Raw genomic sequence first — 57,671 nt, 5'->3', positions numbered from 1 at the left:
GGATTATGGCAATGCTCCGGCCGCAGCGGCTGGTTGCCGCTCAGCTGCAGCAGCGGCTCCCGGCTGTCGTTTTCATACAGCCGTACCTGAATGGCGCGCAGCGGCGTCAGGGTTTGCAGTTGATTGAGCAGCGGCGTCAGGCGACTGCACAGCGGTTCGCTGGCGTGCAGCAGGCGGCTGGCGCGATAGAGGAAGCTCAGCACCTGATTTTTCTGCTGCAGGTCGGCGGTCTTCTCGGCCACGCGCTGCTCCAGCCCGCTGTAGGTGGCCGACAGCTCGTCGGACATGGTGTTCAGCGCGCCGCCGAGCGACGCCATTTCATCCTGGTGGCCGCGCTGCGCGAAGCGGCGGCTAAAGTCGCCGCGGCCCACCGCCAACGCCATCTCCACCAGCTGTCGCCACGGATGCAGCAACCGGCGGCGCAGGTAGCAGGTGGTGCCGATCAGCAGCAGCAGGGTCAGCGCGATGAAGCCGGCCTGCACCAGCGTCACCATCAGCAGGCGGCGCTCGGTTTGCCTGTCGATATCCGAGACCAGCTTATCCAGCAGCTGCACGAAGTGCGCCACCTGCGGCGCGGCATCGGCCGGGCGCTGCGCGCTGCGCAGGCGAGGTTGCAGGGTCTGCTGCCAATAGTCGCGCAGGGCGTCGAAAGGTTGCGTCAGCCCTTCCTGTTCCACCGAACGCTGCAGGTCGGGGCTGTTTTCGTCGCGCTCCAGTTCGCGGATCAACGTTTCATGCCGCTCATCGAGCGGCACCTGCGCCAGCAGCCGGTAGCTTTGCATACGCAGCGATCCGGCCTTGTTGATGGCGTGCGCATTGCCCTGAATGCTCTGCGACATCCAGGCGGAAATCCCCATGCCGGCCACGCCCAGAATGCCCGACAGCAACATCAGCAGGGCGACCTGATTCACGATCGAAAGCGGGGCCAACAGGCGTTTCATAAGCGCGGATTCCTGGCGTTTGGCGCCGCTGAGGCTCAGGGGCGAAGGCGGCGACGGGGGTAAACAAGTAACGATTCAGCCGTATTTTTGATTATCCCTGAGCATAACCCCATACCTCGAATGAAGTACCCATTAGTTTCCGGCGGGGGGGCAGGACGATGAAAGCGATGCAGGTTTTATTTTCAATGCATTGATTTTAATTGATTTAATTTTTAATTGTGGCGTACCCCTAAGGGGATGAGGGCGCTATTTGCGGCGCCAACTACTTGCATTCGGGTTGATATACATCAACTTTGCCGCCGGGGCTGCCCCCTAGGGTGTGCGGAATGATCCCCCGTGTCTGAGGTTTTTATGTCGCAACTTGCAACGCCTTCATCAAAGAAAACCGGTGCGCTGATTCAGGACTGGCGTCCTGAAGACAGCGCCTTTTGGCAGCAGCGTGGCCATCGTATCGCCACCCGCAACCTGTGGATTTCCATTCCCTGTCTGCTGCTGGCCTTCTGCGTCTGGATGCTGTTCAGCGCCGTCGCGGTCAACCTGAACAAGGTGGGCTTCAATTTCACCACCGACCAGCTGTTCCTCCTGACGGCGCTGCCGTCGGTTTCGGGCGCCATTTTACGCGTGCCGTATTCATTCGTGATCCCGCTGTTTGGCGGCCGCCGCTGGACCGCCATCAGCACCTGTTTCCTGCTGGTGCCGTGCCTGTGGTTGGGATTCGCGGTACAGGACAGCAGCACGCCGTACAGCGTGTTCGTCATCATTTCCCTGCTGTGCGGCTTCGCCGGCGCCAACTTTGCCTCCAGCATGGCCAACATCAGCTTCTTCTTCCCGAAAGCGCGTCAGGGCGGTGCGTTGGGGCTTAACGGCGGGTTGGGAAATCTGGGCGTCAGCGTTATGCAGCTGGTCGCGCCGCTGGCGATCTCTTTCAGCCTGTTCGGCCTGTTTGGCGGCACGGCGCAAAATCAGGCCGAGGGAGGCCAGCTGTGGCTGGAAAACGCCGCCTGGATCTGGGTGCCGTTCCTGCTGGTGGCCACGCTGGCGGCCTGGTTCGGCATGAACGATCTGGCGGCGGCCAAGGCATCGTTACGTCAGCAACTGCCGGTGCTCAAGCGCGGGCATTTGTGGATGCTGAGTTTGCTGTACCTCGCGACCTTCGGATCTTTCATCGGTTTCTCCGCCGGCTTCGCCATGCTGTCGAAGACGCAGTTCCCGGACGTGGTGATCCTGCATTACGCGTTCTTCGGGCCGTTCCTTGGGGCGCTGGCGCGACCGGTTGGCGGTGCGCTGTCTGACCGCTTCGGCGGCGTGCGGGTGACGTTGATCAACTTTGTGGTTATGGCCGTTTTCGCCGCGCTGTTGTTCCTGACCTTGCCGAGTGCGGGGGAGGGCGGTTCGTTCATCGCCTTCTACGGCATCTTTATGGTGCTGTTCCTCACCGCGGGGCTGGGCAGCGGCTCGACTTTCCAAATGATTGCCGTCATTTTCCGTAAAATCACTGTCGATCGCGTCAAAGCGGCCGGCGGCAGCGATGAAAGCGCGCAGCGTGAAGCGGTGACGGATTCTGCCGCCGCATTGGGCTTTATCTCGGCGATTGGCGCGGCCGGCGGTTTCTTCATTCCCCAGGCGTTCGGCACTTCGCTGGCGATGACCGGTTCGCCGGCGGGGGCGATGAAAGTGTTCCTGGTGTTTTATATCCTGTGCGTGGTGATCACCTGGGCGGTGTATGGCCGCAAGAAAAAGGCCTGAGTATCAAACGGCTTTCTCTATCCCTTCCCGACAGGGGAGGGATATTTCGTTCATTCCGAGTCATCTCTTCTCTCTTCCTCAGTGAAATTTTCTGTCTTTAGGTAAAATTCTCATCCCCGATTACCGTTTTTTTCTTTTTTTATAGCACTATCTCTCAATGTCAGAATGCTTTCGCGTAAACGGATTATATTATTTGCACGGTTTTTTCTTTTTATTGAGAGTATTCCTGCATTAAATCATTAATGCCTTTCCCGCAGGTTAAATGAAATTTCCGGGAGGGTGAGGCATAATTAGTGCGATTGTTATAAGATCATCTATAGGGTTTTGTCTTAGATGCTGCGCCCATCCACTGGAATGAACCCTGGGGTTAAATCAGACAACTCTCATTCTGTTTTTTCCGGCTTTTTGTAGTCTATCTGGCAATCAGATTAGGTGGAAAAACAGGATGAATTCACGTGGCGGAATGAAATTTCACAATTTTATTCGATTAACAATCAAACAACACTGCTGGCTTTTTCTTTTAAAATCAATGAGGTGCTAGTTTGAATTTTACGGTAATCATGAAAGAAATCCATGTTGCCAACAGGGAAAAAGAGTCGTTTGGATAAACATAACATCCTTAATCAGGCCTAATGTAAAAAATGAAATCAGAAAATTTTTATAAAAGCCAATATCCAATGGATGCAACCTGTTGAGTTTACATTTAATTTCTTGAACATTTTTTGATATTTCTATACAAAGTGTGCAGGACAGGCACGCTAAGGAAATTAAAAGTGAATCTTGATAAAAGAATAAAGATTAGGAATCTCGATGTTCTGACTCCTGCCGGGGAGAAATTCCGTCTGCGTTGGAAGGAGTATCAAATTCTTTCGCTGCTTGTCGCCAGATCACCAGAACTGGTTACCCGAACGGAAATTATAGAAAATATCTGGAAAGGAACGTATTGTTCAGATTCAACGATAAATCAAACAATTAAATCTATTCGTCAGAAAATTAGCGACGCGGAACATACGCTTATCAGAACCATTCCTCGTTTGGGTTACAAGGTGGAAAATCAAGCCGTTTTTCACTTTATATCCGAAGATGAGGACTACGCTGACGACGATATATTAAATGACGGCAATGATATTGGCGCTGATATTCAAGCGGAACTTTCCGAAAATGAAAGTGAATCGCCTGAAATCAACGAAGAGAAAATAGATAAGCCGCGTAAATCGCCCCTTGTTGCTGCGCCTGTCGCAACGATGGAATCAGCCAAAGCACCGGTGCAGGAAAAGAAGCCGGCGGCAGTGCGTCGCTTTTTCAGCATGCCTGCCAGCCGCGTAGTGAAATACCTGACGGTATTCGCTTCGTTGCTGGTTATTTCACATTTTTCATATGTGCTCGGTAACCAAACTCGCCCGCCGGTGATCAATGATATTCAGAACAACACGCGCGTTGTGTTGACGCTGACGCTGAATAATCCCCATACCAACAGCCCGCAAACCCTGTTCTGCCTGTACCAGGGCGAGAGCATGGATCAGGCGACCATCGAATGCGTCGACCCTAAGCAAGGGCAGCTTAAATTGCCGGTAAAATATGAGACTTCTTCTACGCCGGGTAAAGGTCGGATTAATCTCATATTGCCGAATAAAACCTTGCAATATCAAGTTGCTTACGATGTTAAAAATTAACGCTGAATGAGGTTTTATCTTTAGCGATAATTTTACATTTGATGAAATCTTTTATTTCATTATTTGTTATTTGAAAGCCAGGTTCGATTTGTCCAGTCTGGAACTCATTACCTAACGCATATTAGCGCCCTGTTTCCATTGCGGTGACAGGAATAATGAGAAACCTGCTGAGTGACAAATTATGGATAAGCGTAAAGTAGCTATTATCGGGGGTTCCGGTTTTATCGGAACACGCCTGGCGAAACGTCTCAGTGAGCGCGACGACCTGACGTTGGTCATCGTTGACAAGCAACCCAGCGCACATTTTCCGGCGCTCTATCAGTATGGCGATGTGACGCAGCCCCAGACCTTGCAAGAACCGCTGGCGGGCTGTGATGCCATCATTAATCTGGCGGCGGAACATCAGGACAATGTCGATCCTATTTCGCTCTATTATCAGGTCAATGTCGAAGGCGCACGCCATGTCTGCATGACCGCCTCCGCATTGAATATTCGCCAAATCATTTTCACCTCCTCGGTTGCCGTTTACGGGTTCGTTGAACAGGAAACCGATGAAGGGGGGCGTTTCGAGCCCTTCAATCATTACGGCAAATCCAAGCTCGAAGCGGAATATGTTTATGAAGCCTGGCGCAAGGCGGATAGCGCAAACAAATTGACCATCATCCGCCCGACGGTGGTTTTCGGGGAAGGCAACCGCGGCAACGTGTATAACCTGTTCCGCCAGATCGCCAGCGGCCGATTCGTGATGATTGGCAGCGGTAATAATATGAAGTCGATGGCCTACGTTGAAAATATTGCCGCGCGGCTGGAACATGCGCTGGATCAACAGTCAACGTATCAGGTCAGCAACTACGTCGATAAACCGGACTTTACGATGAATCAGTTGGTCGACGTTATTTCCTCTTCGCTGGGCAGAGAAAATAAGACGATTCGCATTCCCTATGCCGTAGGCATATGCGGCGCAACCGCCTTGGATGTTGTCAGTAAAATAAGTCGCAAAAAATTCCCAATCAGCCGCGTAAGAGTGCAGAAATTCTGCGCCAGAACGCAATTTAAAAGTAGTGTGCGGAATAATTTCGTGGCGCCGGTAGAACTTGATTCGGCAATCGAAAGAACCATTAAGCATGAGTTTTCTGAGAGATAACTTAACCGCACGCTGGCGTTATTTACCTATTTCCGCCGACAAGCGGATAAATCTGCATTTTTCAGGATTAATTCATGCTGACTTATATCCTGGCAGGATCAATTTTGTTTTTGTTAATAGCGCATTGGGAGCTGTAACTCAAGGGCGGTAGCGTGCTTATTCGCTGGAGGAACGATGTTATATCAACTGAGCGTGATATTTGTGCTGGCGGTCGCCTGGGTGCTTATTGCCCGCCGGGCCGCTTTGGTGGTGGGGTTGGTGGATAAGCCCAATGCGCGCAAGCAACATCTGGGGCATATTCCGCTGGTCGGCGGCATCGCCGTGTACCTGACGCTGACGCTGATGACGCTGTGGCAACCCGCCTGGCTGCCCGACAGCGCCGTCTATCTGTTGTGTGTCACGGCGCTGGTGGTGTTGGGCGTACTGGATGACCGCTTTGATCTGCCCGTGGCGCCGCGCGTCATGGTGCAGGGAGGGATCGCGCTGGCGATGATGCTGGCGGCAGGGATGCAGCTTTCCTCGCTGGGCTATGTCTGGGGCCATCAGGAAGTGATGCTCGGTTATGGCGCGCTGCTGCTTACGCCGCTGGCGGTCTGGGGGGCGATCAACGCCTACAACATGGTCGATGGCATCGATGGGCAGCTGGGCGCCTTGTCCTGCGTCACCTTCGTGGCGTTGGCCATCCTGTTCGGATTGGGCGGCCGGGAAGACCTGGCGCTGTGGTGTCTGGGTCTGATCGTCGCGCTGGCGGCTTATCTGCTGTTTAACCTGAGCCTGTTCGGTGCGCGCAACAAGATCTTTATGGGAGACGCCGGCAGCATGGTGATCGGCTTCAGCGTGCTGTGGCTGGTGTTGCTGGCGACGCAGGGGCCGCAGTCGGTGATGCGCCCGGTCACCGCGCTGTGGTTGATCGCCATTCCCCTGATGGACATGGTGACCGTGATGGTGCGCCGCCTGTTGCGCCGCCAAAGCCCCTTCAAAGCGGGCCGCGATCACTTACACCATATTTTGATGCGCCGCGGGCTCAATGCACGCCAGGCGCTGGCAATGAGCACCATGCTGGCGGTGACGCTGGCCTGCGTCGGCATTTGCAGCGAAGTGTTGAAGCTGCAGGAAAGCCTGATGCTGGTGGCGTTTCTGCTCTGTTTCTGCGGTTATTTCGCCATGCTGCGTGAACCGCGCCAGGCAACGGTACTCCGCGATAACCCCAGCGTTGGCCGATAATCCTCTCACGGGCTGCGGCAGCAGCCCGTCTATCACGGTACCTCCATGAATCTTCATTTGGCCCTTTTGATGCCGTTGGTCTGCACCTCCGCGCTGTTGAGCGGTTGTACGGTGGTCCCCGGCTCGCATTTACCGACCAGTGGAAAAGCCATCGTCGTGCAGCAGGACGACGATTTCGATTTGAATAACCAGGTACAGGTCTATCGCATGTCGCCGATGCTGCTGCAGAAAATGCGGCGCGTAGAACCGGTCGCCCGGCCGAACCCGGCGCTGGATCAGCGGTTGCAGAGTTATCAATACCGTATCGGCGTCGGCGACGTGTTGAACGTCACGGTTTGGGATCACCCCGAGTTGACCACGCCGGCCGGGCAGTACCGCAGCGCCAGCGACACCGGCAACTGGGTGCATGCGGATGGCACGATCTTTTATCCCTATATCGGGCGCGTGGCGGTGGTGGGCAAGACCGTCACCGAAGTGCGCAGCCTGATTGCCGGCCGTCTGGCGCAGTATGTGGAAAGCCCGCAGGTGGACGTCAGCATCGCCGCTTTCCGCTCGCAGAAGGCTTACGTGACCGGCGAAGTGAAAACCTCCGGCCAACAGGCGATCACCAACGTGCCGTTGACCATCCTGGACGCGATCAACGCCGCCGGCGGCCTGACGGACAACGCCGACTGGCGCAACGTGGTGCTGACCCATCAGGGCAAGGAGCGGGCTATCTCGCTGCAGGCGCTGATGCAGCGCGGCGACATCAGCCAGAACGCGCTGCTGCAGCCGGGCGACATCCTCTACATCCCGCGCAATGACGAACTGAAAGTGTTCGTGATGGGCGAGGTGGGTAAGCAAGCGACGCTGAAGATGGATCGCAGCGGCATGACCCTGACTGAAGCCCTCGGATCTTCCGAAGGGATCAGCCAGACGGTGGCGGATGCGACCGGGGTATTCGTGATCCGGCCGAGCGGCGGTAAAACGCCGCAGCGGCTGGCGACGCTGTATCAGTTCGATCTCTCCGATGCCAGCGCGCTGGCGATGGGCGCTGAATTTCAGCTGGAACCTTACGACGTCGTGTACGTCACTGCGGCGCCGGTCGCGCGCTGGAACCGTTTGATCAGCCAGCTGGTGCCGACCATCAGCAGCTTTAACGATCTCAGCGAGGCTACCTTGCGCGTGCGCAACTGGTAACTCCGCAGGGTGAATAAGGAACAGAAGATGAAAAACAATGCGCTGTCCGTGATGGTGGCCGAACAAGATGAAAAGCTGGAGTGGGAGCGCCTGATCGGTCCGCTGTGGGATAACCGTTGGCGGATCGCCGCCGTGACCGGTTTGGCCGGCGTGCTGGGTGTTGCCTACGCCCTGCTGGCCACCCCGGTATACCAGGCCACGGCGGTGGTGCAGGTGGAGAAGCAGCTGTCCGGCGATTCGCTGTTGCGTGAAACGCTGGACAGCTCGATGGGGCAAAGTTCGGCGACGGAGGATGAGGTGACGCTGGTCAAGTCACGCTACGTGCTGGGCAAAACGGTGGACGCCCTCGGCCTGACGGTGCGCGTCAGCCCGGACTATTTCCCGGTGTTCGGCAAAGGCTTTGCCCGGCTGAGCGGCGAAAAGCCGCCGGTCCTGGACATTGCCACGCTGACGACGCCGGAGGACATGCTGGACGAAACGCTGACGCTGACGGTGCGCGACGGACAGCATTACGAATTGAGCCATGACGGCGACAAACTGTTCAGCGGTGTGGTCGGGCAGCCGGTGGCGCAGGGCGGTTGGAACATGACCGTCTCGGCGCTGGACGCGGCGCCGGGCGCCAGCTTTACCGTGGTCAAAGTCGCGCGTCAAAAAGCGGTGGACGATCTGCGTAAATACCTGGACGTGGTGCCGGGTGGCAAGGACAGCGGCATCATGACCTTTACGCTGCCGAGCGAAGATCCGCAGAATGCCGAGGCGATGCTGAAGAACATCACCGACAACTATCTGCAGCAGAACGTGGATCGCAAAACGGAAGAGACGCAGCGTATGCTGGCGTTCCTGCAAGAGCAGCTGCCGCAAACGCAAACCTCATTGAACAACGCCGAAACTCAGCTCAATCAATTCCGCCAGCAAAACGACTCGGTGGATCTGTCGCTGGAAGCCAAATCGGTGCTGGATACTCAGGTGCAGCTCGAGGCTCAGCTCAACGAGCTGACCTTCAAGGAAGCGGAGATCTCCAAGCTCTATACCCGTGTACACCCGGCTTACCGGGCGCTGCTGGAAAAGCGCGCCACGCTGGAGGCGGAAAAGGCTCGGCTGGGTAAACAGGTGCAGACGCTGCCGAAAATGCAGCAGGAGATCCTGCGCCTCACCCGCGACGTGCAGGTGGATCAGCAGGTTTACATGCAGCTGATGAACAAGCAGCAGGAGCTGAGCATCAGCAAGGCCGGCACGGTGGGCAACGTTCGCATCATCGACGAGGCGGAAACCGCTATCCGGCCGATCAAGCCGCAAAAGGCGTTGATCGTGCTGTTGGCGCTGCTGCTGGGCGCGGCGGGCGCCGCCTCGGTCGTGCTGTTGCGCGCGGCTTTCCATCGCGGAATCAATGACATCGATACCCTGGAGAGACGGGGCATCAACGTCTACGCCACCGTGCCGCTGTCGCCGTGGCAGGTGAAGCGCAACCGCGAACAGCGTCATTTGCTGCCTAAATCCGGCGGCCGGCGCTTGCCGATCCTGGCGGTGGCCGAACCGACGGATCTGTCGGTGGAAGCGATCCGCAGCCTGCGCACCAGCCTGCATTTCGCCATGATGGAGGCCAAGAACAACATTCTGATGGTCTCCGGTGCCAGCCCGGAAAGCGGCAAGAGCTTTACCAGTACCAACCTGGCGGTGGTGGTGGCGCAGGCCGGGCAGCGGGTGCTGTTGATCGACGCCGATATGCGCAAAGGCTTCCTGCACCGCTGGCTGGCGGATGACGGGCATCAGGGCCTGTCCGATCTGCTGGTGGGCAACGTGATGGCGGAACAGGCGGTGCGGAAAACCGCCATCGCCAATCTGGACTTCGTGCCGCGCGGCCAGGTGCCGCCGAACCCGTCCGAACTGCTGATGCACCGCCGTTTCGCCGATTTTCTGCGCTGGGCCGGGCAAAACTACGATCTGGTGCTGATCGATACGCCGCCGATTCTGGCGGTGACGGATGCGGCGATCGTCGGCAATCACGCCGGCACCTCGCTGCTGGTGGTGCGTTTTGAGGTCAACACCGTCAAGCAGATCGAAACCAGCATGCGCCGTTTCGAACAGAATGGGGTGGGGATCAAGGGCGTGATCCTCAACGGCATGGTGAAGAAGGCGGCAACCGACATGAGCTACTACAACTTCGCCTACCCAAGCCATCGGGAAGATAGCCCGCAGGCAGGGGAATAAGCGGGTGAAGGCCATTATCACCAATGCCCTGTGGCTGATGCTCGAACGCGTTTCGCTCAGCCTGTCCGGCATCTTCGTCTCCATTTACGTTGCGCGCTATCTGGGGCCCGCGCAGTTTGGCGCGCTCAACTATCTGTTGGCGACGATTGCCATCGTGGTGCCACTGGTACAGTTGGGCGCCGACAGCATCATTTTCAACCGCGTCGCCCGCCGACAACCGAGCGGCATTCGCCTGATGCTGGCGTCAATACGCCTGCGCCGTTGGCTGTTCCTGGCGGTGACGCTGCCGATACTGACATGGAGCTATTTCAGCCAATCGCCCGCCAGCCAACTGATGACGCTGTTGCTGCTTGTCAGCGCCTATTTCTCGATTCAGGACGTGTACAAGATTTATTACGATGCCCGCCTGCAGTCGAAACGCAATACGCTGATCAACAACCTGGCGCTGCTGCTGTCGATCGGGCTGCGGCTGGCGCTGGTGAGCGCCGCGCTGCCGCTGGTGTGGTTCGCGGTGCCCTACATCCTCAGCAGCGCCGTACCTTACCTGGCGCGCCTCTGGTTATTCCGTGGCGAAGCTGCGGCCTCGCCGCGGGTTACGCCGCGCCAGGCCGGGCGCTATGGCCGTTATTTGCTCAAGGTGGGCCTGCCGCTGGCCATCTCCAGCCTGTCGATAGTGATCTATACCCGCATCGATCAAATCATGCTGGGCAATCTGGTCGGCGAGCAGGCGGTAGGCTGGTTCAGTGCCGCCACCACCCTCAGCCAAGGCTGGGTGTTCGTGCCGATGGCGCTGATCACCTCGTTGATGCCGGGCATTGCCAGCTGTCGCGATCCGTTGGAGCAGGAATACCGTATCCGGGTGCTTTATCTGGTGGTCTTGGGGCTGTCGTTGCCGGTGTTGCTGGGCCTGTGGTGGTTCGCTCACCCGGCCATTGCGCTGCTGTACGGTGCCGCTTTCCAACCGGCCGCCAGCATCCTGGCCATTTGTACGCTGACCTCGCTGTTCTCGGTCATGGGGACGGTTTCGTACCGCAGCATCGTGCTGTTCGCCGGCTATCGCTTTATCGCCATCAAGATGCCGTTGGTGGCCGTGGCGAACGTGGTGATGAATCTGCTGCTGATCCCGCGCTACGGCCTGATCGGTGCGGCGGTGTCTACGCTGCTGGCGGAGTTCATTTCGTTCTTCGTGCTGAACAGTTTATTCCGTGGCGGAAAAATTACCCGACTGCAGCTGACCTGTTTTTACTGCTTGCCGCGTCTTGTCAGCAAATTAAGGAGAGAACATGTTAAACATCCTGGTTAAAAACATTTCCAAGCGCCTGCCCGATGCCTGGCACCATCAGGTTAAATACGCGCTCTATTTCAAGAAGCTGCCGCACCTGTCAAAACCGACCGGCTTCAGCGAAAAGATCATGCGTCGCAAAATTTATCCGCGCAGCATCTACACCACCTTGTCGGACAAGTTCAAGGTACGTGAATTTATCGCCGGTCTGTGGGGCGAGGAGTATCTGGTGGAGCTGTATGCGCATGGCACTGAGCTCAGCTACGACATGTTCAGGCAATTGCCCAACGCCTTCGTGCTGAAGGCCAACCACGGCAGCGGTTATAACCGGTTGGTGTTCGACAAGCAGCAGGTGAGCTACGCGGAGTTGTACGATCTCAGCAACGCGTGGATGCGCAGCAACTTTTACGAGCAGAGTCGCGAAAAGCATTATCTGGATATCGAACCCTGCATCATGGTGGAGCGCCTGTTGCTGGATGGCGAGCAGGTGCCGAACGATATCAAGTTTCATTGTTTTAACGACAATCATGAAATTCGCATGTTCATCCAGGTGGACTATCAGCGTTTCGCCACTCATCGGCGCGATATTTTCGATATCGACTGGAACCGCACCGAAATCCGTATCAGCTTGCCGAATGCCGACGAACCGATGCCGCGCCCTACGCGGCTGGACGAAATGACGCGTTTGGCTCGCCAGACAGCGCAGCAGTTCTCTTATGTCCGCGTGGATTTCTACCAGGTCGGCGAGAAGGTGTATTTCGGTGAGTTGACGTTTACGCCTGGCGCGGGGTTAAGCAAGCTGATGCCGAAAAACATTGAGCAGGAATGGGGCAGTTATTTTACTGAGTAAACACTTATGCAAAGAGTCGCCTCCAATTTTCAAATGCATGCCAACGCCGGTTATAATCAGTCGCGGGATTTAGTCAATCAATCCATCGTATTGACCTTTCTGCTGCTGTTTTTCGTGAAAACCTTCCTGACCTCGGGATCGTTCAACAGCGAGCTGATTAATAAAACCGTGATGGGGCTTAATGGCCTGATGTTGCTCTATGTCGGTTATGCATTTTTTATCGCTACGCTGGCGGAAAAAGCGGTTGCGGGTTTTTTGGCTCTGTTGTTTCTGGTTAATATTGCCACCGGGCATGGGGATTATCTGTTTGGCGCGGTATTCAGCACGGCGGTGATCATTTTATTTCGCCGCATAGACATGGGACGTGGCGCTGAAATGTTTGCCATCGCCTTTGTGGTGGCAGGGTTGCTGATGGTCATTCCCTATAGCTTTTACACCAATGGGTTTGTTTATCTTGATGAACGTTACGGCAACAGATTAACGCTGGGTTTCGATAACCCGAATACCCTGGCGTATTATTCTTTTGCCTTGTTCGCCACGCTGCTGTGCCTGATCGACCATGCGAAACTAATGCGTGGAATGAAAAATATCGCGTCGTTGGCGGTGTCGGCGTTAATTCTCCCGGTGCTGATGTATTCCTATTCTCGCACCTGTTTTATGCTGGCGTTGTTGATGTTATTGCTGTTTTGGCTGGCGCCGCTGCTGCGTGTCGCCCCCAATAGAAAAGTCTGCATCGTGCTGACGTTGGTTATTGTCGGCTTTCAATTCGCCAGCGTTATGCTCTGGGGCAGCAATCCGGCATTGGACGTCCTCTTGAACCAGGCGTTGACCGGGCGAGTCTGGTTCTCCTGGCAGATGTTTCAGTCGGTGGGGCTACCCAATCCGCTGTTCGGCATGAATATAGAACCTTATAAACCCGTCGATTTCTTCTTCATTGCCATGTTTTATTCGGCCGGTGGCCTCGCCTCTGTCGTCATGCTTTTCTGTTATTTTCACCTGTTGGGTAACATGCGCAAGCTGAGTCGGTTCATGCGCTGGGTGGTGGTGGTTTTCCTGTTAACAACGTTGACGGAAACCTATTTTTTGGTCCCGGTATTTAACGTGTCGTTATTGTTGCTTTGCCGTGGAAAAGAAATGATAAATTCTAAATTAGAGGGTTAAGAAATGGATTTCTCGATCGTGATCCCTATTTACAATAGTGCACGCTATCTGCCTAAAACTCTGAAGCGGGTTTTCAACGCTTGCCAGGGCTTCGACTATCAGGTGATTTTGGTTGATGATTGCTCTGACGAGGATGATATTAAATATATTCGCCAGATAGCAGCAACCAATAGCAATGTGATGCTGCACGAGAAAAAAAAGAAGAGCAATGCGGCGGTATCGCGTAACTTAGGCATCAAGTTGGCGCAATCGGAGATCGTGTTTTTTCTCGATTCCGATGATTACTTCACAACCAACTATATTATCCGCCGCATGAATAAACATGAAGATCGCCATATTGATATTATCTTCGGTAACTATGCGGAGGTGAGCGGCGATTCGGTACGTGACTTCAACTTCCACTACAAATCCGGTTCTTCCGGCGAAGATTTTCTTTTTCTGGAAATGGGCGATATTCGTTCATCCACCATCAGCATACGTAAAAAAAGCGATCGCCGCTTTTTATTTCCCGAGTTCCTCAATAAGCATCAGGATTGGGGTTTTTTGGTCAATGCCACCAATTTGGGCGCGCATGTGGCGCACGACGCCGGCGGAGGGGTGTTTCTCGACGTAGGGCGCTACGGGCGCATGACGGCGAAGCTTAATCTGGAGGCCAGCGATCGCTTTATCAATACCTTCCTCAGCCCCAGCGATCGCCATATCAGCGGATTCGCCTGCAAGCACCTGCTGGCCTCGCTGTATTCGGAGAACGCCCAGGCGTTCAATTATTACTCGTCGCGCATCGTGCGGCGCAGCCTGAGCGGCAAGTTCAAGATGATCAAATGGTATGGCGATTGTCTGGCGCGGTTGGGGTTGTTCTCGGTGGGCGGCCGGCTGCTGCGCAATGTGCGCCAGGGATTCAGGAGATGATATGCAACCACGCAAGGTAATCATCGTTATCGAAAATATAGCGGGCAAGGGCGGAACTGAACGGGTCGCCAGCGGTTTGGCCAATGCGCTGGCGCGTCTGCCGGGCTACGAGGTGGCGCTGTTTTCGCTGTTTGGCGAGCGGAGCTTCTTTCCGCTGGCGAACGACGTCCGGCTGCGCTGCGGCGGCGGCGATTCGCTGTTCTGGCCATGGCGGCTGGCGATGGCCCTGCGGCGTGAACGCGCGGACGTGATCATTACCGTTTCCATGGGGAAACTGTCGGTGGTGATGACGCCTTTTCTGCGTTTGTTCTGTGCCCGCAGCCGGCTGCTGTTGAGTGAACACGTCAGCTTTCACCAGTACCCGCGCGTATTTAAGTGGTTGAAGTTGCTGGTTTACCGGCTGTGTGACCGCGTGATTTTCCTGACGCGGCAAGATAGCGACGCCATCGCTCGCTGGGTGGGGGCCGGAAAATGCCGGGTGATCGAGAACGTTTCACCGTTCGGCACGCAGGCGCCGACACCGACGCTGCAGAAAAAAGTGGCGCTGGCGGTGGGGCGATTGAGCAATCAGAAAGGCTTCGATCGTCTGATCGCGTTGTGGCGAGGAGTGGCGGCGCAGGCGCCGGATTGGCGGCTGCTGATTATTGGCGACGGTCCGGAGCGCGACGCATTGCGGCGGCAGATTGAAGACGCCGGGTTGGAGCGGCAGGTGAACCTGCTGCCGGCCACCGCCGACGTGGCGGCCTATTATCGCCAAGCCAGCCTGTATCTGATGACTTCTCGCTATGAAGGGTTGCCGATGGTGCTGATCGAAGCCATGAGTTTCGGCCTGCCGCTGGTGGCCTACGACTGCAAGACCGGCCCGGCCGAGTTGATAGACGATGGCGTCAACGGCTATCTGGTGCCCGATGACGACGCCGCCGCCTTCAGCGAAGGGGTGATCAAACTGATGCTCGATCCAGGTTTGCGCGAGCACTTTTCTCTCGCCGCGTTAGAGAAGTCCCGTCGTTTTTCTCCCGAACGTATTTATCCCGAGTGGCAACAGCTCACCGAGTGAGGACAGAATGGAAAAAATATCCGTGATAATGCCGGCCTACAATGCGGCGCACTCTATTAAAGAGTCGATTCTAGGCGTGCTGAATCAGCGATTTACCGATTATCACCTGTATGTGATCGATGATGCGTCCACCGACGATACTGCCGAGGTGGTGCGGCCGTTTATCCACGATCGCCTCACCTACATACGCAATGAGCATAACCAGGGCGTGGCGGAAACGCGCAACATCGGCATTGAGGCGGCGAAGGGCGACTATATCGCCTTCTGCGACAGCGATGACGTATGGCTCCCCAACAAGCTGTCGCGCCAGGCGAGCATTTTGCAAACTCGCCGCTACGACGTGGTGTGCTCCCATTATTACACCTTCGAAGACGACCTGAAGTTGATCAAAAACACCCGGGGTGCGGATGAGCTTATTGGCTATCAGGACATGTTGAAAAGCAACTGGATCGGCAATCTCACCGGCATCTACAACCAGAAGCGCATCGGTAAGGTGTATCAGCAAAAAGTGGGCCATGAGGACTATTTGATGTGGCTGGCGGTGCTGCAGAAGGCGCGTAACGGCCTGGCCTACTGCATTCCCGAACCGCTGGCCTGTTACCGATTGTCTACCCATTCGCTGTCGGGCAACAAAATCCGCGCCGCGGACTGGCAATGGCGGATTTACCGTCAGCATTTGGGGCTGTCTTACCAGAAATCCTGCTATCTGTTCGCCACTTATCTGTTCAACGCCGTGGTGAAAAGGAAATGACCATGAAGGGGATGTATCAGATGGCGGCTCTGGGCTGTTGCGCCTGGTGGAGCGCTTCGGCTCTGGCGCAAAGCTGCCAACCCAATCTGTTGGCCAACCCCGGCTTTGAGCAGGGGCTTAGCGGCTGGCGTGCGCAGGGCGCACAGGCCGACGGCGATGCGCACAGCGGCCGTGGCAGTCTGCGTTATGACAATGCAGATGCCGCGCAGTACCGCACCTTCAGTCAGATGCTGCGGGTTGCGCCCGGGCAGACGATCGATTTCGGCGTCTGGCTCAAGACCCATGGCGTACGCGGGCAAAGCCGCGACGGCGGCGCCGGGGTTTATCTGCAGAGCTTCGATGCGCAGGGGCGCTTTCTGGAAGGCAGCTATCCGGCAGGGGTGACCGGCGACAGCGGCTGGCGGCAGGTGAGCGCCAGCTATACCGTGCCGCCGCAGGCGGCGCGAGTCACTTTTGGCGTCTATCTGCGCAAGGGGAGCACCGGTACCGCCTGGTTTGACGACGCCTATGCGTGTGCTCGAGCGTCTACGCCGGCGTTGTATCAGCTCGGCGCGTCGGCGCAGGGGAAGGTCGACACGCTGTTGGTCACTCCGCAGCCGCAGCGTTTGCAAGTCGACAGCGAATTGCTCAATGCCGAGGGGCAGGTTGTTCACCGTAGCCGCGACCGTTATCAGGTTGAAGGGCAGCGCCGGATCGAATACCCACTGCCGGCCGGCCTGGCCCAGGGGGAATATCGCCTGCGTCAGCAGGTCACCGGGCAGCAATCCCAGCCGGCACAGGGCAGCGAGCTGTCTTTTCGCGTCGGGCAGCCTGCGGCCAAAGTGGCGATCGACAGCGAAGGCTTTACCGTGCGCGATGGTCAACGGCTTTTCCCGTTGGGTATTTACGCCAACGTGGCTACCGATGAGCATTTGGCGCGCATCGCATCGGCGGGATTCAACACGGTGCTGAATTATGATTATGGGGAGAAGAAAGATCCTTACGCCTTTTTCCGCAACGCACGCCAGCGCGGGCTGCTGGTGATTTACTCCGTCAAAGATCAGTACCGCGGCAGCCGCTTCGCGCCGCCCGCGCGCGGTGGCGATTACGCGGCGCTGACGGCCTGGTACGTGCAGCGCTTGCGCTCTCAGCCCAACCTGCTCGCCTGGTACATCAACGATGAGCTGGGGCCGGAATATCTCGATAAGATCGAGGAAAAAAACCTGCAAATAAAGCAGCTTGACGGCGATCATCCCACCTTCCAGGTGTTGAACAAAACCGGGGAGTTGGACGCTCACTTCAACAGCAGCGACATTTTGGCGACCGACCCTTACCCGGTGGGGAACGATAGCGATCTGACGCGCACCACGCGTTATACCGAACTCACGGTGCAGGCCGCCCGCCAGGCGCGTGGGGCCTGGGTGGTGATGCAAATCATGGATCACGCCGCTTATGACGCCCGCCGTAAGCCACATCCGCCGTCAGAGGCGGAAATCCGCAACCAGGCCTGGCAGGCGTTGATCGGCGGCGCCAAGGGGCTGTTGTTTTATTCCTATACCGATCTGTTTTACAAGCGCAAAACCGGCCGCTTCGACCAACGGGAGTTTGACGCCACCTGGCGCGGTGTGGCTGCTGTGTCGCAGCAAATCGCCGCTTTCACCCCTTATCTGCTGACGGGAAAATCGACGCCGCTGGCGGGAAGCGATCCGCAAATGCCGGCGCGGATGTTTATTCTGGGCGATCGCGCCTTGCTGCTGGTAGCCAATCCTTACTATCGAGAGGGAAGCACCCGGTTGCGCCTTCCGGCGGGCTGGCGGCAGCAGGAAGGGGGGGCGGAGATCGCGCTGGCGCTGCCCGCCGTGGGCACCGCGACGCTGTGGCTCCAGCGCTGAATGCGTCGAGTGAACGTCACGCGGGAGGTCTCTCCCGCGTCCTACCCCCAAATACCCCGCCTTGCCTCCCTTCCGCCAGCCTTTGTCATGACAGCCTCTTTTATTCATTTAAATTCAATCGATTAACATCATATCCCGCACCTATACTTTGGTGGTATTTCTCACCCGATACGCGCGTCGCCTCCCGCTTTCTCTTGATCGCAATCAATTTGCCGCCGGTTGGCCGTCAGTAGGCTGGCGGCAGATTGAGCATGTCTTCTTATAACGACAAGAGCCTTCAGGAGCATTCCGGATGAGCAAATTTTTAGACCGTTTCCGCTATTTCAAGCAGTTGGCGGAGCCTTTTTCTGGCGATCACGGCCAGACCTTGAACACCAACCGCGACTGGGAAGACGGCTACCGCAGCCGTTGGCAGCACGACAAAGTGGTGCGTTCTACCCACGGCGTGAACTGTACCGGTTCCTGCAGTTGGAAGATCTACGTGAAGAATGGCCTGGTGACCTGGGAAACCCAGCAAACCGACTACCCGCGCACCCGGCCCGATCTGCCCAACCATGAACCGCGCGGCTGCCCGCGCGGCGCCAGCTACTCCTGGTACCTGTACAGCGCCAACCGGCTGAAATACCCGCTGATGCGCAAGCGTCTGCTCAAGCTGTGGCGCGAGGCGAAAGCGCAGCACAGCGATCCCGTCGCGGCCTGGGGCTCTATCGTCGGCGATGCGGAAAAAGCCAAAAGCTACAAGGTGGCGCGCGGCCGCGGCGGCTTCGTCCGCTCCAGCTGGCAGGAGGTCAATGAACTGATCGCCGCCGCCAACGTCTATACCGCCAAAACCTTCGGCCCGGACCGTATCATCGGCTTCTCGCCGATCCCTGCGATGTCGATGGTGTCCTACGCCGCCGGCGCCCGCTACCTGTCGCTGATCGGCGGCGCCTGCCTGAGCTTCTACGACTGGTATTGCGATCTGCCGCCGGCCTCGCCGATGACCTGGGGCGAGCAGACCGACGTGCCGGAATCCGCCGACTGGTACAACTCCTCCTACATTATCGCCTGGGGCTCCAACGTGCCGCAGACGCGCACCCCGGACGCCCACTTCTTTACCGAAGTGCGTTACAAGGGCACCAAAACCGTGGCGGTGACGCCGGACTACGCCGAAGTCGCCAAGCTGTGCGACCACTGGCTGAATCCGAAGCAGGGCACCGACAGCGCGATGGCGCTGGCGATGGGCCACGTGATGCTGAAAGAGTTCCATCTCGATCGCGAAGTCGGCTACTTCCGCGACTACGTGCGCCGCTATACCGACATGCCGATGCTGGTGCTGCTGGAAGCGCGTGAAGGCGGCCATTACGCCGCCGGCCGCCTGCTGCGCGCTGCCGATCTGGTGGACGGGCTGGGCCAGGAAAACAACCCCGAGTGGAAAACCGTCGCTATCGACAGCCGCAGCGGCGATCTGGTGGCGCCGCAGGGCTCCATTGGCTTCCGCTGGGGCGAGAAGGGCAAGTGGAACCTGGAACAGCGCGAGGGCAAGTCGCAACAGGAAGTCGAGCTGCAGCTCAGCCTGTTGGGCATGCATGACGACGTGGCCGAGGTGGGCTTCCCGTACTTCGGTGGCGCGGACAGCGAGCATTTCAACAGCGTGGCGCTGGACGAGATCCTGCTGCACAAGCTGCCGGTGAAACGCCTGCAGCTGGCGGACGGCAGCGAAGCGCTGGTGACCAGCGTGTATGACCTGCAGCTTGCCAATTACGGTCTGGAACGCGGGCTGGACGACGCCAACTGCGCCGCCGACTATGACGAGGTCAAGGCCTACAGCCCGGCCTGGGCCGAGCAGATCACCGGCGTGTCGCGTCACAACATCATTCGCATTGCCCGCGAGTTCGCGGAAAACGCCGAGAAGACCCACGGCCGTTCGATGATCATCGTCGGCGCCGGCGTCAACCACTGGTACCACATGGACATGACCTACCGCGGCCTGATCAATATGCTGATCTTCTGCGGTTGCGTCGGCCAGAGCGGCGGCGGCTGGGCGCACTACGTCGGCCAGGAAAAACTGCGGCCGCAAACCGGCTGGCTGCCGCTGGCGTTCGGCCTCGACTGGCAGCGCCCGCCGCGCCACATGAACAGCACCTCGTTCTTCTACAACCATTCCAGCCAATGGCGCTATGAAACCGTCGGCACCGACGAGCTGCTGTCGCCGCTGGCGGACAAGTCGCGCTTCGGCGGCAGCCTGATCGACTTCAACGTGCGCGCCGAGCGCATGGGCTGGCTGCCGTCGGCGCCGCAGCTGGGCACCAACCCGCTGCGCCTGGCGGAGCAGGCCCGTGCGGCCGGTCAGTCGCCGGTCGAGTTCACCGTCGATAGCCTGAAAAACGGCACGCTGGGCTTCGCCGCCGAGCAGCCGGACAATCCGCAGAACTTCCCGCGCAACCTGTTTGTCTGGCGCTCCAACCTGCTGGGCTCCTCCGGCAAGGGCCATGAGTACATGCTCAAATACCTGTTGGGCACCGAAAACGGCATTCAGGGGAAAGATCTCGGCCAGCAGGGCGGCGTGAAGCCGCAGGAAGTGGAATGGCGCGAGCAGGGCGGCGAAGGCAAGCTGGATCTGGTGGTGACGCTCGATTTCCGCATGTCGAGCACCTGCCTGTACTCCGACGTGGTGCTGCCGACCGCCACCTGGTACGAAAAAGACGACATGAACACCTCCGACATGCACCCGTTCATCCATCCGCTGTCGGCGGCGGTCGATCCGGCCTGGGATTCGAAGAGCGACTGGGAGATCTACAAGGGCATCGCCAAGGCCTTCTCCGAGGTGTGCGTCGGCCATCTGGGTCAGGAAACCGACGTGGTGACCCTGCCTATCCAGCACGATTCCGCCGCCGAACTGGCGCAGCCTTACGGCGTGCAGGACTGGAAGAAAGGCGAGTGCGATCTGATCCCGGGCAAAACTGCGCCGCACATCATCGCGGTGGAACGCGATTACCCGGCCACCTACGAGCGCTTCACCTCGCTGGGGCCGCTGCTGGACAAACTGGGCAACGGCGGCAAGGGCATCAGCTGGAACACCCAAGCCGAGGTCGACTTCCTCAAGCAGCTTAACTACGTCAAGGCCGACGGCCCGGCGGCGGGGCGGCCGAAGATTGAGAGCGCAATAGACGCGGCGGAAGTGATCCTGTCGCTGGCGCCGGAAACCAACGGCCAGGTGGCGGTAAAAGCGTGGGAGGCGCTGAGCAACGTCACCGGCCGCGATCACCGGCATCTGGCGCTGAACAAGGAAGACGAGAAAATTCGCTTCCGCGACATTCAGGCGCAGCCGCGCAAAATCATCTCCAGCCCGACCTGGTCCGGTCTGGAAGACGAACACGTTTCCTACAACGCCTGTTACACCAACGTGCACGAGCTGATCCCGTGGCGCACTATCAGCGGCCGTCAACAGCTGTATCAGGACCACGAGTGGATGCGCGCCTTCGGTGAAAGCCTGCTGGTATACCGGCCGCCGATCGACACTCGCGCCGCGCAGCCGTTGCTCAACAGCAAGCCGAACGGCAACAAGGAGAAGGCGCTGAACTTCCTGACGCCGCACCAGAAGTGGGGCATTCACTCCACCTACAGCGACAACCTGTTGATGCTGACGCTGTCGCGCGGCGGCCCGATCGTCTGGCTGAGCGAAGACGACGCCAAAGATCTGGGCATCGCGGACAACGACTGGATCGAGGCCTTCAACGCCAACGGCGCGCTGACGGCGCGCGCGGTGGTCAGCCAGCGTATCCCGGCCGGTATGACCATGATGTACCACGCGCAGGAGCGCATTGTGAATCTGCCGGGTTCGGAGATCACCCGCCAGCGTGGCGGCATCCACAACTCGGTGACCCGCGCCTGTCCGAAGCCGACCCACATGATCGGCGGCTATGCGCAGCTGGCCTACGGCTTCAACTACTACGGCACCGTCGGCTCCAACCGCGACGAGTTCGTGGTGGTGCGCAAGATGAACCGCATTGATTGGTTGGACGACGAAGGCAACGACTACGCGCAGGGCAGTCAGCAGGAGAACAGCAAATGAAAATTCGTTCGCAAGTCGGCATGGTGCTGAATCTGGACAAGTGCATCGGTTGCCACACCTGTTCGGTCACCTGCAAAAACGTCTGGACCAGCCGTGAAGGTATGGAATACGCCTGGTTCAATAACGTGGAAAGCAAGCCCGGCGTCGGGTATCCGCACGCCTGGGAAGATCAGGAAAAATGGAAGGGCGGCTGGATACGTAAAATCAACGGCAAGCTGGAACCGCGCATGGGCAACCGCGTCGGCGTGCTGGCGAAAATCTTCGCCAACCCGGACGTGCCGGCGCTGGACGACTACTACGAGCCGTTCGATTACGACTACCAGCATCTGCATACCGCCAAACAGGGCAAGCACCAGCCGGTGGCTCGCCCGCGCTCGCTGATCACCGGCCAGCGCATGAACAAGATCGAAAGCGGCCCTAACTGGGAGGAGATCCTCGGCGGGGAGTTCGAAAAACGCTCGCAGGACAAGAATTTCGACAACCTGCAGAAGGCGATGTACGGCCAGTTCGAAAACACCTTCATGATGTACCTGCCGCGCCTGTGCGAACACTGCCTCAACCCGGCCTGCGTCGCCACCTGCCCGAGCGGGGCGATCTACAAGCGCGGCGAAGACGGCATTGTGCTGATCGACCAGGACAAGTGCCGCGGCTGGCGCATGTGCCTGACCGGCTGTCCGTACAAGAAAATCTACTTCAACTGGAAGAGCGGCAAGTCCGAGAAGTGCATCTTCTGCTACCCGCGCATCGAAGCCGGGCAGCCGACGGTGTGTTCGGAGACCTGCGTCGGCCGCATTCGCTACCTCGGCGTGCTGCTGTACGATGCCGACCGCATCGAGCAGGCGGCGGCGGTGGAGAACGACAAGGATCTGTACCAGAGCCAGCTCGATATCTTCCTCGATCCGCATGATCCAAAGGTGATTGCTCAGGCGCTGGCGGACGGCGTGCCGCAGGGCGTCATTGAAGCTGCCCAGCAGTCGCCGGTGTACAAAATGGCGATGGACTGGAAGCTGGCGCTGCCGCTGCACCCGGAATACCGCACGCTGCCGATGGTGTGGTACGTGCCGCCGTTGTCGCCGATTCAGTCCGCCGCCGACGCCGGCGAGCTAGCGCACAGCGGCGTGTTGCCGGACGTCGAGAGCCTGCGCATTCCGGTGCAGTATCTGGCGAACCTGCTGACCGCCGGCGATACCGAACCGGTGCTGCTGGCGCTGAAGCGCATGCTGGCGATGCGCCACTACAAGCGGGCGGAAACCGTCGACGGCGTGGTGGACACCAGCGCGCTGGAGCAGGTTGGCCTGAGCGAAGCGCAGGCGCAGGAGATGTACCGCTACCTGGCGATCGCCAACTATGAAGATCGCTTCGTGGTGCCGTCGAGCCACCGCGAGCTGGCGCGCGAAGCCTTCCCGGAAAGCAAAGGCTGCGGTTTCAGCTTCGGCGACGGCTGCCACGGCAGCGACGGCAAGTTCAACCTGTTCAACAGCCGCCGTATCGACGCCATCGACGTGACCGCGAAAACCGCGCGGCCGGAGGATGCCTCATGATCAGCCTGAAAGTGATCGCCCGCCTGCTGGATTACCCGGAGCAGGTCCTGTTTGACCATCAGCAGGCGCTCATCGAAGCGCTGGAGCCGGCCAGCGAGCTGGATCTGCACCACAGCGCGCAGCTGATTCTGTTTATCCGCCGCCTGTGCGCCCGCCCGCTGCTGGACGTGCAGGCCGACTATTGCGAGCTGTTCGATCGCGGCCGCGCCACCTCGCTGCTGCTGTTTGAGCACGTGCACGGCGAGTCGCGCGATCGCGGCCAGGCGATGGTTGACCTGATGGCGCAGTACCGCGCCGCCGGGCTGGAGATCGACAGCCGCGAGCTGCCGGATTTCCTGCCGCTGTATCTGGAGTATCTGGCCAGCCGCAGTGCGGCGCAGGCGCGTGAAGGGCTGCAGGACATCGCGCCGATCCTGGCGCTGCTGGGCGCGCGCCTGCAACAGCGTGAAAGCCCGTATGCGGTGCTGTTCGATCTGCTGCTGGCGCTGTCCGGCAGCGAGGTGCAGGCCCAGACGCTGGAGCCCCAGGTGGCGCAAGAGGCACGTGACGATACGCCGCAGGCGCTGGATGCGGTGTGGGAAGAGGAGCAGGTCAAGTTTCTCGGCGAACAGGGCTGCGCCTCCGCCCAGCAGGCGGCGCACCAGCGGCGCTTCGCCGGCGCGGTGGCACCACAGTATCTGGACCTGACGGATGCGTTAACCGGAACCAAAGGACGCTAATCATGCAATTTTTGAATCAGTTCTTCTTCGATATCTACCCTTATCTGGCCGGCGCGGTATTCCTGATCGGCAGCTGGTTGCGTTACGACTACGGGCAGTACAGCTGGCGCGCCGGCTCCAGCCAGATGCTGGATAAAAAGGGCATGCGGCTGGCGTCCAACCTGTTTCACATCGGCATTATCGGCATCTTCGCGGGCCACTTCCTCGGCATGCTGACGCCGCACTGGATGTATGAGGCCTTCCTGCCGATCGACGTGAAGCAGAAGCTGGCGATGATCGCCGGCGGCGCCTGCGGCCTGATGACGCTGATCGGCGGCGCGCTGTTGCTGAAGCGCCGGTTGACCAACCCGCGGGTGCGCGCCACCAGCAGCTTCGCCGACATCATGATCCTGACGTTGCTGGTGGTGCAGGTGTGCCTCGGCCTGCTGACCATTCCGTTCTCCGCCCAGCATATGGACGGCAGCGAAATGATGAAGCTGGTGGCCTGGGCGCAGGCGGTGGTGACCTTCCACGCCGGCGCCTCTGCGCACCTGGAAGGCGTGGCGATTATCTTCAAACTGCACATGGTGCTGGGCATGACGCTGTTCGTGCTGTTCCCGTTCTGCCGCCTGGTGCATATCTGGAGTGCGCCGGTAGAGTATCTGACCCGCCGTTACCAGCTGGTGCGCAACCGCCGCTGAGCCTGACCCCGCCGCCGCCGATCGCCAGCGGCGGCGCTATTCCGATAATTCTCCCGCCGTCTGCCCATTCTCGCCGCCTTGCCGTAAACTGAATATCTCAGTAATGTTACGCTTATGCTTCCGCCGACGGACGTCGGCCCGCGCCAGCTGATAACAAGAGATACCGCCTTGATGAAAGGCCTTTTGGGACATAAAAACCGGGGATGATCCGCATAGCCTTTGCGCCGTGCGGGAGAATCGCTTTATGGATAGTCAGGTTAATCAATAACAATAATGACCACACAATGTCGCTCACCCGAGCTGTTGCCTCTGAAAATCATTGCCACCGGGGCCGCGTTGCCGCCCAACCGCGTGGCCTCCTCTACGCTCGATGCCCGCCTGGGGAAACCGGCCGGCTACGTTGAAAAACGCTCGGGCATCGTTTACCGCTATCACGCCGCCGACGATGCCAGCCAGGCCGATCTCGCCGCCGCCGCGCTGCAAGACGCGCTGGCCCGCAGCGCCATTCCGGCAGCCTCCATTGACCTTTTGATCTCCGCCTCGGCGATAGCGGTGCAGGCGCTGCCGTGCACCGCCGCGCATATTCTCAAGGTTGCCGGGCTGGCACCGGGTACGCCGGGCTTCGACATCAACAGCAGCTGCGTCAGCTTTATCTCTGCGCTGCAGGTGGCGGCGGGGCTGTTGAACGCCGGGACGTATCGACGTATCGCCATCGTCTCGGCGGATCTCGCTTCGCGCGGCATCGACTGGCAGCACGAAGAGTCGTCGCTGATCTTCGGCGACGGCGCCGCCTGCGCCATCGTGGAGCGCGGTGACGGCACAGGCGGCATCCTCGCCAGCCTGGTGGAAACCTATCCCGCCGGCAGCGAACTGTGCGAGATCCGCGCCGGCGGCACGCGCCGCAACCCGCGCGCCGGCATGTGCGAGCAAGACTTCCTGTTTCATATGCAGGGCAAGCCGCTGTTCCGTCAGGCGTCGGCGCTGATTGAGGACTACCTCGACCGGCTGCTGAGCGCCAGCGGCTTGACCCTGGGGCAGATCGCCACCGTGGTGCCGCACCAGGCCAGCCATTTGTCGCTCGAACATATGCGCAAACGGCTGCACGTCTCCAGCGAGGCGCTGGTGGACATCTACCGCCATCACGGCAACCAGGTGGCGGCTTCTATCCCGACCGCGCTGCATGCCGCCGTGACCACCGGGCGCTTCAACCCCGGCCAGCCGGTGATGCTGATCGGCACCGCCGCCGGGCTGGCGCTGGCCGGCATGGTGTTGCTGCCATGAGGGTGCTGGTGACCGGGGCGACCAGCGGGCTGGGGCGCAACGCGGCGGAGTGGTTGCTGGAGGCCGGGCATCAGGTGCGCGCCACCGGCCGCGATGAGCGGGCCGGCGAAGCGTTGCGCCAGCTGGGCGCCGAATTTTACTCGCTCGATCTGGCGCAGGCCACGCCGCAGCAGTGCCGGGAGCTGGTGACCGACTGCGAGTGGGTGTGGCACTGTGCGGCCAAGTCATCGCCCTGGGGCAGCAAAGCGGAATTTCACCGCATCAACGCCGCAGCGACGGACAAGCTGGCGGAGGCGGCCGGGCGCTGCGGCGTGCGGCGCTTCGTGCATATCTCCACGCCGGCAATCTACTTCGATTTTCAGCCGCATTACGATCTTGATGAGGGTTATCGCGCCCGGCGCTTCGCCAACCACTATGCCGCCAGCAAGCACGCCGCCGAGCAGCGGCTGTTGGCGCAGGCGAAGATCTACCCGCAAACCACCTATATTATTCTGCGGCCGCGCGGCCTGTTTGGCCCGCACGATCGGGTGATCGTGCCGCGGCTGTTGCAACAGCTCGAACGCGATCGCGGCGTGCTGCGGCTGCCCGGCGGCGGGCAGGCGTTGCTGGATCTGACCTTTGCTCCCAACGTGGTGCACGCCATGGAGCTGGCCAGCCGGCAACGCGGATTGCCGTCCGGCGCCGTGTACAACATCACCAACCACCAACCGCAGCGGCTGGCGGAGATGCTGGATGCGCTGCTGCGCCAGGAGCTGGGGCTGCGTTACCGGCTGCAGGCCGTGCCGTATCCGCTGCTGCAGGCGCTGGCCGGCGGCATGGAGTTGTGGGCAAGCCTGAGCGGCAAGGAACCGCTGCTGACGCGCTACAGCGTGGCGGCGGTGCATTTTGACATGACTCTGAGCCAGACTCGCGCGATCGAAGAGCTGGGCTATCGGCCGCGTTACTCGATGGAGGAGGGGATCCGCCTGACCGGCGAGTGGCTGCGGCAGCAAGGAGGCATACCGCATGGCTAAGGTCACCGTATTTGAAGTGGGCTATTGCACGCATATCGGCTGTATGGCGCTGCGCGGCGCCGGGTTCCGGGTGTGTAAATTCCCGGCGCGCGCCTATCTGCTGGAGGTGGGGCAGCGCCGCTGGCTGTGGGATACCGGCTACGCGCATTATTTTCAGCAGCACACGCAGTCGGGGGTATTCAGCCTTTACCGCCGCATGACGCCGGTCTATTTCGATCCCGCCGAGTCGTTGGCGCATCAGCTGCGCGAAGCCGGTTACGCCGAAGGCGACATCCAGGCGCTGATCGTCTCGCACTTTCACGCGGATCACATCGCCGGGCTGCAGGATTTCAGCCACCTCGACTTTATTTGCTCCGGCGAAGGCTGGCAGCAAACCCGTGGGCTGCGCGGTTTCGCGGCACTCAAGCGCGCCTTTATTCCCGGCCTGATCCCGGCGGATTTCGAGAGTCGTCTGCAGTTTATGGAGGCTTTTCCCTCGGTGGCGTTGCCCGCGCTGCTGGCGCCGTTCGATCGCGGTTACGCGCTGCCGGGCAGCGAGGGGCAGATCGTGCTGGTGCCGCTGCCGGGGCATGCGGCCGGCCATATCGGCGCCTTTATTCTCACCGACGCCGGCTGGACGCTATTGGCCAGCGACGCCGCCTGGTCGCCGCAGAGCTACCGGACGCTGCGCGGGCCTTCGCGCCTGGCCAATCTGGTGATGGACGATGCGGCGGCGTACACCCGCACGCTGGAACGGCTCAACCAGCTGTGGGCGGGCGGCCAGGTTAACATTTTGCTGTGCCACGAGGGGGACCTGTGATCCCCTTCATGACCTTGTGGCACTATTTCCGCGCCCGGCGCCTGCGCTTTGGCGATCGTGCGGCGCTGGAGGCGCATCAGGCCCGGCAGCTCGCGGGCTTTGCCCGCCGGGTGCTGAGCAAGAGCCCCTATTTTCAGCGCTTCAGCCGCCGCCCGTTCGCCGAATGGCCGCAGATGGACAAGGCGCTGATGATGGCGCAGTTTGACCGGATGAATACCGCCGGGCTGAGCCGAGAGGCGGTGCTGGCCTGCGCGCAGCGCAGCGAGGCGGATCGCGATTTCACGCCGAAGATCGGGCGCTACAGCGTCGGGTTGTCGTCTGGCACCTCCGGGCAGCGCGGCGTGTTTGTCGTCAGTCCGCGCGAACAGCAGGTGTGGGCCGGTGGCATGCTGGCGAAGATGCTGCCGGACGGGCTGTTGGCCGGCGAGCGCGTAGCCCTGTTTCTGCGGGCGGACAATAATCTCTATCACAGCGTAAACAACCGTTGGCTGAGCCTGGCGTTTTACGATCTGCTCGCGCCGTTCAGCGAGCATCTGCCCGCACTGGAACGGCAGGCGCCCAGCATCATCGTGGCTCCGGCGCAAGTGCTGCGTGCCCTGGCGCTGGCGGTGCTGGCCGGGCAGGTGAAGCTGCCGGTCAAAAAAGCGATCTCGGTCGCCGAGGTGTTGGAAGAGCAGGATCGCCGCCTGCTGATGCAGGTGTTTCCGGCGGTCGGCGAAGTGTATCAGGCCACCGAGGGGTTTCTTGCCGCCACCTGCGCGCACGGCACGCTGCATCTGAACGAAGAGTTTTTGCATATCGAACCGCAGTGGATCGACGAGCAGCGTTTTACGCCGCTGATCACTGATTTCACCCGCAGCACGCAGCCGATCGTGCGTTATCGGCTGGACGATGTGCTGGTGCTGCGCAAGGAACCCTGTCCGTGCGGGCAACCGACGCGGGCGATTGCGCGTATCGAAGGGCGGCGCGACGATCAGCTGATGTTACCCGATGCGCAGCGCCAACCGCAGGCGGTGTTCGCCGATGCCTGCAGCCGGACGATCGCCAATGCGTTGCCGCTGACCAGCGATTACCGCCTGATCCAGCGCGGCGAGCACCGGCTGGAGCTGATCGCCGATTGCAGCCTGGCGGCGTTGGCGCACTGCCAGGCGCAGCTGATCGCGCTGTTCGCTCGCCAGGGCATCGCCACCGATCGGCTCGAATGGCGGTTGACGGCGCAGGCGGTGTTACCGCAGTTCGATCGCAAGCGGCGGCGCATCGTGCGCCAGGCGGAGGAAGCATGAAAAAGATGCTGTTCAGGCTAGGGCACATGTTGCTCGGCTGGGGGACGGTCGGGGTGGTGTATAGCCTGACCGATCGCCTGCAGGGGGCGGGAACCCTGCTGCCGCCATCGACGCTTGACCGGGCGATCCCGTTTAATCCGGCGGCCATTTGGCTCTATCTGTCGTTCTTCCTCATCGTCCCGGCGGGCTATTTGCTGGCGCCGCTGCAGCGAATCAAATGGCTGACGCTGGCGATGCAGCTGACGGCGCTGGGCGCCGGGGCAGTTTACCTGCTGTGGCCGACCACCATGGCCTATCCGCAGAACGAGGGCGTTGGGCTCAGCGCGCAGCTGCTGGCGGCGTTAACGCAGGTGGATTCGCCGCAAAACTGCCTGCCGTCGTTGCACATGGCGCTGACGGTGCTGGCGGTGTGGGCGCTGAGCGACGGCGAGCGCAAAGTGCGGACGGCGCTGTGGATGCTGTGGGGCGTGGCGATCGCGTTCTCCATCCTGCAGCTGCGCCGCCATTTGTTTGTCGATCTGGCCGGCGGTGCGCTGCTGGCGCTGTTCGCCGGCTGGCTGGCCCTGCGCATAGAGGCCCTGCGTCGGCGCGTGGTGAAAGGAGAAGTAGGATGAGCGATCTGGCGTTGCCGATAGTGTTCATGCTGTTCATCGTGGTGGCCGAGGCGGTGGCGCTGCAGTGGGGGCGCCGTGAGCCGGTCAACTGGCACGATCTGGTGTTCAATCTGAACTCCGGTCATATCATGCTGTGGCTGTTCCGCGGGCTGGAGATCACCTGCTACGGCTACGTGGCCGCGCATTTCAGCCTGGGGCTGCTGGACGCCTGGCCGCCGCTGCTGATGTGGCTGTTCGCCCTGCTGGCGTGGGACTTCGGTTTCTACTGGCTGCATCGCCTGCACCACCGCTTCCGCGTGCTGTGGGCGGTACACGTGGTGCACCACCAGGGGGAGCACTTCAACCTGTCGCTGGGGGTGCGCAACTCCTGGTATTCGTCGTTGACGTCGATCCCGTTCTTTTTGCTGCTGGCGCTGGCGGGCGTGCCGCTGTCGGTGTTCGTCGCGGTGTCGATTTTTCACTACAGCATTCAGCTGTTTAACCACAATGCGCTGACGCCGAAGCTGGGCGTGCTGGAAAAAATCCTGGTCACGCCGGCGCACCACCGGGTGCATCACGTCAAGGACATGGCGTATTCCAATAAGAACTTCGGCGGCAGCTTTATCTTTTGGGACAAGCTGTTCGGCACGTTCTGCCCGGCGCTACCGACCACGCCGTTCAGCTACGGCGTCAGCGGCGATCGGCCGTCTGCCAACCCATTTTGGGCGAGTAATCTGCCGTTCCTGCGCTATTTCCGTCTGGCCTGGCGCCCGGCGCCGGGCCGGCCGCGCGACCGCCGTTCGGCGTTCAGCGTCTTCAGCGGCGCCATGCTGTTGTTCTCGCTGGTGGTCGGTTACGTCTACCAATACGGTTACGGTTACGGCGACATCAGCTGGCCGCAAATGGCGCTGCTGGTGCTGCTGGCGTTGGGCTCGGTGGCGCTGGGCGGCATGACGGAAGGGCGGCCGTGGGCGAGCGCCGTCTGGCTGCTGATCGCGCTGGGCATGCCGCTGCTGTTTATCGGCTATCTTGGCTGGCCGCAGCGCTATTGGCATATCGCCATGGCCGCCGTGGCGCTGCATGCCCTGTGCGTGGCGCTGGGCTGGGGGCGAGTGGCCGCACCGGCCGCCGTGGAGGAACCGCATGGCTGACTCATTACCGCCGCTGCGTTTCCCCACCGATGGCGAGCAGGCGTTTCACCGCGATCTCAAGCGCGCGGCGCACGCCTGCCTGGCGGGCGATCATCGCTATGCCGATACCGCGCGGCTGGCCAAGGCTGCGCTGTTGCTGGCGCTGTGCGTCGGGTTTTATGCCCTGAGCCTGATGCAGCATCAGCCCTGGGCGTTTTTCCTCTGCTATTTCCTGTTCGTGGCCATGGGCATGCTGCTCAACGTCAACGTCAATCACGATGCTTCGCATAACGCCTTCTTGCGCGCGCCCTGGGCCAATCGCCTGGTGGGGCGGTTGGTGACGCTGCCGCTGGGCGTCGATCCGGACTATTGGCGCACGCGGCACGTGGATTACCACCACGTTTACGCCAACGTCGAACACTACGATCTGGACACCGAAGAGAACGGCTTTTTCCGCCAGACGCCGTTCCAGCGCTGGCGGCCGCATATGCGCTATCAGCATCTGTACTGGCCGCTGATCGCCGCGCTCTCGCTACCCTACATCGCGTGGATTTTCGATTGGTCCGATCGGCTCAATAAAACGCCGCTGCGGGAAAAACGCGTGCTGGCGGGGCGCGGCGGTTGGGCGCTGTTCGTGCTGTGCAAATTGCTCCATGTGGCGCTGGTGCTGGTGGTGCCGCTGATCCTGTGCCATCTGCACGGCATCGGTTGGGGCTGGGTGCTGTTGGCTTACGCGCTCAGCCAGATGTTTGCCTCGCTGCTGGTGGTGTTCCTGCTGCTGGGCACCCACTGGGCGCAGGCCGAGTTTTACCCGGCGCCGGCGGGCGACAGCATGCCGCACGGTTGGTACCGGCACAATTTCGCCACCGCCTGCGATTGGCAGCCTGAGCCGCGCTGGCTGGAACACCTGACCGGCGGGCTGAACTATCACCTCACCCACCACCTGTTTCCCGGCTGGAATCACCGCCACTATCCGGCACTGGCCGCCGCGGTGGCGGAAGTGGCTCAGCGGCACGGCATGGCATATCGCTGCATCGGCTATCGCGAACTGCTGGCGCAGCAACAGCGCTTCTTGCGCCTTATGGGGCAGCCATGAAACCGCTGCGCCCGTTAGCCTATCGGCGCGATGACGGCGGGCTACATCGCGCGCTGATGCAGGCCGCCCAGCATTATTTGGCGGCCAACGGCGATCACCGCTTCGCCGACGGCGGCATGCTGGCGAAGGTGGCGCTGCTGTTGGCGCTGTGCGGCCTGTGTTACGGGTTGAGCCTGCAGCAGCAAAACGGCTGGGCGTTTTTCGCCTGTTATTTCGGCTTTATCTTTATCGGCATGTTCCTGACGGTGAACGTGGTGCACGACGCCTCGCATAACGCGTTTTTCCGTCGGCCCTGGGCCAACCGCTGGCTGAACGCCCTGGTGAGCGTCCCGCTGGGGCTGGATCCCGACTGCTGGCGCGTGCGCCACGTGTTGTTTCACCATGCCCATAACAATATCGAACATTACGACCCCGACATCGACGCCAATGGCGTGCTGCGGCAAACGCCGTTCCAGCGCTGGCGACCCTTTATGCGCGCCCAGCGTTACTATTGGCCGCTGGTAGCGGCGCTGACGTTCCCGTACTACATCTGGCTGTTCGACTGGCTGGACCGGGCGGGCCGCACCCGCGTGGCGGCGCGCATGGCGCAGCAGGGCGTGCGCGGCTGGTGCGGATTTCTGGCGGGCAAGGCGGCGCACCTGCTGCTGGCGCTGGCGATCCCGTGCTGGCTGCTGCCGCCGGCCATCGGCATCGGGCAAATTCTGCTGGTCTATTTGCTGAGCCAGATGCTTTCTTCATTGCTGTTCGTAATGTTGATCATCGGCACCCACTGGGCCAAAGCCAATTTTTATCAGGCGCCGGCGCAGGGTGCGATGCCGCACGGCTGGTATCACCATGTGTTCGCCACGACCTTCGACTGGCTGACCCGGCCGCGCTGGCTGGGATACTGGCTTGGCGGGGCGAACCTGCATTTGACGCATCATCTGTTCCCGCACTGGAGCCACCGCCATTACCCGGCGTTGAGCCGCATCATCGGCGAGGTGGCGCCGCGTTTCGGCATCGATTACCGCCTGCTGGAGCTGGAGGAGCTGTTGCGCCTGCAGCAGCGCTTCCTCAGCGCGATGGGGCGCAAACCGCATTAGCGTTGCATGTGGATTGTGCGAGGCGTTACGCAGTTCACTAATTGAACGATATTTGCCCTTCCAGTAGACTTTCCCCCTGTGAATCAACGGCCACAGGAGGTGGACTATGCGCAGCTTGCCGATTCGGTTATCCAATGAAATCGACGACAGTTTGAACGATATTGCCCGGCGTCACGGGATGGCCAAAACCGACGTCATACGGCTGGCGTTTGCTTTAATGACGATTGCCGACCGTGAGTGGATGAAACAGGATGGTTCCCGCCTCGGTATCGTGCGTGAAAGCGACGAGGGGCTGGAGGCAGTCGCCGTGGTGGTGGGGATTTTTCCATGAAGCCGCAAAATGAGCGCCCGCAGCTCGATGCTGAAAGGTTGTATTTGGATCCTTCGCTGGTCTTCGACGAAATGGAGCGGCTGCGCCTGGCGCGCCAGGTGCTGTGCGGGATATTTGCGGTCAGCGTGGGCGTATTCGCCGCCCACGCGTATTGGGACAAAAATGAAGCACTGAGGCAAGCGTTCGAACTGGTGAAGATCGGCGCCTTGCCGCTGGTCACGCTGGTGGTATCCTTCTACTTTCCCAACAGCGCGGCCAGATAAGGCGCCGCGTCAATGCGACTTCATGCCCGCCGCGGTCATCAGCAGGCGGAACAGCGAGGCGACCACGAACAGCCCCAGCACGCTGGCGCTCCAGATGATCACCAGCCAACCGATGCGTTTCCACCAGGGCGCCGGCGCGGCGGTTGCCGTTTTATCTTGCATAGCGTCCTCCCTTCTCAGTGATAGCCGTGTTCATGGCTGATCTTGCCGCGGAACACGTAGTAGCTCCAGAAGGTGTAGACCAGAATGATCGGGATGATGAACAGCGCGCCTACCAGCATAAAGCCGAGGCTCTGCGGCGGGGCGGCGGCGTCCCACAGGCTGATGGCCGGCGGGATCAGGTGCGGCCAGATGCTGATGCCAAGCCCGCTCAGGCCGAGAAATACCAGCAGCAGCGTCAGCATGAACGGCGAGTAGTGCGCGCCGCGTTTCACCCCGCGTTGAATCCCCCAGGCGCTGAGCAGCACCAGCACCGGCACCGGCAGCAGCCAGAACAGGTTCGGCAGCGTAAACCAGCGGGCGGCGATTTCCGGATGCGCGATCGGCGTCCAAATACTGACCGCGGCCAGCACCAGCAACAGGATCGCCAGCAGCGGCGTCGCCAGGTGATACATGCGCGCCTGCAGGTCACCGGCGGTTTTCATCACCAGCCAGGTACAGCCGAGCAGGGCGTAGGTCACCACCAGCCCCAGCCCGCAGAACAGCGCAAACGGCGTCAGCCAGTCCAGCGCGCCGCCGGCGTAGGTGCGGCCTTCGACCGGGAAGCCGTTGATCACGGCGCCTACCACCACACCCTGGCTGAAGGTGGCGAAGATTGAGCCCCAGATGAACGCCTTGTCCCAGATATGGCGTTTCTCCGGCTTCGCCTTGAAGCGAAACTCGAAGGCCACGCCGCGGAAAATCAGCCCGATCAGCATCAGCGTCAGCGGGATCGCCAGCGCGTCGAGGATCACCGAGTAGGCCAGCGGGAAGGCGCCGAACAGCGCCGCGCCGCCCAGTACCAGCCAGGTTTCATTGCCGTCCCACACCGGGGCGACGGTGTTCATCATCAGATCGCGGTCGCCGCTCTCTTTCACCCACGGAAACAGGATGCCGATGCCCAAGTCAAAACCGTCCATCACCACGTACATCATGGTGCTGAACACGATGATCACAAACCAAATCAGCGGAAGATCGATGCCCATGTTCAGCTCCTGTCGTCCAGAGTGTCGTTGACCGCGGACAGCGGACGTGCCGGGCGGCCCTCGGTATTGTCTTCTTGGTGTTCATGCGGCTGCGGTCCTTTGCGGATCAGGCGCATCATGTAGGAATACCCCACGCCGAACACCGAGCAGTAGACGATGATGAACGCCAGCAGGCTGATGCTCATGTGCAGGTCGCCGTGCGCGGAGACCGCGTCCTTGGTGCGCAGCAGGCCGTACACCACCCACGGCTGGCGGCCGATCTCGGTGGTGAACCAGCCCGCCAGCAGCGCCAGCAATCCGGAAGGCCCCATCCACAGAATGAAGTACAGGAACGGACGCGACTGATACAGCCCGCCGCGCCAGCGCAGCCACAGGCTCCACACCCCGGCCAGAATCATCAGCATGCCCAGCCCGACCATGATGCGGAACGACCAGAACACCACGGTGGAGTTGGGGCGATCTTCCGGCGGGAAGGATTTGAGCGCCGGCACCTGTTCGGTCAGGCTGTGGGTCAGGATCAGGCTGCCGAGGTACGGCACTTCCAGCTTGAAGCGGGTCTCTTCGCGCTGCATGTCCGGCCAACCGACCAGGATCAGCGGTGTGGCTTCGCCCGGCGGGTTTTCCCAGTGGCCTTCAATGGCGGCGATCTTCGCCGGCTGGTGTTTCAGCGTATTCAGGCCGTGCGCATCGCCGATCAGCGCCTGCACCGGCGCGACGATCAGCGCCATCCACATCGCCATCGACAGCATCTTGCGCATCGCCGGGGTATCGCGGCCGCGCAGCAGGTGCCAGGCGGCGGAGGCGCCGACGAAGAACGCCGAGGAGAGGAAGGCGGCGGTGGACATGTGCAGCAGGCGGTACGGGAAGGACGGGTTGAAGATCACCTTCAGCCAGTCGACCGGCACCACCTGGCCGTTGATGATTTCATGCCCCTGCGGCGTCTGCATCCAGCTGTTGGAGGCCAGGATCCAGAAGGTGGAGATCAGCGTGCCGAGCGCCACCATACAGGTGGCGAAGAAGTGCAGGCCGGGGCCGACGCGGTTCCAGCCGAACAGCATCACGCCGAGGAAACCGGCTTCGAGGAAGAAGGCGGTCAGCACTTCATAGGTCAGCAGCGGCCCGGTAATGCTGCCGGCGAACTCGGAGAAGAAGCTCCAGTTGGTGCCGAACTGATAGGCCATCACCAGCCCGGACACCACGCCCATGCCGAAGTTAACGGCGAAAATCTTTGACCAGAAATGGTAAAGCTCGCGGTAGGCTTCATTGTGCGTTTTCAACCATAACCCTTCCAGCACCGCCAGATAGCTGGCTAAACCGATGGTGATGGCGGGGAAGATGATATGGAAAGACACGGTGAAGGCGAACTGTATTCTGGCGAGTTCCAGTGCATCAAGACCCAGCATGGCGCCTCCTAGGGTTGAACATAAATTAACCTCTTGAGTATAGCTGTCATTTTTATGTGAAATACTTGGCGTTAAGTTAAGCACGGAGTACAGTGACTATAATAGTGACAGTTATTTTACTTTTTCATATAACAGTTAATGGTTATGACCCGATACGAGCAGCTTGCGCAGCAGATTAGAGAACAGATCCAGAACCGGGTGTGGCGGGCGGGCGACAAGCTGCCTTCGCTGCGCGAGAGCGGCAAACGCGCCGGATTGAGCCTGATGACGGTGGTGCAGTCTTACCAACTGCTGGAGAGCCAGGGGTGGATCGTCGCCCGGCCGCAGTCGGGCTACTACGTGGCGGCGCGTCCGCAGCCGCTGCCCCAGCCTTCGCGCGGCGAGAAGCTGTTGCTGAGCGAGCAGGTGGACATCAATGCCTTTATTTTCGACGTGCTGCAGGCCTGCAAGGATCCGGATATCGTGCCTTTCGGTTCGGCCTTTCCCGACGCCACGCTGTTTGCCCAGCCGAAGCTGGCGCGGGCGCTGAGCAGCGTAGCGCGCAAGTTCACGCCGCACAGTTCGCTGGCCAACCTGCCGCCGGGCAACGACGCGCTGCGGCGGCACATCGCCCAACGCTATGCGCTGAGCGGCATGCAGGTCGCGCCGGACGAAATCGTCATCACCGCCGGGGCGATGGAGTCGCTCAGCCTCAGCCTGCAGGCGGTGACCCAGCCGGGCGACTATGTGGCGATCGAGTCGCCGGCGTTTTACGGCGCGCTGCAGGCGCTGGAACGGCTGCGGTTAAAGGCGGTGGCGATCGCCACCCATCCGCAGGACGGCATCGATCTGGACGCGCTGCAGCAGGCGGTGGAACAGTATCCGATCAAAGCCTGCTGGCTGATGACCCACTTCCAGAACCCGCAGGGCGCCACCCTGCCGGAGGCCAACAAGCAGCGTCTGGTGGCGCTGTTGCGCGACCGACAGATTTCGCTGATTGAAGATGACGTTTACGGTGAGCTGTACTTCAGCGCGGAACGGCCGCTGCCGGCCAAGGCGCTCGACAGCGGCGGCCAGATCCTGCATTGCTCGTCGTTTTCCAAATGCCTGGCGCCGGGCTTTCGCGTCGGCTGGGTGGCGGCGGGGCGTTATGCGCAGCAGATCCAGCGTTTGCAGCTGATGAGCACCGTTTCCACCAGCGTGCCGACCCAAATGGCGCTGGCGGATTATCTGCTGCACGGCGGCTACGATACCCATCTGCGGCGGCTGCGGCGGCTGCTGGCCCAGCGCCAAAGCGCGATGCGTCAGGCGATCGCCCACCATTTCCCGCCGACGGTGAAGGTCAGCCAGCCCGACGGCGGATACTTCCTGTGGCTGGAGCTGGATCCGGCGCTGTCGTCGATGGAACTGTACCGGCAGGCCCTTTCCCGGGGGATCAGCATCGCGCCAGGGCGCATGTTTACGACCGGCGACCATTTCAACCACTGCTTCCGCCTCAACGCCTCTTTTGAATGGAACGATCGGTTTGAAGAGGCGATCAAAACCTTAGCCAAACTTATTCGGGGGCTGGCGGCGGCAGGCTGAATCGCATTTTGCACGGCGCTTCGCCCCAGAAAAATTCATAATGCTTTTTTCGGCAATGGAATGCCGGTTTCGTTGTTAGACAGCCCTCCAGCCGCCCATTACTCTGCGATAAATTTTGTCACATTTTTATCAACGGGAAGACGAGGGGCAGCGGGTGAGTGGAATAAAAAATAGGCTAAACAAACTGTTGCGCTATCGGCTAACGCCGCTGGCGCTGGTCTGCGCGCTGGGGCTGAGCGCCGGCGTGCAGGCGGAAACGCTGGCCGAAGGCATCACGCCGGCCAGCGACGCTGCTCGGGTACCGGCCGCCGCCAAGCTGCGTAAAGACACCGTGGTGGCGGGCATCTCGGAGCCGCAGGGGATTTTCAACCCGTATCTGTTCACCAACGGCTGGGACGAGAACGTGACCGACGTGATCTTCAGCCGCCTGATCGGCCTGGACAGCCAGGGCAAGCCGGAAGGGCGATTGGCGGAGTCCTGGCAGGTCAGCCCCGATAACCTGACCTACACCATCAAGCTGCGGCCGAATCTGGTCTACAGCGACGGCTCGCCGCTGAAAGCCGACGATATCGCCTTTACCCTGACGCTGCTGCACGATCCGGCCTATGACGGTGACACCGACATCACGCCGGCGCACATCCAGGGCGGCGCCGAGTATAAAAACGGCACCGCCGCCGGCATCAGCGGCCTGAAGGTGATCGACGATCGCACCATTCAGATCGTCACCACCCAACCGGGCGCGACTACGCTGCAACTGATCGGCGGGCCGGTGCTGTCGCGGGCTTACTACGGCAAAGACTATCAGCGCGGCAAGCTCGACGGCGTGCGCGCCTTCAACGGCAAGCCGCTCGGCAACGGCCCCTATATTTACGACAAGTACGTGCCGGGGCAGGAGATCCGCTTCCACGCCAACCCGAACTTCTATCTCGGTGCGCCGCCGATGGCGCGCTTTATCTACCGCGTCACCAACCCGGCCACCAACTTCCAGCTGTTCCAGACCGGTGAGACCGACTACGACGCCTTTACCGCCAAGCCGGACGATATCGAACAGCTCAAGCTGCTCGGCTTCGCCAATATCAACCTCTACAGCTCAAGCGATTACAGCCGCATCGACTTTAATCTCAAGCGCCCGGCGCTGCAGGACAAACGGGTGCGCCAGGCGCTGATCTACGGCCTGGATCGGCAAAAACTGATCGCCGTGGTATACCAGGGTTACGGCAAGGTCGCCAACCAGCCGATCTCGCCGATCTCCTGGGCCTATGATGCGAACGGCATCAATCCCTACGCTTACGATCTCGACAAGGCCGGGAAGCTGTTGGACGAGGCCGGTTGGCGAGTGGGCGCGGACGGCATTCGGCAAAAAGACGGTAAAAAGCTGGAGCTGACGCTGCTGGTGACCAAAAAGCTGATCAATGACGCGCTGGTGCCGATCGCCAAGGACAACTACCGCCGGCTCGGCGTGGTGCTGAAACCGCAGGTATTGGACTTCAACGCGCTGCTGGCGCAGCGCAAGGCGGGCAATTACGACCTGGCGTCCCTCAGCACCAGCACGTTGAACGATCCGCACGATGGCGTGCGCGATTTCATCAGTCGCGAGAGCGAGACCGGTTATCACAATCCGCAGGTAGACGCGCTGATCGCCAGGGCCAATGCCACGCTGGATATCGCGCAGCGTAAGCCGCTTTACCATCAGCTGTATCAGGCGCTGGCGGACGATCCGCCGGTGATCCTGCTCGGCAACCGCGAGATTTTGAGCGCCAGCAGCGCGCGCGTCACCGGCTTTAAACCGGATATCTACAACGGCTTGGTCGGCAGCCTGCCGAACGTCAAACCGGCGCCGTAACGCCCTGACGCCGCCGCGCCACTCCGGGCGGCGGCGATGGAATTCGCGATGAGAAATTTTATCCTGCGCCGTCTGTTGCAGACGATCCCGATGCTGCTGTTGGCTTCCTTGCTGATTTTTTGCATCTTCGCCCTGGCGCCCGGTGACTTTATCGACGGCAACATCAACCTGACCGCGCAACGCGCCGCCGAGCTGCGGGCGCTGTACGGGTTGGATCAGCCGTTGTTCAGCCGCTACCTGCACTGGCTCGGCCGGCTGCTGCAGGGCGATCTCGGTTTTTCGCTGCAGTATCAGATCCCGGTCAGCACGCTGCTGAACCAATACATCTGGAACTCGTTCCTGCTGGCGGCGGTGGCGATGGTGCTGTATTGGGGCATCGCGCTGGCGGTGGGGGTGATCTCGGCGATGAAACCCTATTCGCTGTTCGATCATCTGATCACCGTGGCGGTGTTCGCCGCCATGTCGTTTCCGACGTTCTTCCTGTGTCTGCTGCTGATCAAATGGTTCGCCGTCGATCTGCACTGGCTACCGGCGGGCGGCATGCTGCGCACCGGAAGCGAAGCGAGCGGGCTGGCGTGGGCGCTGGAAGTGGCGGCGCACCTGCTGCTGCCGGTGCTGGCGCTGGTGATGCTGCAGGCCGGCAGCCTGACGCGCTATTTCCGCGCCAGCATGCTGGACGTGATCCGCATGGACTATATCCGCACCGCGCGCGCCAAGGGGCTCAGGGAGAAAACGGTGATCCTCAAACACGCGCTGCGCAATGCGCTGTTGCCGATCGTCACCCTGCTGGGGTTCGAGCTGCCGGGATTGTTCTCCGGCGCGCTGATCACCGAAAAAATCTTCAACTGGCCGGGCGCCGGGCATATCCATATCGATTCGCTGGCGGCGCGTGATTACCCGGTACTGATGGGATTCACGCTGTTTCTGGCAGCCTTGACCATTCTCGGCAATCTGCTGGCGGACATTCTGTACGCCTATGCCGATCCGCGTATTCGTTTGAGGTAACGCTATGTTGGCTACGTTGTTTTTCGGCCGCCGCCGCCGCTGGCGTCAGGCCCAACTGCCCGCGCTGGCGCAACTGTCGCCGCCGCCCGCCGCGCAGGCCTGGCGACGACTGCGTCGCCACCGGCCGGCGATGATCTCGCTGGCGTTGCTGGTGCTGTTGGCGTTGCTGTGCCTGATTGGGCCGTCGCTGTCGCCGTGGCGCGACGACGCCGGCGATGTGCTGAATATCAATCAGGCGCCGAGCGGCGCGCACTGGTTGGGCACCGACTTTCTCGGCCGCGATATCTGCACCCGGCTGCTGCTGGCGGGGCGGATATCGCTGACCATCGGCCTGGTGTCGATGCTGCTGTCGGTGACGCTGGGCTATGTGCTGGGGGCGCTCGCCGGTTATTTGGGCGGCGTGGCGGACAGGCTGATCATGCGCTTCGCCGATCTGCTGATGACCATTCCCGGCCTGCCGCTGCTGATCATCATGGGGGCGATGCTGACCGAGCTCGACGTCTCGCCGGACTACCGCATCTACATGGTGATGATCATGCTGAGCCTGCTGGGCTGGCCGTCGCTGGCGCGGCTGGTGCGCGGCCAGATCCTGTCGCTGCGCGAGCGGGATTTCATGCTGGCCACCGAGGTGCTGGGGCTCTCCACCCGGCGGCGTCTGTTCGGCCATCTGCTGCCCAACACCGTGCCGATTTTGGTGGTGGTGGCCACCATGGCGGTGGCTAACGCCATTCTCAGCGAATCGGCGTTGAGCTACCTCGGGCTGGGCGTGGTGCCGCCGACGCCATCGTGGGGCAACATGATGGATGCCGCCAACAGCCTGATCGACTTTCAGCGCCGCCCCTGGCTGTGGATGCCGCCGGGGCTGGCGATCTTCGTCACCGTGGTGGCGATCAATATCTTGGGCGACGGTCTGCGGGACGCGCTCGATCCGAAAATGAACGGGGTAACACGATGAGCCAACCGCTGGTGGCGTTCGATCGACTGTCGGTGTCGTTTCAGGGAGAGCAAGGGCCGGTGCGGGCGGTGCAGCAGGTCAGCCTTGAGCTGCAGGCCGGGCAAACGCTGGGGATCGTCGGCGAGTCGGGCTGCGGCAAAAGCGTGACCGCCATGGCGCTGATGGGGCTGCTGCCGCAGCCGTTGGCGCAGGTAGACGGCGGTGAAATTCGCTTTGAAGGGCAGAACCTGCTGTCGCTACGGGCATCAAAGATGGCCGATCTGCGCGGCAACCGGCTGGCGATGATCTTTCAGGAGCCGATGAGTGCGCTCAATCCGGTGTTGACCCTCGGCGAACAGCTGGTGGAGCCGCTGATTCGCCACCTGGCCCTGTCGCCGAAAGCGGCCTGGGGTCAGGCGATTCAACTCTTGACGGAAGTGGGGTTGGCGCGCGCGGAGGCGCTGATGCGCTGCTACCCGCATCAACTGTCCGGTGGCATGCTGCAGCGCGTGATGATCGCCATGGCGATCGGATGCCGCCCGGCGCTGCTGATCGCCGATGAGCCGACCACGGCGCTCGACGTCACGGTACAGGCGCAGATCCTGGCGTTGCTGCGCGAGCAGAGCCGGCGACACAACATGGCGATGATCTTGATCACCCACGATCTCGGGGTGATCGCCCAGATGACGGACCGGCTGGCGGTGATGTACGCCGGGCGCGTCGTCGAGCAGGGCACGACCCGGGAAGTGTTGGCCGAGCCGCGGCATCCTTATACTCAGGGGCTGATCGCCTCGCGGCCGGTGCCGGGCCAGCGGCTCCGCCGTCTGTATTCCATTCCCGGCCAGGTGCCGGATCTGGCGCGCTTGCCTGAACACTGTGCGTTTGCCGAGCGCTGTGCGCAGGCCTCCGCTCGCTGCCGCGATGGCATTCCGCCGCTGTACGGCACACCGCAGCGCCAGTCCGCCTGTTTCCTCAACGCGGGAGGGCGCCCGCATGTCGATTGAACCTCTGGTGGAAGTGAAAGGATTAAAGAAATATTTCCCGCTGCGCGACGGGCTGTTCGGGCGAACCACCGGCCAGCTGAAGGCGGTGGACGACGTCAGCTTCAGCATTCGCAAGGGCCGCATTTTCGGGCTGGTGGGCGAGTCCGGCAGCGGCAAAACCACCGTTGGCCGCACGCTGCTCGGCCTGCACGACAAAACCGCCGGCGAGGTGATGTTCAAAGGGCAGGCGTTGGATAGCCTGAGCAAAGAGGCGTTGCGCGCCCTGCGGCCGAAAATGCAGCTGGTGTTTCAGGATCCGTACAGCTCGCTGAATCCGCGCCTGCGCGTGGGCGACGCCATCGGCGAAGCGCTGTTGCAGCACGGCCTGGCGAGCAAGGCGGAACTGCGCGAGCGAGTGCTCGATACCCTGTCGATCTGCGGGCTGTCTCCACAGCATTACGGGCGGTTTCCGCATGAGTTTTCCGGCGGCCAGCGCCAGCGCATCGGCATCGCGCGCGCGCTGATCCTGCAGCCGGAGTTTATCGTCGCCGACGAACCGATATCGGCGCTCGACGTGTCGATTCAGGCGCAGATCATCAATCTGTTTTCCGATTTGCAGGAACGGCAGGGGGTGACGCTGCTGTTTATTTCGCACGATCTCGGCGTGGTAGAGCACCTGTGTCAGGACGTGGCGGTGATGTACCTGGGGCAGATCGTCGAGAGTGCCGACCGCGATGCGTTATTTCGTCGGCCGCTGCATCCCTACACGCAGGCCTTGCTGGCGGCGGTGCCGACGCTGGATGTGCATCGCTCGCTGCCGCGGGCAGCAAGCGGCGAGCCGCCCAATCCCGCCAACCCGCCGCACGGCTGCCGTTTTCATCCGCGCTGCCCGCAGGCCACGGCGCAGTGCCGTGAACAGGCGCCGCGCCTGCGCAGCGTGGCGCCCGGTCATCAGGTGGCGTGCCATGTGGTCGGCTAGCGTCAGGACAGGTAGTGCTTCAACGCGCGCCCGGCCTGGTGGATCGCCGAATGCACCGCCGGGACGTGGGCGAGCGGATTCAACAGGCCGTAGTCGTGGATCAGCCCGTTATAGCGGGTGGAGGTGACCTCGACGCCGGCGGCATCGAGCAGACGCGCGTAGGCTTCGCCCTCATCGCGCAGCACGTCCAGCTCGGCGGTTTGCACCAGCGCCGGCGGCAAACCCCGCAGCTGTTCCGGTGTGGCGTTGAGTGGCGAGGCGTAGATGTCTTTGCGCTGCGCCTTATCGGGCGCGTAACTGTCCCAAAACCACTTCATCATGTTGCGAGTCAGGAAATGGCCTTCGGCGAACTGATGATAGGAGTCGGTATCAAACTGGGCGCGGGTGACGGGCCACAGCAGGATCTGGCAACGCAGCGCCGGTATGCCTTTCTCTTTGGCCATCAGGCTGACCACCGCCGCCATATTGCCGCCGGCGCTGTTGCCGACCACCGCCAGCCGCGAACCGTCGACGTTGATCTTCTCGCCGTACTCGGCCACCCATTCGGTGGCGGCGTAAGCCAGGTTGATCGCCTCAGGGTAGCGCACCTCCGGTGAACGGGGATAGTTGACGAACACCGCCACCGCGCCTGAGCTGTGCACCAGATCGCGCACCAGCCGTTCATGGGTGGGGAAATCGCCCAGCACCCAGCCACCGCCGTGAAAGAACATGAATACCGGCAACGCCTCTTTGACCCTGGCCGGCCGCACCAGCTGCAACAGAATATCCTGACCTTCTACGTGAATGGTTTTCTCGCTGATCTCGATCTCGCGCAGCGGCACCTCGACGCTGCGCTGCGCGTCCTCCAAGACCCTGCGCGCCTCTTTGGGCTTCATCTGTTCCATGGGTTTACCGCCGCCGGCATTCAGCGCGTCGAGAAACGCGCGGATGTCGTGCTGGGCGTGCGGCTGGCTGAGATCGACGGTTTTCTTGGGCATGGTGACTCCTTGTGCGCAGAAGAGAAGGGGCGGTCAGGATCACAGTGTAGACGCTGGCGCGCAAAGCAGGAGCCACGGTCAGCGCGGCCCTGTTTCGGGAGCATGGCGGGGGAGATCTCTGCGTCGCTGCCGCGTTGCACAATTTTGGCGCACCGCTGCACCCGATGGGGGCAAAAAGCGTGATAGCGAGCAAAGGGGGGGAAATTATTTTTGCGAGCCCGATCAGAAATCCTGAAGTTTTTCGTAATTGAATAGGATTTCGCGCGCAATGATGATTTTAGGCCTTATTTTTTAATTTATGCATTACCAATGCATAGAAAATGAATAAATATTCATTATAAGCCGTTGTTTTAACGTAAAAAATAGCAAAATACGGCAAAAATCCCGTTTTGGCACGATAGCTGCTCTACACTCTTTATCAAACGACATGTATTTTAACTGCTCGTTAACATTTACTCCCCGCTCAGGGACCGGATATACGCCATAAATAGTGAAAAACCGATTTTATGTAACAGATTTGTTTCTAAATCAGCGGTAAGGGACAGCATTTTCTCCGCCGGGAAAGTCGGTTTTGAACAACGGTTTTTTTGCATTGTGGCGGCCTAGCCGGGCTTGAGCGGTCCTTACAGTCAAAATTCAGCCTTTGCTGAGATTATGAGGTCACTATGGAACAGCCAATCGCAGTTACCCGCCAGTCTTTCGATGACTGGATGGTCCCGGTTTATGCCCCTGCCGATTTTATTCTGGTGCGGGGAGAAGGATCGCAGGTGTGGGATCAGCAGGGTAAGTCTTACATCGATTTCGCCGGCGGCATTGCGGTTAACGCGTTGGGGCATGCGCACCCGGCGGTCAAGGCGGCGCTGGTGGAGCAGGCGGGCAAACTGTGGCATCTGGGCAATGGCTATACCAACGAACCGGTGCTGCGCCTGGCCAAAAAGCTGATCGACGCCACCTTCGCCGACAAGGTGTTCTTCTGTAACTCGGGCGCTGAAGCCAACGAAGCGGCGCTGAAACTGGCGCGCAAGCATGCGCACGACCAGCACGGCGCCGGTAAAGATCAGATTGTGGCGTTCAACAACGCGTTCCACGGCCGCACGCTGTTTACGGTGTCCGCCGGTGGCCAGCCAAAATATTCGCAGGACTTTGCACCGCTGCCAGGCGGCATCACCCATACGCCGTATAACGATCTGGCCGTGGCGGCCGAGCTTATCAACGATCGCACCTGTGCGGTGATCGTCGAGCCTATCCAGGGCGAAGGCGGCGTGCTACCGGCGGAAGCCAGTTTCCTGCAGGGGCTGCGTGAACTGTGCGATCGCCATAATGCGCTGCTGATCTTCGACGAAGTGCAGACCGGCGTCGGCCGCACCGGCCACCTGTATGCCTACATGCAGTACGGCGTGGTGCCTGATGTGCTGACCACGGCCAAAGCGCTGGGCGGCGGCTTCCCGATCGGCGCCATGCTGACCACCGATGCGCTGGCGAAAACGCTGGGCGTCGGCACCCACGGCACGACCTACGGCGGCAACCCGCTGGCGACGGCGGTGGCGGGGGCGGTGTTCTCCATCATCAACACCCCGGAAGTGCTGGAAGGCGTCAAACAGCGTCACCAGTGGTTTATCGACGGGTTGAACGACATCAACCGCCAGTATCCGATTTTCGCCGAGATTCGCGGCGGCGGTTTGCTGATCGGCTGCCAATTGACGAAAGACTATGCCGGCAAAGCGAAGCAGATCACCCAGCTGGCCAATGAAGAAGGCGTTATCGCGCTGATCGCCGGCCCGGACGTGGTGCGTTTCACGCCGTCGCTGATCATCCCTGAGCAGGATGTGAAAGAGGGGCTGGCGCGATTCGCGCGCGCCGTGGCGCGCATTTGCAGCTAATCAGCGGGCTGTGCCTTCACCGGCGCAGCCTGATTCAGAAGAGGTTCGCATTATGATGATTATTCGCCCTATAGAGCGTCGCGATCTGGCGGATTTACTGACGCTTGCCGGTAAATCCGGCATTGGTCTCACTTCACTGCCGCAAAATGAAGATACCCTGTCGGCACGCATTGAGCGGGCGTTAAAAACCTGGCAAGGCGAACTTCCGCAAAGTGACCAGTGTTATTTGTTCGTGTTGGAGGACAGCGAGCGCCGGCAGGCGGTGGGTGTCTGTGCGATCGAAGTGGCCGTCGGCCTGGCGGAACCCTGGTACAGCTTCCGCGTCGGCACGCAGGTGCACGCTTCCAAACAGCTGAACGTCTATAAATCGGTGCCGACGCTGTTCCTCAGCAACGACCATACCGGCCATTCGGAGCTGTGCACGCTGTTCCTCGATCCGGATTATCGTCACGGCGAGAACGGCAAGCTGCTGTCGAAGGTGCGTTTCCTGTTTATTGCCGCGTTCCGCGAGCGTTTCTCACGGCGCCTGATCGCCGAGATGCGCGGTTTCTCCGATGAAAACGGCCGTTCGCCGTTCTGGGAGAGCGTCGGCCACCATTTCTTCTCCATCGAGTTTGCCAAGGCGGACTACCTGAGCGGCACCGGGCAGAAGGCGTTTATCGCCGAGCTGATGCCGAAACATCCGCTGTATGTCGATTTCCTGGCCGAAGACGCGCAGAAGGTGATCGGCGAGGTGCACCCGCAAACCCTGCCGGCGCGCCGCTTGCTGGAGGCGGAAGGCCTGAGCTATCAGGGCTACGTCGATATCTTCGACGGTGGCCCGACGCTGGAAGCCGAAATCGACCACATCCGCGCGGTGAAGCAGAGCCGCCTGGTGAAAGTGGTGCTGGATGACACGCCGATGCGCGCCGATGCGCCGGTGCATCTGGTGGCCAACGACAACTATCAGAACTACCGCGCACTGTTGGTCAATGCCGATCTGTATGACGACCGCCTGCATATCAACGCCGCCACCGCCGCGGCGCTGGGCGTCGAGCAGGGCAGCCCGGTGCGGGTGCTCCCCCTTATTGCACAGGAGAAAGCATGATGTCCCATCCAGCACTGTTGATTAACGGCGTCTGGCGGCAGGGCCGCGGCGCCGAGTTCGGCAAAGCCGATCCGGTCGGCAACCAGCCGCTGTGGCGAGCCAACGCCGCCGATGCCGGTGACGTTGCCGCCGCCTGCGAAGCCGCGCGTGCCGCGTTCCCTGCCTGGGCACGTACGCCGTTCGAGCAGCGTGAACAGCTGGTAAAACGCTTCGCCGCCTTGCTGGAAGAACACAAGCAGTCGCTGGCGGAAACCATTAGCCGCGAGACCGGCAAACCGCGCTGGGAAACGCTGACCGAAATTCAGGCGATGATCGGCAAGGTGGGCATTTCGCTGCAGGCCTATCAGACGCGCACCGGCTTTAGCCAGACGGCGATGGCCGACGGCGCTTCGGTGCTGCGCCATCGTCCGCACGGCGTGCTGGCGGTGTTCGGGCCTTACAACTTCCCCGGCCATCTGCCGAACGGCCATATCGTGCCGGCGCTGTTGGCCGGTAACTGCGTGGTATTCAAACCGAGCGAGCTGACGCCCCTGACCGCCGAGGAGACCCTCAAGCTGTGGCTGCAGGCCGGTCTGCCGGACGGGGTGATCAACCTGGTGCAAGGCGGCCGCGAGACCGGCGAAGCGCTGGCGGCCAGCGCGGATATCGACGGCCTGCTGTTCACCGGCAGCGCCGGCACCGGCTATCACCTGCATCGCCAACTGGCGGGGCAGCCGGAGAAGATCCTGGCGCTGGAGATGGGCGGCAACAACGCGCTGATCGTCGACGGTTTCGACGATCGCGATGCGGCGGTCAACCTGGCTATCCAATCGGCGTTTATCTCCGCCGGCCAACGCTGCACCTGTTCACGCCGTATTCTGGTGAAGCAGGGGGCCGAAGGCGATGCCTTTATCGCGCGTCTGGTCCAGGTGGCGGGCGAACTGCGGGTCGGCCGCTGGGATGCCGAACCGCAGCCGTTCATGGGCGGGGTGGTGTCGGCAGCCGCGGCGGAAAACATGCTGAAAGCGCAGCAGCACTTGCTGGCGCTAGGCGGCAAATCGCTGCTGACCATGCGCCTGCTGGAGCCGGGCAGCTCGCTGCTCAGCCCGGGCATCGTCGATCTGACCGGCGTGGCCGGCGTACCGGATGAAGAGTATTTCGGGCCGTTGACCACCATCGTGCGTTACCGCGATTTCGACGAGGCGCTGCAGCTGGCCAACCGGACGCGCTACGGCCTGTCGGTAGGGCTAGTATCGCCGCAGCGCGAGCTGTTCGAGCGATTGCTGCTGGAAGCGCGCGCCGGCATCGTCAACTGGAACAAGCCGCTGACCGGGGCGTCCAGCGCGGCGCCGTTCGGTGGCGTGGGGGCCTCCGGCAACCATCGCCCAAGCGCCTTCTATGCGGCGGACTATTGCGCCTGGCCGATGGCTTCGCTGGAAAGTGAAAGCCTGTCGCTGCCGACGACGCTCTCGCCGGGCTTGGCGTTCCGTTAATCGTCTGCGGCGGCGCGCCGGCGTCGCCGCACGCTATCCCCAGGGGATGAACATGTCAGGATATGAAGTCAATTTCGACGGTTTGGTGGGGCCGACGCACCACTATGCCGGGTTGTCGTTCGGCAACGAGGCGTCGACGCAGCATCAAAACAGCGTATCGAACCCGAAGCTGGCGGCGAAACAAGGCTTGCTGAAAATGAAGGCGTTGGCCGATCTCGGTTTCCAGCAAGGGGTACTGCCGCCGCAGGAACGCCCGCATTTGCCGATGCTGCGTCGCCTGGGCTTCAGCGGCAGCGATGAGGCGGTGCTGGCGCAGGCGATGCGTCAGTCGCCGCGCCTGCTGTCGGCGCTCAGTTCGGCGTCGTGCATGTGGACCGCCAATGCGGCCACCGTGTCGCCCTCGGCGGACAGCGCCGACGGCAAGGTGCATTTCACCGCTGCCAACCTGAATAACAAATTCCACCGCGCCATCGAAGCGGAAACCACCACCGCCGTATTGCGGGCGATGTTCAGCGACGATCGGCATTTCGCCCACCATGAAGCACTGCCGCAGGTGGCGTTGTTCGGTGACGAAGGGGCGGCCAACCACAACCGTTTGGGCGGCGACTATGCCAAACGCAGCGTGCAGGTGTTCGTCTACGGTCGGCAGGAGTTCGGCGGCGAAACGGCGCCGGCGCGTTATCCGGCGCGCCAGACGCGCGAAGCCGGCGAGGCGATCGCTCGCCTGCACCAGCTGGACGAACAGCATACGGTCTTCGTGCAGCAAAACCCGGCGGTGATCGATCAGGGCGTGTTCCATAACGACGTGATTGCGGTCAGCAACCAGAACGTGCTGTTCCACCACCAGCAGGCGTTTTACCGCCAGCAGCAGGCGCTGGATGAAGTGCGCTGCAAGATGGCGACGCTGGACAGCGAGCTGGTGGCGATCGAAGTGCCGACGGAGCGCGTCTCGGTGGCGGACGCGGTGGCGACCTACCTGTTCAACAGCCAAATTCTTACCAAGCCGAACGGCAAGATGATGATCGTCGTGCCGGAGGAGTCGCGTCAGCACGCCGGCGTGTGGCGTTATCTCAACGACATGGTCGGCAGCGGCGGCCCGATCGAGGAAATTCGCGTGTTCGACCTGCGTGAAAGCATGCGCAACGGCGGCGGCCCGGCCTGCCTGCGGCTGCGGGTAGCGCTTAACGAGCAGGAGCTGCGGGCGGTTAACCCGCGCGTGATGATGAACGAGCGGCTGTTCGCGACGCTGAACGAATGGGTCGACCGCCATTATCGCGATCGCCTGACGCAGGATGATCTGGCCGATCCGCTGCTGCTGCGCGAAGGGCGCGAGGCGCTGGATTCGCTGACGTCGATCCTCGGTCTCGGCTCCATCTATCCATTCCAACGCTAAGGGAGGCGGCATGATCGATCTACTGCCCCTGACGCTGGAAGGGAACGAACCCGTCGAATGGCAAGGTGAAACCCCGCAGCTGCGCTGGCGCTGGCAGGGGGAAGGGGTGCTGGAGCTCACGCCGCGGCAACCCTACCGCCAGGCGATGGTGATGTCGGCGGGGGTGCACGGCAACGAAACTGCGCCGATCGAACTGCTCAATCAGCTGGTCGGCGACCTGCTGGCCGGCCGGTTGCCGCTGAGGGTGCGGCTGTTGGTGGTGTTGGGTAACCCGGCGGCGATGCGGGCCGGCAAGCGTTATCTGCACAGCGATATGAACCGCATGTTCGGCGGCCGCTACCGCAACTTCGCCGCCAGCGGCGAAACCGTGCGTGCGCAGCAGCTGGAGCGTGCGCTCGCCGCCTTTTTCGATGGGGAACAGGCGGCGCGTTTCCATTACGATTTGCACACCGCCATCCGTGAATCGCGTTTGCCGCGCTTTGGCATTCTGCCTTTCCAGAAACGCCCGTACAGCGAGCCGATGTTGAAGCTGCTGGATGCGGCCGATCTGGATGCGCTGGTGGTACACAGCGCGCCGGGCGGCACGTTTAGCCATTATTCCAGCGAACATCTCAATGCGGCGAGCTGTACGCTCGAGTTGGGCAAGGCGCGGCCGTTCGGCAGCAACGATCTGCAGCAGTTCGCCGCCATCGATCTCGCTCTGCGGGCGGCGGTCAGTGAAGGGCCCCTGCCGGTGCGTGCGGCCGATGAGATTCGGGTTTTCCGCGTGATGCACTCGTTGATCAAGCACAGCGAAGATTTCAAGCTGCACCTGGGCGATGACACGGCCAACTTCACCGAACTGAAACCGGGCATGTTGCTGTGCGAGCAGCCGCAGGAGGACTATCGCGTGGGCCAGGAGGGCGCGTGGATACTGTTCCCTAACCCCAATGTGGCGTTGGGCCTGCGCGCCGGTATGTTGTTGAACGAAGTGCCCCGCTCTACGCTGTATTGATTTATCCACGGCGGCGCCGTCAGCGTGCCGCCGTTATTCCCTTCATTATTTTATTCTGCTATTTCCCGCTATTTTAATTGGCGTAAGGCGAATTTTATTCGTTCCGAAGAGATTCCCTTATGTGAATGAATAAAAGGCGGTGTCAGATGATTAGCTGAAAGTCTTAATTGCCTGGTGAATTTGTTAAGATAAAAATGTGAAATAAGTAACGTTTTTAATAACCATGCTAATTTTGTTGTTACTTTGGGATCGTGCAGAAAGCACACAAAACGAAACCAAAATGCACTGCATTGGTGCATTGCACCATTTTGGTTATAACTTATGTGATGAAATGTTCTTATATTCAATGAGTTGTGCAATTCCCTTGTTGTAATATTTAGTTACAAATAAACATGCTTTCTCCTCGTTGTTTCATGAACTTTTTGATTTTAAGTTTTGATTCATGATGCTAATGTCACATCACCCCCGCATTAGGGGAGCTCATAAAATACCAAAAGATAAAATCACAGCCCAAAATATAAATTGGGCGTGACGGGCAGGGTTCTAATTATAATATCTAGGAAAATAAATGATGAAACGCAGTGTATTAGCCTTAGCTGTCGCCCTCGGGGCGGTCACCTCCTTCGCCAACGCGGCTGAAATCTATAATAAGGATGGCAATAAACTCGACCTGTACGGCCGCGTTGCTGCCAAACACGTTTTCAGTAAAGACAAGGGTGAAGACGGCGACAAAACTTACGTTCGTCTGGGCTTTAAAGGCGAAACCCAAATCAACGATCAGTTGACCGGTTACGGCCAGTGGGAATACCAGGTTGCTTCCAACCACGACGAAGCGCAGGGCACCACCGGCACCAAAACGCGTCTGGGCTTCGCCGGCCTGAAGTTCGCCAACTATGGCTCGTTCGACTACGGCCGTAACTACGGCGTGGTGTACGATGCCGAAGCCTACACCGACATGCTGCCGGAATTCGGCGGCGACTCCTACAGCTACACCGACAACTACATGACCGCGCGCTCCAACGGCCTGGCAACCTACCGCAACCGTGACTTCTTCGGTTTGGTGGAAGGCCTGAACCTGGCGTTGCAGTACCAGGGTAAAAACGACGGTGACGGCCGCAGCGTCAGCAAGCAAAACGGCGACGGCTACGGCATGTCTCTGGACTATCAGGACATCGGCGGCAGCGGCATCGGCGTAGCGGCGGCGTTCTCTGATTCCAACCGTACCAGCGACCAGAAGGCGCTGAAGTATGGTAAAGGGGATAAGGCCACCGCCTGGACCACCGCAATCAAATATGACGCCAACCAGGTCTATCTGGCGGCCATGTATGCCGATACCCGCAACATGACGCCGATCAGCGGCAACGGCGTTTCAGGCTTCGCCAATAAAACGCAAAACTTCGAAGTTGTGGCTCAGTACCAGTTCGAAAACGGCCTGCGTCCGTCCGTGGCCTACGTACAGTCCAAAGGCAAGGACATTGAAGGGATTGGCGATGTCGATCTGGTGAAATACGTGGAAGTGGGCGCGACTTACTACTTCAACAAAAACATGTACACCTACGTCGACTACAAGATCAACCAGTTGAACGACGACAACAAACTGAAGCTGAGCACCGACGACATTGTTGCTGTCAACCTGACCTACCGCTTCTAAGTTTCCATCATTACCTTCATCCTGTGTCGGGATCGGTAATCAGGCAGGGCGCAAGCCCTGCCTTCGTTTTTTCAGGTGCTCAGCCTTTTGGCGCCAATCCCACCAGTTCGATGGCAGAACGCAGCGCGGCGAAACGTTGCTGATCCTGCTCGCGTTCTATCTCCGTGACCAACTGTGAAAGAATATTGCTGCCGGAGACCTTTTTATGGTTTTTGATTAACTGCAACACCGCATCGCCCAACGCCAGGCTGACGTTGCGCAGCAGAATTTCATAATGCTCGTTGGAATGAGCTGATGCTGACATGACCTTTCTCTGTCTCTCTTCTTCGGGAGCCGCAATTTAGCAAAACAGCGGCCTAAAGCCTCGGAGGCAGACGAAGTTTCCGATGAAATCAGAAATTCCTCAGCACCGGACGGGGAAGGCGTTAAAAATCCGAATATTCGCTGGCCGGTAACCAAAAGCCGTCGATAAACTCTTCCATGGGATAACAACCGGCGTGGCGCAGGTTCTGTTCCTTCATCGCGATCAAGCATTGCGGTTCGTCGCGCAATATATCGACCACCATTTCACTGCAGCCGCCATCCAGATAACAGACAAACATCACCAATGCGTACATCGTTGCATGCCTCCTTCGTCGAACCGCCCTGTAGGCAACAGTGTAGGTAAAAAAGCGCGATTTTTCAGCATCATTGCGTGATAAATCGCCATCGAGACGCCGCTGACGGCACTTTCGGAATTCTCTAACCATTTCTGACGCCGGGAGCGGATGGCATATCCTTTTGACGATGCTAAGCTTAACAAGCCTTACTTCAATGCATCAGTGCAACCATCAAAAGGAGTGAATATGGGCTTGTTTAACTTCGTCAAAGAAGCGGGCGAAAAACTGTGGGATACAGTCACCGGCAATGCCTCCGCCGAAGATCAAAGCGCCAAACTCAAGGAGCATCTCGATAAGAGCGGCCTGCCAGGCACCGACAAAGTCGATGTGCAGGTGGTCGATGGTAAAGCCGTAGTGACCGGCGATGCCGTCAGCCAGGAGCTGAAAGAGAAGATTCTGGTGGCGATCGGCAACGTGGCCGGCATCAGCGGCGTGGAAGACAAGGTGGCGGTGGCGCAATCCGACGCCGAGAGCCGTTTCTACACCGTGAAGAAGGGCGATACGCTGAGCGCGATCTCCAAAGAGATGTACGGCAACGCCAATCTGTACAACAAGATTTTCGAAGCCAACAAGCCGATGCTGTCGAGCCCGGACAAGATCTATCCGGGGCAGGTATTGCGTATCCCGCAATAATCTGTCGCTCTGCCAGAGCCCGGTTGCGTACCGGGCTTTTTTTTGTCCTCTGTAATCGCCGTCTCTTATTCCCTTGCTATATCAATGTCGGTTACATCTACCCTGTGTACCCGCTCGCTCGCCGGCAGGTGCGGTGTTGACCCTGATGGGGAAAGTTGATAGCGTCATGCCCCGGTTGAGGCCGGAACGCCCAAGGCGGCAACGTTAACGCCTTATACTGAGGGGCCTTTTGCCCCGCCAAACAGCAATGCAGCAGTTGAACGAGTGAAAACCGATTTAGTGAAACAACAGCGTAACGCCTCAACGGATAAAAACTATCGAGAAACCTTGGGTGATGCGCAATTTGCTATCGTCGTGTTGGCGGTGGCGTCCTGCTCACTGATTATCTTTACGCTGGCGGTCACGCTGTGGGTGACCTGACGCGATTAACTAGGGGAGATAAAATGGAGCCTAATCTCCATGATGAAACCAAACTGCTGGCGATTATCGGCCTGTTGGTTTCCGTGCTGCTGGTGGTATCAATTCTCTTTGGCGTGACCTATTTCTCCGATCTCAGGCACGCGCACGACGATGTTGACATCAAAAGCTGCTATATCAAAGCGTCCTAATCCGCGCGAATGCGCCTGAGCGCCGCCGATCTGTGAGGTGAGCTGTCCTGTGTTAAGCTGGGACGGTTATCCCTTGGCGAATCGGCGCCATTCAGGAGGTCTTTGCGATGAGTCAGTCCCGTCCTACGCTCTCTTCACCCTCACGCGAGTGCCCCGTCGTTGACGGCGTGCGCCAGATCCAGCGTATTGCCGTGCGTAACGCCGAAGTGGGGGGCATTCCGATCAACCGCGCGCTGCCAACCCGGGAAAGGCGTACCGTCGGTGCCTGGTGCTTTCTCGATCACGCCGGGCCGACGGTATTCAACGGTACCTCGCCCGGCATGGATGTGGGGCCGCATCCGCACATCGGTCTGCAAACGTTCACCTGGATGATCGAAGGCGAAGTGCTGCACCGCGACAGCCTCGGCAGCGAGCAGGTGATCCGTCCGGGCCAGGTCAATCTGATGACCGCTGGGCACGGGATCGCACATACTGAACAGTCGGTGGGCGAACCGAGGCGATTGCATGCCGCACAATTATGGATAGCGTTGCCGGCCGAACATGCCGACATGGCACCGCGTTTCGATCATTATCCCGACTTGCCGCAGTGGCAGAATAACGGCGTGAATCACCGTTTGCTGGTCGGGGAATTTGACGCTTATCGTTCGCCGGTATTTACCCTTTCGCCATTAATCGCCATAGATATGGAATGGCAGGAAGCGGCGACGGTGCAATTGCCGCTGCGCGATGACTATGAAATCGGCTTCTTGCCGCTGATGGGAGAATTCGAACTTAATGGTGAAACCTTTTCACCTGACGAGTTTGCCTATTTGGGCATGAAGAATAACTCTATCGAGTTAAATGCACGGAAAGGCAGCCGGGGATTATTAATTGGTGGCGCGCCGTTAAACGAAGAGATTCTTATCTGGTGGAATTTCGTTGGTCATACCAAGGCTGAAATTACTCGGGCCCAGCATGATTGGGAACAAGGGGCGCCGCGTTTTCCGCCGGTGAGCGGTTATTCCGGCGAGCGGATGACCGCGCCGCGCCTGCCCTGGGGCGATGTTTGATAGCGTTAGGATATAATCGCCGCGATTATTCGGCTTATTTCGCTCTAATAAGGCGAAATTACTGTGATCGCGGCTCCAGCTTTACCACAGAATAAGGTTTATCGGCAGAACAGTGATCTGGCGCATATAATGACAATGAGAAGAAGTTTAGGATAATCCTCAGGAAGTCAGGTTGTCTCCCGTTAGTCAGATGTCAGTGAGGTCATTATGAGCCAGGTACTCTATCGTGCAAGACTGTCCCATGTCGTGATTGCCACGGCGCTGTTTTGGGTCTCTGTCGCGGCATTGTTGGTCGCCGTATTAAACTAACCTCAAAAAATGACTCCTGCATAAACCCGCTTCGGCGGGTTTTTTTATCGCCGTTGTCTGGCGATAGAGGCTACGCGATTATACTTAATGACATCTTCAATAAGCGATAGGGACACTCATGAAGCTGTTTGCCGATATTTTGCTGTTGCTCATCGCGGTGCTCCATCTTTATATCCTGGTGCTGGAAATGTTCCTGTGGCGTGCGCCGCTCGGCAGACGCGCCTTCGGTACAACGGCGGAGTTTGCCGCGGCCACGCGGGTATTGGCCGCCAATCAGGGGCTGTACAACGGTTTTCTGGCGCTGGGGCTGGCATGGGGCTACTGGCGTGAGGACATGGCGCTGCAGCTGTTCTTTCTCGGGTGCGTGTTGGCGGCCGGGGTGTTCGGCGGGCTGACCGCCAGCCGCAAGATCCTGTGGGTGCAGGCGCTGCCGGCCTTGATCGCGATGCTGGCGGTATGGGGGGCGCGTTAACCCGCCGGTTTACGGCGGGCGTCAGGCGGATTTTTGGTGAATGACGTGCAACGGCGGGTCGATGTGCAGATCGACGCTCAAATCCTGACGGAAATCATAAGGCGTGATATTAAAACGCTTTCTGAACATGTAGGTGAAGTGGGACTGTGAGCCGAAGCCAAAGTCCAGGGCGATATCGAAGATCGACGCTTCACTGCTGCGCAGTTGGTAAACCGCGCCGGCCAGACGGCGTTCGCGAATGTATTTGCCCAGCGAAATCCCTGTCGCTTCTTTGAACAGCTTCTGCATGTGCCACAGCGAGTAGCCGGAGTACTCGGCCAGCTCTTCGAGATGGATCACTCGTCCAAGGTGAGTTTCGACCCATTTGCTGAGGGCGCAGACCAATGAGAGATGGTGTTCTTGTATCATCAGTGCGTCAGTGTGAGATCTACATAGCGGTGAAGTATACACAACTTGCCGCCGCGGACAAAAACGCCGCCGGTGACGGGGGGCAATTATTCGGAAAAACCGTTCAACCACAGCTTGTCAGTAGAAAGGAAAAACGGCTAATCTGAGACTGTCGCCGCCGCGGTGGGTGACGCGGAAAAGGCCACAGCAAGTAACCGCCAAAACAGAGTCAGCCGTAACAACTCAACGTTGATGGGGTGATCGCATGTTAATGACAGTGATTATTACTCTGGTTGTAATCGTGGGCGTCGGCGCTTTTATGGCGATGCCGGTGATGAGCATGAA

General features: G+C 60.1%; 52 protein-coding genes (1 of these 52 only partly in view). 44 read left to right on the top strand and 8 right to left on the bottom strand.

Annotated elements, in window-relative coordinates; translation table 11 throughout:
* A protein-coding gene (gene narX / locus AWX27_RS17490) for a nitrate/nitrite two-component system sensor histidine kinase NarX (protein WP_047730492.1) crosses the window boundary here: on the bottom strand, positions 1-941 show its 5' portion. Its footprint begins 844 nt before the window's first position; only the first 941 of its 1,785 coding nucleotides appear in the window; it begins with the start codon at positions 939-941; its stop codon lies beyond the left edge, outside the window.
* 351 nt (positions 942-1,292) lie between these two features.
* Between narX and AWX27_RS17485 the strand changes: the two genes are divergently transcribed.
* From AWX27_RS17485 to AWX27_RS17355, 27 genes are all read left to right on the top strand, one after another.
* On the top strand, positions 1,293-2,687 hold the full coding sequence (locus tag AWX27_RS17485) for a NarK family nitrate/nitrite MFS transporter (protein WP_060424071.1): 1,395 nt from the start codon (positions 1,293-1,295) through the stop codon (positions 2,685-2,687).
* A gap of 773 nt (positions 2,688-3,460) precedes the next feature.
* Positions 3,461-4,360, top strand: coding sequence for a transcriptional regulator (locus AWX27_RS17480; protein ID WP_060424069.1), 900 nt, complete (start codon positions 3,461-3,463; stop codon positions 4,358-4,360).
* A gap of 181 nt (positions 4,361-4,541) precedes the next feature.
* Complete coding sequence (locus AWX27_RS17475; RefSeq protein WP_060424066.1) at positions 4,542-5,504, top strand: NAD-dependent epimerase/dehydratase family protein; 963 nt, start codon at positions 4,542-4,544, stop codon at positions 5,502-5,504.
* Positions 5,505-5,678: 174 nt separating this feature from the next.
* Entirely contained in the window at positions 5,679-6,728 is a 1,050-nt protein-coding gene (gene wecA / locus AWX27_RS17470; RefSeq protein WP_060424063.1) for a UDP-N-acetylglucosamine--undecaprenyl-phosphate N-acetylglucosaminephosphotransferase, read from the top strand.
* Positions 6,729-6,773: 45 nt separating this feature from the next.
* Positions 6,774-7,907 (top strand): polysaccharide export protein, encoded by a 1,134-nt coding sequence (locus AWX27_RS17465; protein WP_060424060.1) that lies wholly within the window; start codon positions 6,774-6,776, stop codon positions 7,905-7,907.
* Between the two features lie 27 nt (positions 7,908-7,934).
* Entirely contained in the window at positions 7,935-10,115 is a 2,181-nt protein-coding gene (locus AWX27_RS17460) for a polysaccharide biosynthesis tyrosine autokinase (RefSeq protein WP_060424057.1), read from the top strand.
* A gap of 4 nt (positions 10,116-10,119) precedes the next feature.
* On the top strand, positions 10,120-11,418 hold the full coding sequence (locus AWX27_RS17455; RefSeq protein WP_038876976.1) for a flippase: 1,299 nt from the start codon (positions 10,120-10,122) through the stop codon (positions 11,416-11,418).
* Positions 11,399-12,247: an ATP-grasp fold amidoligase family protein gene (locus AWX27_RS17450; RefSeq protein ID WP_060424055.1), complete on the top strand. Its 849-nt coding sequence runs from the start codon at positions 11,399-11,401 to the stop codon at positions 12,245-12,247. The genes AWX27_RS17455 and AWX27_RS17450 overlap by 20 nt, the downstream gene beginning before the upstream one ends.
* Positions 12,248-12,253: 6 nt before the next feature.
* A complete protein-coding gene (locus AWX27_RS17445; protein ID WP_060424053.1) occupies positions 12,254-13,408 on the top strand; it encodes a hypothetical protein in 1,155 nt (384 codons plus the stop codon).
* 3 nt (positions 13,409-13,411) lie between these two features.
* On the top strand, positions 13,412-14,317 hold the full coding sequence (locus AWX27_RS17440; RefSeq protein ID WP_038876980.1) for a glycosyltransferase family 2 protein: 906 nt from the start codon (positions 13,412-13,414) through the stop codon (positions 14,315-14,317).
* Between the two features lies 1 nt (position 14,318).
* Positions 14,319-15,374 (top strand): glycosyltransferase family 4 protein, encoded by a 1,056-nt coding sequence (locus tag AWX27_RS17435; protein ID WP_060424051.1) that lies wholly within the window; start codon positions 14,319-14,321, stop codon positions 15,372-15,374.
* 7 nt (positions 15,375-15,381) lie between these two features.
* Complete coding sequence (locus AWX27_RS17430; protein ID WP_060424048.1) at positions 15,382-16,125, top strand: glycosyltransferase family 2 protein; 744 nt, start codon at positions 15,382-15,384, stop codon at positions 16,123-16,125.
* A gap of 11 nt (positions 16,126-16,136) precedes the next feature.
* Positions 16,137-17,996: a carbohydrate binding domain-containing protein gene (locus AWX27_RS17425; RefSeq protein ID WP_060424122.1), complete on the top strand. Its 1,860-nt coding sequence runs from the start codon at positions 16,137-16,139 to the stop codon at positions 17,994-17,996.
* A gap of 292 nt (positions 17,997-18,288) precedes the next feature.
* A complete protein-coding gene (locus tag AWX27_RS17420; RefSeq protein WP_060424045.1) occupies positions 18,289-22,050 on the top strand; it encodes a nitrate reductase subunit alpha in 3,762 nt (1,253 codons plus the stop codon).
* Positions 22,047-23,591, top strand: a complete 1,545-nt coding sequence (gene narH / locus AWX27_RS17415) for a nitrate reductase subunit beta (protein WP_033634924.1) — start codon at positions 22,047-22,049, stop codon at positions 23,589-23,591. The genes AWX27_RS17420 and narH overlap by 4 nt, the downstream gene beginning before the upstream one ends.
* Positions 23,588-24,310 carry a nitrate reductase molybdenum cofactor assembly chaperone gene (gene narJ, locus AWX27_RS17410; protein WP_060424043.1) on the top strand — a complete coding sequence of 241 codons (723 nt, stop codon included), beginning with the start codon at positions 23,588-23,590 and terminating at the stop codon, positions 24,308-24,310. The genes narH and narJ overlap by 4 nt, the downstream gene beginning before the upstream one ends.
* Positions 24,311-24,312: 2 nt before the next feature.
* Positions 24,313-24,990, top strand: coding sequence for a respiratory nitrate reductase subunit gamma (gene narI, locus AWX27_RS17405; RefSeq protein ID WP_025303199.1), 678 nt, complete (start codon positions 24,313-24,315; stop codon positions 24,988-24,990).
* Positions 24,991-25,263: 273 nt separating this feature from the next.
* Complete coding sequence (locus AWX27_RS17400; protein ID WP_060424041.1) at positions 25,264-26,271, top strand: 3-oxoacyl-[acyl-carrier-protein] synthase III C-terminal domain-containing protein; 1,008 nt, start codon at positions 25,264-25,266, stop codon at positions 26,269-26,271.
* Complete coding sequence (locus AWX27_RS17395) at positions 26,268-27,284, top strand: NAD-dependent epimerase/dehydratase family protein (protein WP_060424039.1); 1,017 nt, start codon at positions 26,268-26,270, stop codon at positions 27,282-27,284. The genes AWX27_RS17400 and AWX27_RS17395 overlap by 4 nt, the downstream gene beginning before the upstream one ends.
* Complete coding sequence (locus tag AWX27_RS17390; RefSeq protein ID WP_060424037.1) at positions 27,277-28,083, top strand: MBL fold metallo-hydrolase; 807 nt, start codon at positions 27,277-27,279, stop codon at positions 28,081-28,083. Before AWX27_RS17395 ends, AWX27_RS17390 begins: the two co-directional genes overlap by 8 nt.
* A complete protein-coding gene (locus tag AWX27_RS17385; protein ID WP_060424034.1) occupies positions 28,080-29,366 on the top strand; it encodes a F390 synthetase-related protein in 1,287 nt (428 codons plus the stop codon). The genes AWX27_RS17390 and AWX27_RS17385 overlap by 4 nt, the downstream gene beginning before the upstream one ends.
* Positions 29,363-29,980, top strand: coding sequence for a phosphatase PAP2 family protein (locus tag AWX27_RS17380; RefSeq protein WP_060424031.1), 618 nt, complete (start codon positions 29,363-29,365; stop codon positions 29,978-29,980). The genes AWX27_RS17385 and AWX27_RS17380 overlap by 4 nt, the downstream gene beginning before the upstream one ends.
* Complete coding sequence (locus tag AWX27_RS17375; RefSeq protein WP_060424029.1) at positions 29,977-31,110, top strand: sterol desaturase family protein; 1,134 nt, start codon at positions 29,977-29,979, stop codon at positions 31,108-31,110. The genes AWX27_RS17380 and AWX27_RS17375 overlap by 4 nt, the downstream gene beginning before the upstream one ends.
* On the top strand, positions 31,103-32,185 hold the full coding sequence (locus AWX27_RS17370; protein ID WP_060424026.1) for a fatty acid desaturase family protein: 1,083 nt from the start codon (positions 31,103-31,105) through the stop codon (positions 32,183-32,185). Before AWX27_RS17375 ends, AWX27_RS17370 begins: the two co-directional genes overlap by 8 nt.
* The gene (locus AWX27_RS17365) at positions 32,182-33,267 is read left to right on the top strand and encodes an acyl-CoA desaturase (protein WP_060424024.1); all 1,086 of its coding nucleotides are present in this window, start codon (positions 32,182-32,184) and stop codon (positions 33,265-33,267) included. The genes AWX27_RS17370 and AWX27_RS17365 overlap by 4 nt, the downstream gene beginning before the upstream one ends.
* 106 nt (positions 33,268-33,373) lie before the next feature.
* On the top strand, positions 33,374-33,598 hold the full coding sequence (locus tag AWX27_RS17360; RefSeq protein ID WP_004934623.1) for a hypothetical protein: 225 nt from the start codon (positions 33,374-33,376) through the stop codon (positions 33,596-33,598).
* On the top strand, positions 33,595-33,861 hold the full coding sequence (locus AWX27_RS17355) for a hypothetical protein (protein WP_060424021.1): 267 nt from the start codon (positions 33,595-33,597) through the stop codon (positions 33,859-33,861). The genes AWX27_RS17360 and AWX27_RS17355 overlap by 4 nt, the downstream gene beginning before the upstream one ends.
* A 9-nt stretch (positions 33,862-33,870) precedes the next feature.
* On the opposite strand, the gene AWX27_RS24655 is transcribed toward AWX27_RS17355, so the two are convergent.
* The 3 genes from AWX27_RS24655 to AWX27_RS17345 are packed head-to-tail and all read right to left on the bottom strand — an operon-like array spanning position 33,871 to position 36,448.
* Complete coding sequence (locus tag AWX27_RS24655) at positions 33,871-34,023, bottom strand: DUF2474 domain-containing protein (protein WP_071605360.1); 153 nt, start codon at positions 34,021-34,023, stop codon at positions 33,871-33,873.
* Between the two features lie 14 nt (positions 34,024-34,037).
* Positions 34,038-35,045 carry a cytochrome d ubiquinol oxidase subunit II gene (cydB, locus tag AWX27_RS17350; protein WP_049202081.1) on the bottom strand — a complete coding sequence of 336 codons (1,008 nt, stop codon included), beginning with the start codon at positions 35,043-35,045 and terminating at the stop codon, positions 34,038-34,040.
* A 2-nt stretch (positions 35,046-35,047) separates the two neighbouring features.
* Positions 35,048-36,448 carry a cytochrome ubiquinol oxidase subunit I gene (locus AWX27_RS17345; protein WP_004934615.1) on the bottom strand — a complete coding sequence of 467 codons (1,401 nt, stop codon included), beginning with the start codon at positions 36,446-36,448 and terminating at the stop codon, positions 35,048-35,050.
* Positions 36,449-36,592: 144 nt separating this feature from the next.
* Here AWX27_RS17345 and AWX27_RS17340 point away from each other — a divergent pair, with 144 nt between their 5' ends.
* The 6 genes from AWX27_RS17340 to AWX27_RS17315 all read left to right on the top strand — a co-directional run bounded on the left by AWX27_RS17340 (position 36,593) and on the right by AWX27_RS17315 (position 43,755).
* Positions 36,593-38,011: an aminotransferase-like domain-containing protein gene (locus AWX27_RS17340; protein WP_060424120.1), complete on the top strand. Its 1,419-nt coding sequence runs from the start codon at positions 36,593-36,595 to the stop codon at positions 38,009-38,011.
* A gap of 187 nt (positions 38,012-38,198) precedes the next feature.
* Positions 38,199-39,854 carry an ABC transporter substrate-binding protein gene (locus AWX27_RS17335; protein ID WP_060424019.1) on the top strand — a complete coding sequence of 552 codons (1,656 nt, stop codon included), beginning with the start codon at positions 38,199-38,201 and terminating at the stop codon, positions 39,852-39,854.
* 48 nt (positions 39,855-39,902) lie between these two features.
* Positions 39,903-40,859 (top strand): ABC transporter permease, encoded by a 957-nt coding sequence (locus tag AWX27_RS17330; protein ID WP_048234726.1) that lies wholly within the window; start codon positions 39,903-39,905, stop codon positions 40,857-40,859.
* A gap of 4 nt (positions 40,860-40,863) precedes the next feature.
* Complete coding sequence (opp4C, locus tag AWX27_RS17325; RefSeq protein WP_060424016.1) at positions 40,864-41,814, top strand: oligopeptide ABC transporter permease; 951 nt, start codon at positions 40,864-40,866, stop codon at positions 41,812-41,814.
* A complete protein-coding gene (locus AWX27_RS17320; protein WP_060424013.1) occupies positions 41,811-42,797 on the top strand; it encodes an ABC transporter ATP-binding protein in 987 nt (328 codons plus the stop codon). Before opp4C ends, AWX27_RS17320 begins: the two co-directional genes overlap by 4 nt.
* Positions 42,787-43,755 (top strand): ABC transporter ATP-binding protein, encoded by a 969-nt coding sequence (locus AWX27_RS17315; RefSeq protein ID WP_060424011.1) that lies wholly within the window; start codon positions 42,787-42,789, stop codon positions 43,753-43,755. Before AWX27_RS17320 ends, AWX27_RS17315 begins: the two co-directional genes overlap by 11 nt.
* Before the next feature lie 2 nt (positions 43,756-43,757).
* On the opposite strand, the gene AWX27_RS17310 is transcribed toward AWX27_RS17315, so the two are convergent.
* Complete coding sequence (locus AWX27_RS17310; protein ID WP_060424008.1) at positions 43,758-44,732, bottom strand: alpha/beta hydrolase; 975 nt, start codon at positions 44,730-44,732, stop codon at positions 43,758-43,760.
* Between the two features lie 665 nt (positions 44,733-45,397).
* On the opposite strand from AWX27_RS17310, the gene AWX27_RS17305 reads away from it, so the two are divergent.
* The 6 genes from AWX27_RS17305 to ompC all read left to right on the top strand — a co-directional run bounded on the left by AWX27_RS17305 (position 45,398) and on the right by ompC (position 53,209).
* Positions 45,398-46,612, top strand: coding sequence for an aspartate aminotransferase family protein (locus AWX27_RS17305; RefSeq protein WP_060424005.1), 1,215 nt, complete (start codon positions 45,398-45,400; stop codon positions 46,610-46,612).
* A gap of 52 nt (positions 46,613-46,664) precedes the next feature.
* The gene (astA, locus tag AWX27_RS17300) at positions 46,665-47,699 is read left to right on the top strand and encodes an arginine N-succinyltransferase (protein ID WP_038877029.1); all 1,035 of its coding nucleotides are present in this window, start codon (positions 46,665-46,667) and stop codon (positions 47,697-47,699) included.
* A complete protein-coding gene (astD, locus tag AWX27_RS17295; protein WP_060424118.1) occupies positions 47,699-49,171 on the top strand; it encodes a succinylglutamate-semialdehyde dehydrogenase in 1,473 nt (490 codons plus the stop codon). The genes astA and astD overlap by 1 nt, the downstream gene beginning before the upstream one ends.
* A gap of 52 nt (positions 49,172-49,223) precedes the next feature.
* A complete protein-coding gene (gene astB, locus AWX27_RS17290) occupies positions 49,224-50,564 on the top strand; it encodes an N-succinylarginine dihydrolase (RefSeq protein WP_060424115.1) in 1,341 nt (446 codons plus the stop codon).
* Between the two features lie 10 nt (positions 50,565-50,574).
* The gene (gene astE, locus AWX27_RS17285) at positions 50,575-51,558 is read left to right on the top strand and encodes a succinylglutamate desuccinylase (protein ID WP_060424002.1); all 984 of its coding nucleotides are present in this window, start codon (positions 50,575-50,577) and stop codon (positions 51,556-51,558) included.
* 568 nt (positions 51,559-52,126) lie between these two features.
* Positions 52,127-53,209, top strand: coding sequence for a porin OmpC (gene ompC / locus AWX27_RS17280; protein ID WP_060423999.1), 1,083 nt, complete (start codon positions 52,127-52,129; stop codon positions 53,207-53,209).
* A 79-nt stretch (positions 53,210-53,288) separates the two neighbouring features.
* Here the strand turns inward: ompC and AWX27_RS17275 are convergent, their stop codons facing one another.
* Positions 53,289-53,513 (bottom strand): biofilm development regulator YmgB/AriR family protein, encoded by a 225-nt coding sequence (locus AWX27_RS17275; RefSeq protein WP_060423997.1) that lies wholly within the window; start codon positions 53,511-53,513, stop codon positions 53,289-53,291.
* Between the two features lie 121 nt (positions 53,514-53,634).
* Positions 53,635-53,826, bottom strand: coding sequence for a YdfD/YebW family protein (locus AWX27_RS17270; RefSeq protein WP_038877040.1), 192 nt, complete (start codon positions 53,824-53,826; stop codon positions 53,635-53,637).
* 228 nt (positions 53,827-54,054) lie between these two features.
* On the opposite strand from AWX27_RS17270, the gene lysM reads away from it, so the two are divergent.
* From lysM to AWX27_RS17255, 5 genes are all read left to right on the top strand, one after another.
* Positions 54,055-54,501, top strand: coding sequence for a peptidoglycan-binding protein LysM (gene lysM / locus AWX27_RS17265; RefSeq protein WP_016927389.1), 447 nt, complete (start codon positions 54,055-54,057; stop codon positions 54,499-54,501).
* Between the two features lie 264 nt (positions 54,502-54,765).
* A complete protein-coding gene (locus AWX27_RS25315; protein WP_016927390.1) occupies positions 54,766-54,921 on the top strand; it encodes a hypothetical protein in 156 nt (51 codons plus the stop codon).
* Positions 54,922-54,944: 23 nt separating this feature from the next.
* Positions 54,945-55,109: a hypothetical protein gene (locus AWX27_RS25310; protein WP_164491940.1), complete on the top strand. Its 165-nt coding sequence runs from the start codon at positions 54,945-54,947 to the stop codon at positions 55,107-55,109.
* Positions 55,110-55,216: 107 nt separating this feature from the next.
* Positions 55,217-56,158: a pirin family protein gene (locus AWX27_RS17260; protein ID WP_060423995.1), complete on the top strand. Its 942-nt coding sequence runs from the start codon at positions 55,217-55,219 to the stop codon at positions 56,156-56,158.
* A 433-nt stretch (positions 56,159-56,591) separates the two neighbouring features.
* Positions 56,592-56,939 carry a DUF1304 domain-containing protein gene (locus AWX27_RS17255; RefSeq protein ID WP_225529049.1) on the top strand — a complete coding sequence of 116 codons (348 nt, stop codon included), beginning with the start codon at positions 56,592-56,594 and terminating at the stop codon, positions 56,937-56,939.
* A 21-nt stretch (positions 56,940-56,960) separates the two neighbouring features.
* Here the strand turns inward: AWX27_RS17255 and AWX27_RS17250 are convergent, their stop codons facing one another.
* Complete coding sequence (locus AWX27_RS17250; RefSeq protein ID WP_004927697.1) at positions 56,961-57,347, bottom strand: helix-turn-helix domain-containing protein; 387 nt, start codon at positions 57,345-57,347, stop codon at positions 56,961-56,963.
* Positions 57,348-57,671: the final 324 nt, after the last annotated feature.

It is taken from the genome of Serratia sp. 2880STDY5682894, from assembly GCF_001537385.1.
GTDB classification, from domain to species: domain Bacteria; phylum Pseudomonadota; class Gammaproteobacteria; order Enterobacterales; family Enterobacteriaceae; genus Serratia; species Serratia nevei.
The sequence above is the reverse complement of the archived record's forward strand: the minus strand, read 5'-3'. Positions and strand labels throughout refer to the sequence as shown.

Excerpts from the sequence above, each read along its gene's own strand:
- AWX27_RS17340 (WP_060424120.1), top strand. The coding sequence starts at position 36,593 with ATGACCCGATACGAGCAGCTTGCGCAGCAGATTAGAGAACAGATCCAG.
- AWX27_RS17250 (WP_004927697.1), bottom strand. The coding sequence starts at position 57,347 with ATGATACAAGAACACCATCTCTCATTGGTCTGCGCCCTCAGCAAATGG.
- AWX27_RS17275 (WP_060423997.1), bottom strand. The coding sequence starts at position 53,513 with ATGTCAGCATCAGCTCATTCCAACGAGCATTATGAAATTCTGCTGCGC.
- AWX27_RS17260 (WP_060423995.1), top strand. The coding sequence starts at position 55,217 with ATGAGTCAGTCCCGTCCTACGCTCTCTTCACCCTCACGCGAGTGCCCC.
- AWX27_RS17475 (WP_060424066.1), top strand. The coding sequence starts at position 4,542 with ATGGATAAGCGTAAAGTAGCTATTATCGGGGGTTCCGGTTTTATCGGA.
- cydB (WP_049202081.1), bottom strand. The coding sequence starts at position 35,045 with ATGGGCATCGATCTTCCGCTGATTTGGTTTGTGATCATCGTGTTCAGC.
- AWX27_RS17270 (WP_038877040.1), bottom strand. The coding sequence starts at position 53,826 with ATGTACGCATTGGTGATGTTTGTCTGTTATCTGGATGGCGGCTGCAGT.
- AWX27_RS17425 (WP_060424122.1), top strand. The coding sequence starts at position 16,137 with ATGTATCAGATGGCGGCTCTGGGCTGTTGCGCCTGGTGGAGCGCTTCG.
- AWX27_RS24655 (WP_071605360.1), bottom strand. The coding sequence starts at position 34,023 with ATGCAAGATAAAACGGCAACCGCCGCGCCGGCGCCCTGGTGGAAACGC.
- wecA (WP_060424063.1), top strand. The coding sequence starts at position 5,679 with ATGTTATATCAACTGAGCGTGATATTTGTGCTGGCGGTCGCCTGGGTG.
- AWX27_RS17345 (WP_004934615.1), bottom strand. The coding sequence starts at position 36,448 with ATGCTGGGTCTTGATGCACTGGAACTCGCCAGAATACAGTTCGCCTTC.
- AWX27_RS17390 (WP_060424037.1), top strand. The coding sequence starts at position 27,277 with ATGGCTAAGGTCACCGTATTTGAAGTGGGCTATTGCACGCATATCGGC.
- AWX27_RS17320 (WP_060424013.1), top strand. The coding sequence starts at position 41,811 with ATGAGCCAACCGCTGGTGGCGTTCGATCGACTGTCGGTGTCGTTTCAG.
- astE (WP_060424002.1), top strand. The coding sequence starts at position 50,575 with ATGATCGATCTACTGCCCCTGACGCTGGAAGGGAACGAACCCGTCGAA.
- AWX27_RS25310 (WP_164491940.1), top strand. The coding sequence starts at position 54,945 with ATGGAGCCTAATCTCCATGATGAAACCAAACTGCTGGCGATTATCGGC.
- AWX27_RS17330 (WP_048234726.1), top strand. The coding sequence starts at position 39,903 with ATGAGAAATTTTATCCTGCGCCGTCTGTTGCAGACGATCCCGATGCTG.
- AWX27_RS17310 (WP_060424008.1), bottom strand. The coding sequence starts at position 44,732 with ATGCCCAAGAAAACCGTCGATCTCAGCCAGCCGCACGCCCAGCACGAC.
- AWX27_RS17370 (WP_060424026.1), top strand. The coding sequence starts at position 31,103 with ATGGCTGACTCATTACCGCCGCTGCGTTTCCCCACCGATGGCGAGCAG.
- opp4C (WP_060424016.1), top strand. The coding sequence starts at position 40,864 with ATGTTGGCTACGTTGTTTTTCGGCCGCCGCCGCCGCTGGCGTCAGGCC.
- AWX27_RS17445 (WP_060424053.1), top strand. The coding sequence starts at position 12,254 with ATGCAAAGAGTCGCCTCCAATTTTCAAATGCATGCCAACGCCGGTTAT.
- AWX27_RS17395 (WP_060424039.1), top strand. The coding sequence starts at position 26,268 with ATGAGGGTGCTGGTGACCGGGGCGACCAGCGGGCTGGGGCGCAACGCG.
- AWX27_RS17400 (WP_060424041.1), top strand. The coding sequence starts at position 25,264 with ATGACCACACAATGTCGCTCACCCGAGCTGTTGCCTCTGAAAATCATT.
- AWX27_RS17430 (WP_060424048.1), top strand. The coding sequence starts at position 15,382 with ATGGAAAAAATATCCGTGATAATGCCGGCCTACAATGCGGCGCACTCT.
- AWX27_RS17435 (WP_060424051.1), top strand. The coding sequence starts at position 14,319 with ATGCAACCACGCAAGGTAATCATCGTTATCGAAAATATAGCGGGCAAG.
- astB (WP_060424115.1), top strand. The coding sequence starts at position 49,224 with ATGTCAGGATATGAAGTCAATTTCGACGGTTTGGTGGGGCCGACGCAC.
- narJ (WP_060424043.1), top strand. The coding sequence starts at position 23,588 with ATGATCAGCCTGAAAGTGATCGCCCGCCTGCTGGATTACCCGGAGCAG.
- astA (WP_038877029.1), top strand. The coding sequence starts at position 46,665 with ATGATGATTATTCGCCCTATAGAGCGTCGCGATCTGGCGGATTTACTG.
- AWX27_RS17365 (WP_060424024.1), top strand. The coding sequence starts at position 32,182 with ATGAAACCGCTGCGCCCGTTAGCCTATCGGCGCGATGACGGCGGGCTA.
- AWX27_RS17460 (WP_060424057.1), top strand. The coding sequence starts at position 7,935 with ATGAAAAACAATGCGCTGTCCGTGATGGTGGCCGAACAAGATGAAAAG.
- lysM (WP_016927389.1), top strand. The coding sequence starts at position 54,055 with ATGGGCTTGTTTAACTTCGTCAAAGAAGCGGGCGAAAAACTGTGGGAT.
- AWX27_RS17360 (WP_004934623.1), top strand. The coding sequence starts at position 33,374 with ATGCGCAGCTTGCCGATTCGGTTATCCAATGAAATCGACGACAGTTTG.
- AWX27_RS17380 (WP_060424031.1), top strand. The coding sequence starts at position 29,363 with ATGAAAAAGATGCTGTTCAGGCTAGGGCACATGTTGCTCGGCTGGGGG.
- AWX27_RS17375 (WP_060424029.1), top strand. The coding sequence starts at position 29,977 with ATGAGCGATCTGGCGTTGCCGATAGTGTTCATGCTGTTCATCGTGGTG.
- AWX27_RS17355 (WP_060424021.1), top strand. The coding sequence starts at position 33,595 with ATGAAGCCGCAAAATGAGCGCCCGCAGCTCGATGCTGAAAGGTTGTAT.
- narI (WP_025303199.1), top strand. The coding sequence starts at position 24,313 with ATGCAATTTTTGAATCAGTTCTTCTTCGATATCTACCCTTATCTGGCC.
- ompC (WP_060423999.1), top strand. The coding sequence starts at position 52,127 with ATGATGAAACGCAGTGTATTAGCCTTAGCTGTCGCCCTCGGGGCGGTC.
- AWX27_RS17305 (WP_060424005.1), top strand. The coding sequence starts at position 45,398 with ATGGAACAGCCAATCGCAGTTACCCGCCAGTCTTTCGATGACTGGATG.
- astD (WP_060424118.1), top strand. The coding sequence starts at position 47,699 with ATGTCCCATCCAGCACTGTTGATTAACGGCGTCTGGCGGCAGGGCCGC.
- AWX27_RS17450 (WP_060424055.1), top strand. The coding sequence starts at position 11,399 with ATGTTAAACATCCTGGTTAAAAACATTTCCAAGCGCCTGCCCGATGCC.
- AWX27_RS17440 (WP_038876980.1), top strand. The coding sequence starts at position 13,412 with ATGGATTTCTCGATCGTGATCCCTATTTACAATAGTGCACGCTATCTG.
- narH (WP_033634924.1), top strand. The coding sequence starts at position 22,047 with ATGAAAATTCGTTCGCAAGTCGGCATGGTGCTGAATCTGGACAAGTGC.
- AWX27_RS17315 (WP_060424011.1), top strand. The coding sequence starts at position 42,787 with ATGTCGATTGAACCTCTGGTGGAAGTGAAAGGATTAAAGAAATATTTC.
- AWX27_RS17485 (WP_060424071.1), top strand. The coding sequence starts at position 1,293 with ATGTCGCAACTTGCAACGCCTTCATCAAAGAAAACCGGTGCGCTGATT.
- AWX27_RS17465 (WP_060424060.1), top strand. The coding sequence starts at position 6,774 with ATGAATCTTCATTTGGCCCTTTTGATGCCGTTGGTCTGCACCTCCGCG.
- AWX27_RS17420 (WP_060424045.1), top strand. The coding sequence starts at position 18,289 with ATGAGCAAATTTTTAGACCGTTTCCGCTATTTCAAGCAGTTGGCGGAG.